Here is a 57671-nt window from a genome sequence, read left to right on the forward strand (position 1 = left end):
AATTACTGTCATTGAAAATAAAGAAAATGTTAGTTTTTCAAAAGGAAATAATGATGCTGCTAAAATAGCTAATGGGGAGTATATTTTACTTTTAAATAATGATATTAATCCAACTTATGGTTGGCTTAATGAGATGGTGGGAACAATTGTTAACAATGAAAATGTAGCTTCAGTAGGTGCTAAATTAGTATTTCCTTTTTATTATGATGTTGGTCGTGATAAATCATTTAAACTTCAACATACTGGAGATATGTTTGCAGAAAGGATGTATCCTTGTTGTTTATATGCAATTAATAAAGCTAATAATCATTTGGATATTTTTGACAGTTCTCTTACAGAAAATAACCAATGTATTGCAGTTACAGGCGCTGTTAATTTAATTAACAAAGAAATCTATGATGAATTAGGGGGGCTTGATGAAAATTATATTTACGGTCTTGAAGATGTTGATTTTTCATTAAAATTACATAAAAAAGGTTATAAAACATTATTGGCTTCAAATGCTTTACTTTTCCATCATGAATCAAGTACAAGGGTTAAAACTAAAAATTATGTAGACAATGATAAACATAATTATAGGATATTTTGGTCCAAATGGGGAAATTATCTTTCTAAAAATTTACTTCTGGATAAATTACATGATAATGGATTTTTCACTCAAAAGAAACTTAAAATTACAATTATTGATGGAAATCATCCACAAAATAGCGAATTCTTATCTGCTATTTCTAAAGAATTCAATAATCTAGGTTTTAGTGTAGAATTGATTTCTGATTTAAAAAATATGTATATTGGTAATTCTTCGGACATTTTACTTTCTTTGTCTGCGGGTTATGATTTAAATAATATGATAGCTAGGAAAGATATTGTTAAAGTCTTTGTTGCAAATAATAATGAACATGATTCTGAAGGTTATGATATTGTAGTATCTAAAAAAGAAGGGGAATATAATTCAAAATATAATTTTGTAATTACTGGTAACTTTGTTGAAGAGTTTTTAAATAAATTAGAGGATATTTTAATTAAAAGTGATGGATTTTTATGAGCTTTAAAAATAAGTTGATGAGTAAAATCCCAACTACATATATTTTACACAAATCATCTAATAAAAAGGAAGCTAAGTTAATTATTAAAGGATATAAGGCTATCCGTAAAAATAATTTATTTGATGATGATTTTTATTTAAATAAATATCCTAAAGTTAAAAATTCTGGAATGGATCCGTTATTACATTATATTTTCTTTGGTTTTGATGAAGGTAAAAAACCGAATAGCTATTTTGATGGTCTTTTTTATAAATATCATTATGATGATGTTAATATTAATCCTCTAGTTCATTATGCATTGTATGGAATTAATGAAAATCGCCAGATTAGAGTAAATAATGATAATCTAACTCACTTTAATAATTCTAATAAGATTAATATTCTTTTTGTTTTACATGAAAAAATAGATACTATTGGTGGAACTGGTTTTACTAATTTAGATATTATAAATAGCTTAAATAATAAATTTCAGGCATTTATTTTAACTAGTGATGGGGAAGATGTTGAGTTGTGGAAGGTTGATTCTACTTTGGAAAAAATAGCTAATTTCAATTATCATCCTGAAAAATATGAATTTTCAAATAGTAAGTTAGCTGATATTTATGAAGAAATCCTATCAAAATTAGATATTAAAATTGTACATATTAATCATTTAATTAATCATACTTTTGATTTAATTGAAATAGCTAATAAAAAAGAAATTCCTTATATTTTATCTATACATGATTTTTATTATATTTGCCCATCAATTCATTTAATCGATGAAAACTTTAATTTTTGTGAATTTAAATGTGAAAATTGTAAATTTGGAAATTCTTTAAAAAATTGGCAGAAACATGGTTTTAAATTACTTAAAAATGCATATCTGAATGTAGTTCCATCTTTGTCAGTTATGGAGACATATACTTCAATTTATCCAGATTTAAATAATTTTAAATTAATTGAACATGGTAGAAATATTAAAAAATCAAATATTGAGCCAAAATTAACTAAAAATCCAATTAAAATAGTGATTCCAGGTCATATTTCACAGCATAAAGGATCTTTATTAATTAAAAAAATAAAAGATTTGGATAAAACTAATTCATTGGAATTGCATTTTATGGGAACATCTATTCCAAATCTAAATAAATATGGAATAAATCATGGAAGATATGAACGAGGAGATTTTAATAATATAATTTCCAAAATAAACCCTTCTTTTGTTGCTATTTTATCAACATGCCCTGAAACATTTTCTCATACTTTAACAGAAAGTTGGATTGCAGGAATTCCAGTAATAGCTACAAATCTTGGTGCACTTAAAGAAAGAATTAATAAAACTGGTGGGGGATGGTTGGTAGATTATAAAAATCCTCAAAAAATATATGATACAATATTAGGCATTGATGATGAAGATTATTTAAAAAAAATAGAAAACATATCTAAAATTAAATTTAGAAGTATTGAAGACATGACTGATGAATATAATAAAATATATGGGGAAATAACTGATGAATTATAAAATATCTGTAATAGTAGCTACATATAATTCTGGAGACTTTTTAAATGAGTTTTTAGATTCTATTAAATCTCAGACTTTAGGTTTTGAGAATATTGAGGTTATTTTTGTTGATGATGCTTCAACTGATAATTATACTTTAGATTTGTTAAATAAGTTCAATGAAAAATATTCAAATGTTTCAGTTGTATTTTTGGAGGATAATTCTGGTTTTCCTGGGACTGGTCGTAATAAAGGTTTGGATTTGGCTGGTGGGGAGTATGTTATTTTTGGAGATCATGATGATTCATATGTGGATAATGCATTTGAAGTCATGTATGATAAAATAAATGGATATGACATGTTAATATCTAACTTTAATCAGGTATTTGATGATAAAGTAGTTAAATTTAAATCATTATATAAAAATGCTTCAGAAATTAGTGTTAAAAGTATTGATGAAGATAGAAATCTTTTAAGGATTCCTGCAGCTATTTGGACAAGATTATTTAGAAAAGAATTTTTAATTGAGAATAATATCAGATTTTTGGAAGGTATGCTTTGTGAAGATGTGTATGTAGCTACTTTAGGCTGTTTAAAAGCAGATGGGATAATTTATCTTAATGATTTTTATAGTTATAATTACAAAATTCGTGATGTTGAGGGAAATAAATCAACAATCCATATTAGGAACAGGAAATACATTGAAGCAATGTTAGATGGTTATTATGAAATAGCAAAAATGCTGGAAATTCAAAATAAAACTAGTTATGGGGAAGAAATATTTAGACAACATTTGACATCATGGTTATATACAATTGTGTTAAGTAAATTAGGTTCTGAAGATAAAAAAGAATTATTCTCCAAATCTTATGATATTTTTAAAATGTATTATACTCCAGACCCATATTTTAAAAAAATATATAATAACCTTGTTAGTTATATTTTAAATAAGAACTTTAATTTGGCAGTTGTTGAAGTTGATAAATTAGAAAAAATTCAAGAAAACATGAATAATAGAAGTTTTCTTTCAAGATTAAAAAACAAATTGAGAAGGTAATATGTATAAAATTTCAGTTGTAGTTCCAACATATAATTCTGGAAACTTTTTAATAACCTTTTTAGATTCTATTAAGGCTCAGACTTTGGGTTTTGAGAATATTGAGGTTATTTTTGTTGATGATGCTTCAACTGATAATTATACTTTAGATTTGTTAAATAATTTTAATGAAGAATATTCGAATGTTTCAGTTGTATTTTTGGAGGATAATTCTGGTTTTCCTGGGACTGGTCGTAATAAAGGTTTGGATTTGGCTAATGGTGAGTATGTTATTTTTGGAGATCATGATGATTCATATGTGGATAATGCATTTGAAGTCATGTATGATAAAATAACTAAGTATAATGCGGATTTTTTAAGTACTAATTATTATAAAATTTATGAAGATAAAGTAATTGTGGAAGATACAGTTTTTGATGGTGAGAACATTGTTATAAATAATTTTAAAGATGATTTAAGATTATTTGATATTGGACCAAGTATCTGGACAAAATTATTTAGAAAAGAATTTTTAATTGAGAATAATATCAGATTTTTGGAAGGTATGCTTGCTGAAGATATGTATGTTTATATTTATTCTCTTTTTAAATCTAAAAAAACAGTTTATCTCGATGATTTTTGTAGTTATAATTACAGTATAAGGGATGTTGAAGGAAATAAATCAACAATTCATATTAGAAATAAAAAATATTTAGCTAGTATGGTTGATGGTTATTGTGAGATAGATAAATTAGTAACTAAATTAAATAAAGAAGATTATTTCTCAAAAATTTTTAAAAAACATTTTGTTTACTGGTTGGCAAGTTTGATAGCTAGTGATATTTCTGATGATGAAAAAAGAGAACTGGTAGTAGCTATTAATCCATTACTTAAAAAACAAGTAGTTATAACTCCTGATTTTGGTGAGAAAATTTATTCACCATTAACTAAACCTATTTTAGATAATGATTATAGCAGAATACTTAAGAATATATCTAGAATTAAAAGATCCAGGGAAAGAAAAGCTAAAATTAAGACATTTATCAATTGGCTGAGATTTAAGTCATGATTTTTTAGTTTGTGAGGTTATGATGTAATTTACACGATTTTTAGTGTTTAAAGTGATACAATATAATTTTTTTTGATAAGCAATCTTTTTATAATTCTTTTATTAAAAATAACAAATAGTTTATAAAAATTTATCTTAGAGAGTTATTGTTCATGTTTGAAAACAATGAGTATGTACAAAATTTTAGTAAGTATACTTTTTTACTTACTGAATTAATTAAAAGAGATATAAGTGGAAAATATAAAGATTCTACTTTAGGTTTATTCTGGAGTTTTTTAAATCCATTATTGTCTATGATTGTTTTAACCATGGTTTTCTCTTTAATATTTGCAAATACTATTGAGAATTTCCCAGTTTATTTGTTAAGTGGTAAATTAGTGTTTGATTTATTTGCTAATGCTACTACTGGTGCTATGGATTCAATTAAATCTAATTCGGAGATTATTAAAAAGATTTATGTTCCAAAATATATGTTTGCTGTGGGAATTGTCTGTTCTGAATTTATTAACTTTTTAATATCTTTAGTAGTGTTGGTTGCTGTAATGATAGTTACTGGAGCTCCTTTCCATTTTGCATTAATTTATTCACCAATTCCATTGTTCTTTTTATTAGTTTTAACAATGGGTGTTGGTTTGATACTTGCAACAGCTACAACATTCTTTACAGATATTAAATATTTGTATGGAGTTCTTGTAATGCTTTTATCATTTATGACTCCATTGTTCTATCCGATTGATATTATTCCTCAACAGTTTTTATTTGCATATAAATTAAACCCGTTATATTCTGCTGTTGAGTGTTTTAGAAATATTATTCTTGGTGGAACTTTCCCAGATGCATGGCCGTTTATGTTTTTAGTTGTAACTTCAATAGTTTCACTTATAATTGGAGTTTATGTATTTTTCAAATATCAAGATAAATTTGTACTAAATATTTAAGGAGGTTTTGATTTGACTAACCAAATAAGATGTCCAAAAAGGATTACTCAAAAAGATGAAAAAAATCATTCTGTTTGGGCTGATTTAGATAATATTATGTCTGATGATTTAGAAAATGTAGCTTCAACTACGATTCAATCAAAATCTGCTCCTCAAATTATTTGTGCAACTGATTTTGATTTTAATATTCCTGAAGATGCCAGAATTATTTCAGTTATTGTAGAACATGATTTCCATAAGGAATCTTCTGAAAACCCAATTAAAATGGATCCACCTATAATTAGGGTTTTAACATCTGATAATGAGTTTGAAAGGTTATCATTTATTCATGCTGATGTTTTTCCAGCTGATCGTTCTGTAACAATTCCTATTGAAGATGTTACTGGAAAAGAATTTAATGAAGATTTTACAGTTGAAATAGAGTTCCCAGAAAATGCTAATGATAATGAAGGTTTACTTTACTTTGATTATATTAGGGTTAGGGTTAATTTTGAAGTTAAAAGGTATTTATTGACTTGTGGTGAGACTAATACATATTATCCTACTAAATCCAATCCTATTAAATTAGCTGTTGGTGAAGAATTTAGATATTCTCTTTATTTTAGAAATGTGAATGGTGTTTCTAATGAAAAACAAAAAATTAAAATTAATCTTCCAGATGGATTTGAAATAGTTAGACACTATTTTAAAGCTAGAAAAATTAATAAATTATCTGAAAAAGATGAAGAAGTAGCTGAAGATGAATTTGATGAAGAAAATTTGATTTGGTATCCTTCAGTACGTGGAAAAGGAAGTGCTGCATTTAGAATGGTTCTTAAATGTAAGGAGGAAGGAATTAAATCAATAAATGCATTTACTGAGAATTTTGGTGTAACTCCTAATTTCTATGTTGATGTTCATCCTGAAGGTTATGACAGTCCGACAAATAAGTTTGATGAAACTACTAATGTTTGGAGTTCTGAACTAAATGATGACGAAGATTATCAAAGATTAAATCAGGATGTAGCTATTGAAGTTAATAATGTTTCAATGGAATTTGAAATGCCTCAAGAAAAAGTGGATAATCTAAAAGAATATTGTATTAAGTGGGTTAAAAGGGAACTTAAACCAAAAACAAATTTTAAAGCACTTGATAATTTATCATTTACTATTAATAAAGGAGAAAGGGTTGGAATCATCGGATTTAATGGTGCTGGTAAGAGTACTCTTTTAAAAGTATTGTCTGGTGTATTTAAACCTACTGTAGGAACTATTCATACAAATGGAAAAATAGCGCCTTTATTAGAGCTTGGTGCAGGGTTTGACCACAATTATAGTGGGAGAGAAAATGTATTTTTAAATGGGGCAATATTAGGTTATTCTAAAGAGTTTTTACTAAGTAAATATGATGAAATAGTTGAATTTTCAGAACTTGGGGACTTTATGGAGATTCCGATTAAAAATTATTCTTCAGGTATGAATGCTAAACTTGGTTTTTCAGTAGCTACTGTTGTTGAACCTGATGTATTGATTTTAGATGAAATTTTGTCTGTTGGAGATGTAAAATTCCAAAAGAAAAGTGGAGATAAGCTTAAATCAATGATGGGTTCAGGAGTAACGGTTCTTTTAGTATCACACTCTACAGCTAAAATAAGGGAATTATGTACTAGAGCTATCTGGTTAGATAAAGGTAAGTTAGTAATGGATGGAGATGTTGATTATGTCTGCGATGCATATATTGAAGCAGCTAAAAAAGCATCTGAAGATGAACTTAAAGATTTAGAGCTTGTATAAGTATGTATCTTAAACATAAAATCTATGGGAAATTCTTTAATGTGTTTACCAAATTTCCAATTAATAATAGACAAATATCTTTTATTATAGATTCTAATAAATCATTTAAAGGAAATTTAGACTATATTAAAAAGGAATTTGAAAAAAGAGGAGATTTCCAATTTAACTTTTTTTACAAAGATAAATTATCTTTTTCTAATTTTAAAAAGTTAGCTACTTCTAAATATGTTTTTTTAAATGACAATTTTTTTCCATTAGCTTTCATGGATTTTAAAAAAGACACTAAAGTGATTCAACTTTGGCATGCTCCAGGGGCTTTTAAAAAGTTTGGTGCATCAGTAGATGGTGAATCTAAAGAAATGATTAAAGAAATTGGTAAAAATATAGATTATTTAATTACTTCTGCAGATAGTATTAAACCATTTTATAGTGAAGCATTTCAAATAGATACTTTTAAAATTAAAGCTCTAGGACTTCCTCGAGCAGATTATTATTTTAAAAATCATGATTTAAATAAATTAAGAGAGAATTTTGATTCTAAATATCATTTAGCTAAAAATAAAAAAATAGTTCTTTATGCACCTACATTTAGGGATAATTCTGAAGATAATAATGTTTTTAATTTTTTAGATTTGGAAAAATTCAACAAAGAATTAGGAGATGACTATGTTTTGGTTTTAAGACTTCATCCTAAAATCAAAAAGTTTTTTAAAAATCAGATTGAAGTTAATCAGGATTATATTGATTGTACTGATTTTGATAATGAACAAGAGCTTTTATTAATTTCTGATGTGCTGATAAGTGATTATTCATCAATAATGATTGAATTTGCCATGTTATTTAAACCAATAATATTTTTTACTTATGATTTTGATAATTATGTGTCTGATGATAGAGGTTTTTATTTTGATTTTAAACAAAATGTTCCAGGACCTATTGTTTACACAACTGATGAGTTAATTTCTGAAATTAAGAATAATAATTTTGATAAAAATAGGATTTCTAAATTTTTAGAAACACAGTTTAATCCAATTGATGGTTGTTCATCTAAAAGAATTGTGGATTTCTTATTAAATGAAGGTGAAGAAAATGGATAATATTAAAGTTAGTGTAATCATTCCAGTTTATAATAATTCAGAATATATATCTACATCATTATCTTCACTAATAAATCAGGATTTTGATGAACTTTATGAAATTATTGTTGTTGATGATGGATCAACAGATAATAGTTTGGATATTGCACAGGAATTACTAAGCAAATCAAATATTCCATACAAATTACTTCATCAAAGGAACTCTGGAGTAAGTACAGCTCGAAATCATGGAATTGAAGTTTCAAGAGGAGAATATTTAGTATTTGTTGATAGTGATGATTATGTTTTAACTAATCATTTATCTGAATTATACAATGGAAAAACAGATTTTACATTAACACAAATGACAAAAAAAGGTGCAGAGTCTTCATTTAACTGTCATGATAATTTAATAACTGCTAAAGATTTAATTAAAATGGAACTGCAAATGTTAATTCCAGAATTCAGTTTTTGTCAGTTAATATACAAATCAGATTTAATTAAAAATAATAACTTAAAATTTGATTCAAAAGCTGTTTATGGTGAAGATACAGAATTTGCCCTAAAAGCTTTAAGTTATGGTGAAAGTGTAGCTATTAGTCAAGAAATAACCTACTTTTATATTCAAAGAGAGGATTCAGCTACAAGTAAAGCAGGTCTTAAAAGATTTAATTTCATTGAAACTTTGGAAAATCTTTCAAAATTTTACAAATCTCAAGGTCATGATGCACTAGCTAATTTAATAATTACAAGTAGAATACCTAAAGCAATATTTGGAAATATGAATTATTTCTTTTATCATAACTATGATTTTAATGAAGTAATTGCAAAAATGAAAGAATTGGATTTGTTTTCAAAATTATCTAAATTTGAAGGAGATTTTAAATTTAAGCTTAAAATAAAGCTATTTTTATTAAATCCAAAATTATATTATAAAATGTGGAAAAAATTTAAAAATACTATTTGATTATTATGAAAGCTTCTGTAATAACACCTAATTATAATGGAAAACAATTTTTAAAAACATACTTTGATTCTTTAAATAATAATAAAGAATCTATTGGAGAAGTTATTTTAATTGATAATGGATCTGATGATGGTAGTGTTGAATTTATAGAAAATTATTCGAAAAATTTGGATTTTCCTGTAATTGTAATTAAAAATAATGAAAATGTAGGATTTGCAAAAGCAGTAAATCAGGGTATTTTAAAATCTAATTATAATTATATATTTTCATTAAATAATGATACTGAAGTTGAAAAAGGAGCTGTTAAATCATTAATATCATTAATTTCATCAAATAGTAATATTTTTTCAGTTGCATCTAAAATGGTTCAGTTTGATAATAAGAATTTAATAGATGATGCTGGTGATGAATATAATATATTGGCATGGACTAAAAAAACTGGAGAAAATCAACCTTTAAAAAATTATAATGAAGTATATGAAATATTTTCTAGTTGTGCTGGTGCAGCTATGTATAATAAAGCTATTTTAGATAAAATAGGTCTTTTTGATGAAAATTTCTTTGCATATATGGAGGATGTAGATTTAAGTTATAGAGCAAAAATTAATGGATATAAAAATCTATTTTGTCCAGATTCAATTGTATATCATATTGGAAGTGCAACAAGTGGAAGCAGATATAATGAGTTTAAAGTTAAATTAGCTGCTAGAAATAATGTGTGGACTGTCTATAAAAATTTCCCGATTCCACAAAAGATTGTAAACTTCATATTTTTATTTTTAGGATTTTTAATTAAATATTTATTTTTTGTTAAAAAAGGATTTGGTAAAACATATCTGGAAGGGATTAAAGAAGGTTTAAAAACAAGAAATAAAATTAATAAAGTTAAATTTGACTCAAAAAACACTATAAACTATTTTAAAATAGAATGGAAATTAATTGTTAATGCTATTAAATTTTTAAAAAAATGAATTTAGTTGAGAATTATGGATCTTTCAGTTATTATTGTAAATTATCAAACTTTTAAGTTAACACGAGATACTATAGAATCTATATTGGAATATGAGTATCCTTTTAGCTATGAAATAATAGTAGTGGATAATGCTTCTAGTGATGATAGTTTAGATAAATTAAAGGATTATTTTAAAGATTCAGTTAAATTTATTTCTTCAAAGGAAAATAATGGATTTGCAGCAGGTAATAATCAGGGTTTAAAAATAGCTAGTGGAAAATATGTTCTTTTATTAAATTCTGACACTGTTGTTTGGGAAGATACTTTGAAGAATATCTATGATTTTATGGAAGATAATCCAGATGTTGGTGCATGTGGTTGTAAAGTTCTTTTAGAAGGTGGAAATTTGGATAAAGCATGTAAAAGGTCTTTTCCAAATATCAAAAATTCATTTTACAGGTTATTTCATATTCCAACAAATAGTAAAGATGATAACTATAACTTAGATAATCTTTCTGATGATGGAATTTATGAAATCGACTGTTTAACTGGTGCATTCATGTTTATTCGTCAAAAATGTTTAAATTCAGTTGGTTTATTGGATGAAACATTTTTTATGTATGGCGAAGACATTGATTTGTGTTATAGGATTAAACATGATAACTGGAAGATAATTTACTTTGGTAAAAATAGTATAACTCATTTTAAAGGAGCTAGTAGTAAAAAGCAAAAGTCTAAATTAATATATGAATTTTATAGGGCAATGTATATTTATTATAAAAAACATCATGCAGATAATACATCAATATTTGTTAATTTAGTTGTTTATTTTGGAATACTTTGTTTATGTATTCTAAAATTGATTTTGAATTTCTTTAAAAAGAAAAATTAAATATTAGGAAATTCAAAAATATACCTAAATCTATTTTTGTGATAAATATGATTAAGCAGAATCAAAGAGCATTAAATATAGTTATGGTTTTAATTGATGTGTTAGTTGTAACTATATCTCTTTTCTGTGCATGGTGGTTACGTTTTAAAACTACCTTATTTGGTCCGATTGGAGGACATTTAAGTTTACAAAGTTATGTTCTTTTTTTAACATTTGCTGTAATACCTACTTATGTGATACTATACTTTTCTTTTGGTCTTTATAAACCATATAGGACTCATAAAACAATATTTTCAGAAGTAACTCAAATTATAAAAGTAAATATTGTTGCATTTTTTGTATTAGTGTCTATTTTATTCATTGTTAATGAACCTGATTTTTCAAGAATAATGTTATTCCTTTTAGCTATTATAGCTACTGTTTTTGGAGTAACTGAAAGGTTTGTTATTAGAAGTTTCTTAAAGGAACTCAGATCAAATAATAAGAATCTAAAACATATTCTTGTTGTTGGTGATAATGATTTAGCTTTTACATTTGCTCGTAGAATTAAGGCAAATCCATATTTAGGTTTTGTCATTGGTGGATTTTTAGGTAAATCTAACCATGTTGGTTTAGAAATGGAAGGTAGTAAAATTATAGGTTCTTTTAAAGATTTGGATGATATTCTTGAGAGAAATAGTTTTGATAGAGTTGTATTAGCTATTCCTTTGAAATATTATTATAAAATCGATGAACTTGTAGAAAGTTGTGAAAAGGTGGGAATTAAAGCAGAAATTATTCCAGATTATATAAGGTATTTCCCAGCACAGCCATCAGTAGACATGATTGAAGATATTCCGATTATAAATATCCGTTATGTTCCATTAGATGATGCATTTAATAGTTTTTTAAAATTATTGTCTGATTACATAATATCTATTATAGCTATTATAATTACATCTCCAATTATGATAATTACTGCAATAGTTATTAAATTAACTTCTAAAGGTCCTATTATATTTAAACAAGAAAGGATAGGATATCATGGAAAACCATTCATGATGTATAAATTTAGAAGTATGAAAGTTCAAAATCCAAATGATGAAAAATCAGAATGGACAACAAAAGATGATCCAAGAAAAACTAAAGTGGGTAATTTTATTAGAAAAACAAGTATTGATGAATTACCTCAATTTTTCAATGTTTTAAAAGGGGATATGAGTGTTGTTGGTCCTAGACCTGAAAGACCATATTTTGTTGATGAATTTAAAGAAAAAATTCCTAAATACATGGTTAAACATCAAGTTAAACCAGGTTTAACAGGTTGGGCCCAAATTCATGGGTGTCGTGGTAATACTTCTATTAAAAAACGTATTGAATTTGACATTGAGTATGTAGAAAATTGGCATATGGGTTTGGACTTAGTTATTATGATTAAAACAGTTGTAAAGAAAAATCCTAATGCATATTAAGAATTTTTCATATTTGCATTTTTGTGTAGTTTATTAAAATTTATATTCTATCTTTTTAATAATTATTTTAAAAAATTACTTTTCAAATGCGCTCTCTAATAGTTTATATACATTTTAATTTAATAATAATAATTAACTTTCTAACGAGGGGTTTGGTATGGACGATGAAGTTTTAGAAATGTATGAAAAAGTCAAAGATAAATTGACTGAAGAAGAATTTGAACAGAAAATAAATGAAATTTCTCAAGGATACGAAGGTATAAGTTTCATGAGTGATTTGGACATTGCTAAACAAATAGTAGATAGTATAAATGGTCCTGATGAAAATGATTCTTTAACTAATAGTGATGATGTTTTGGATATTGGTGATTTAGAAGAAGGATCTCAAGGAGTTATCGCAGGATTGGTTACTAGTATTTCAAATCCAAAATCATTTAAAACACGTAAAGGTAAAGAAGGTAAAGTCTGTAATCTTGAATTAGAAGATAATACTGGTAAAATTAGAGTAGTATTATGGACAGAAAATATCAAACTTCTTAAAAATTTTGAAGAAGGGGATATTGTCAAAATCACTGATGTAGATATAAAAGAAGGTTACATGGGTGGTAATGAAGCTAATTTGAGACCTAGGTCAACTATAACTCATTTTAAAGATGCAGATTTATCAAAATTCCCAGAATATAATCAAAATATAACTGATATTGAAGATCTTGTTCCAGATACAAAAGCAAACATTATTGCTAGAATAATAAGAATTCCAACTCCAAGAACATATGAAAAAAATGGAAAAGAAGGAAAAGTTACTTCTTTGGAGTTAAAAGACGCAACTGGTGAAATATCATATACTTTATGGAATAAAAATGTTGATTTAATTGAAGAATTAGGATTAGATGCTGGAGATTCTGTAAAAATATTGGGTGCTCAAGTGAGAGAAAGAAATGGGGAAAAATCTTTAACTCACTGGGATGGTAGAATAATCAAAGGTGATTTTGATGTTCCGGAATTCAATCAAGAATTTATTAAAATTGGGGATATTACAGAGCAAAATAATGTAGCTATTAAAGGTGTAATTTCTAAGTTACAGGATATTAGAACATTCATGAGAAAATCAGATAATTCAGAGGGTAAATTAAGAAACTTTGAAGTTACTGATGATACAGGTTCTATTAGAACTACTGTATGGGGAAATGACACAGACTTACCAATAAACAAGGGAGACATTGTTAAAATTATTGGTGCTGATGCTCGCTTTGATGATTATACTGAAAGTGGGTATTCACTTAATACAAATTTTAACACTCAAATAACATTAAACCCTGAAAATTTATCTGTTGAAGAAATGGATTTATTTGATGAGTTAAAACAAAAAGTTTCTCAAATTATTAGACTTAGTGAAGTTGAAGAATTTGATGAAGATGGAGCTGAAGTTGATGTTATTGGAAGAATATTTGCTATTGGAGAAATTAATGAATTCCAGAGAGATGATGGTAGTGTAGGATATGCACGTTCAGCTAGTTTTTCTGATGGGGAAGGCCGTGTTCGTTTATCATTCTGGGATGATAAGGCTAAACAAGAATATAAACCAGGGGATGCATATAAACTTGAAAATGCAAGAGTCAGGTTAGGTATGTATGAGGTTGAGTTAAATATTGGGAGTTCTGCTCGTGTAATTAAATTATCTGAAGATGATAATGAAGCAAGATTCCTTCCATCTTTCAAAACTATTGAAACAATGCTTTATAAACATAAATCTATTTCTGATGTTGAAGAAGATGATGAAGGTCTTATTGTTACTGGTAGGGTAATTGAAGCAAATGATGTTCATGAATTTAACAGGGATGATGGAACTAAAGGTTTTGTTAAGTCTTTAGAAATAGCTGATAATTCTGGTTCTATTAATGTTACATTATGGAATGAAAACGCTAAAAAAGAGTGGAATGCTGGAGATGCTATTAAATTCCAAGATCCTCAAATTACATATAGAAATGATAGTTTGGAAATCAATGTATCAAGATCCACTTCAATTCTTGAACCTAATGAAACAGAACTTGAAGAATTACCTACTTATGATGAATTGAAAGAATCAATTTATGTTCCTAAGACTATTGAATCTTTAGAAGATGATGATAGAAATGTTCGTATTACAGGTACTCTTAAAGAAGTATTTGGTAATAAAGTATTAATTACTAAATGTCCTAGTTGTGGAAATACTATTGACCAATCTTCTGAAGAATTTGTCTGTGAGTTTTGTGGAGATACAATAGATGAACCTAGGTATCTTTTAATGATTCCAGCTAGACTTGAAGATGATACTGGTGAAATTTCAATTACTTTCTTTGATAACTTAGCTGAAGAACTTCTTGACATGAAAAAAGAAGAAATAATTTCTATTACTGATAATGGTTCTGATTTAGGAGTCATGGAAGGTAAAATTGATGATTTGAATGGTTTAACTGTTGAAGTTATTACTAATGTTAGTTTTGATGATTATAATGAAGAAATTAGGCTTAATCCTAAAAGAATTTTATCTAAATATTACTGAAATAAAACAAATTAATGAGGCATGATTATTATGGTGGAATTAGAAGATTTACCAAGTGTTGGTGAAAAAACAGCAGAAAAATTAAGAGATGCAGGTTTTGCAGACATGATGAGGTTAGCTACTGCAACTCCTAAAGAATTATCTGTTAAAGCAGAAATTGGTGAAGGTGTAGCTGAAAAAGTTATTGAAGCAGCTCGTAAATCTGAAAAAATAGATTTTGAAACAGCTTTTGATGTTCTTGAAAGAAGAAGAGATGTAGGTCACATTTCTGTTGGAAGTGAAGGTTTCAATGATTTAATTGGTGGTGGAATTGAAACTCAATCAATTACTGAAGTATTTGGCGAGTTTGGATCAGGTAAAAGTCAAATTTCTCATGAATTAGCAGTTACTGTACAATTACCTCCTGAAAAAGGTGGACTTGACGCTGAATGTGTATTTATTGATACTGAAAATACTTTTCGTCCAGAAAGAATTGAACAAATAGCTAATGGATTTGAATTAGATGTGGAAGAAGTTTTACAAAGAATTCATGTAGCTCGTGCATTTAACTCTTCTCACCAAATTTTAATGGCTGAAAAAATCAATGAACTCATTCAACAAGGTAATAATATTAAATTAGTCATTGTAGATTCATTAATGGCTCATTTCAGAGCTGAATATGTTGGAAGGGAATCTTTAGCTGTAAGACAACAAAAATTAAATCAACATTTACATGCACTTCAGCAAATAGCTAACACATATAATGTAGCTGTTTTCATAACAAATCAAGTTCAAGCTAAACCTGATTCTTTCTTTGGAAGTCCTACTAAAGCTATTGGTGGACATGTTTTAGGGCATGCATCTACTTACAGGATCTGGCTTAAAAAAGGTTTAGCAGGTAAAAGAATTGCTCGTTTAGTTGATAGTCCTCATTTACCTGAAGGTGAATGTGTATTTAAAATTAAAACAGAAGGTATTGTTGATTAGTGCCAATTACCTTTTTTAACCCCTCTTTTTTATTATCATTTTATAACAAATGTTTATAAACTTGTTTGTTCAATATTTATACCCGTGGTATTAATATGAATGCAATTGAAATTACAATTATATCTATTGTTTTAATGATTGGTTTAGGTTATGTTCTTAAAAGAATAGATTTTTTAAGTGAAAAAGATATTGATCCTTTAAATAAAATTGTAATGTATATTCTTATGCCTTGTATGATTTTTTCTGCACTTTATTCTGCAGATATGAGTTTATTACCTACTCTGGGGATTTTACCTTTTGTTATTTTAACAGCATCTATTCTTTCAGGAGTTATTTCATATATTGTTCTTAAAAGACTTCATTATGATGATAAAAAAATTTGGAGTGTTTTAGTAACTGTAATGATAGCTAATACAGCATTTATGGGGTATCCTGTTAATTTAGGTGTTTATGGTCATCCCGGATTTTTAAGAGCTATCTTTTGTGATTTAGCTACAACTTGTATGTTTTTATTATTGTCATTTGTTTTAGTTCTTAAATTTGGAGGAACTGTTAAAAAAGCGTTTAAGAAGATTTTGTTGTTTCCTCCTTTGTGGGCTGTTGTTTTAGGTATTTCATTTAATTTATTAAATGTTCCTATTGGTCCTGTTGTGGATAAGACGATTGGTTATTTGGCTGATGGTGCTATTCCTTTGATTATGATTTCACTTGGTTTATCAATAGAACTTGAAGGTCTTGCTAGAAGTAAGGATATGGTTATTTTTACATCTATTGTTAAATTAGGTGTATTTCCATTAATTGCTTTAGTTGTGGTGTCTGCATTAGGACTCACTGGTTTACAACATGATGTTGGGATTATTGAGGCAGCTATGCCTTCAGGTATGCTGTCTTTATTATTGGCTATTACTTATAAATTAGATTATGAACTAACTTCAGATTGTATTTTAATAAATACTGTTATTTCATTAATAACTTTACCAGTCATAATGACATTATTATAAATAATTTGAACAGGTTTCTGTTCTATTTTTATTTTTTTTTACATAGTGGAGGTGATGTATGTGAATGCAATTGAGATTACAATTATATCAATTTTTTTAATGATTGGTGTTGGATATGTTCTTAAAAGAATAGATTTTTTAAGTGAAAAAGATATTGATCCTTTAAATAAAATTGTAATGTATGTTCTTTTACCTTGTATGATTTTTTCTGCACTTTATTCTGCAGACATGAAAATGCTACCTACATTAGGAACATTACCTTTTATTATTCTAGCAGAATCTGCAATTTGTGGAGTTATTGCATATATTATTTTAAAATGTAAACATTATGATGATATAAAAACGTGGAGTGTTTTACTTCCTCTTTTAATATCTAATACTGCATTTGTAGGTTATCCGGTTACATTAGGTGTTTATGGTCATCAAGGTTTTGTAATGGCAGTTTTCTGTGATTTAGCTACTACGGTTATATTCTTAATATTGTCATTTGTTTTAGTTCTTAAATTTGGCGGGACTATTAAAAATGCATTTAAGAAGATTTTGTTGTTTCCTCCTTTGTGGGCTGTTGTTTTAGGTATTTCATTTAATTTGTTAAATGTTCATATTGGTCCTGTTGTGGATAAGACGATTGGTTATTTGGCTGATGGTGCTATTCCTTTGATTATGATTTCACTGGGTCTTGCAATTAAATTTGAAGGGTTTAATAGGAATAAATCATTGGTGTGTATTAATTCATTTATTAAATTGATTTTATGTCCGGTAGTTACTTTAATTATTGTTTCTTATTTGGGTTTTACAGGTTTGCAAAATAATATTGGAATTATTGAGGCAGCTATGCCTTCTGGAACAATGTCATTGGTTTTAGCTATTACTTATAAATTGGATTATGAGTTAACTTCAGATTGTATTTTAGTAAATGCTATAATTTCACTTGTGACTTTACCTGTCTTAATAATGATATTGTAACCATTAAATTTTAAAATTTAACTTAGCCTAAATTTATTAATTTTGTTAAAGAATTATCTTTGTTATTTTTTAGCTTTTAAAAACATGTTTTTAGTTCTTATTTGGCTTTAATAATAATTCTAATTCCTTTAAATTTTTCTGATATATAAATGTTACTCACTAACTTCTATAGAAATCTTTATTAATGTGTCTTTACTACATATTTAATATCTAATTATTTTCTAAAAATTAGAATAATTTTTTTTGCATAAAATTTTTATTAATATAATTAGATTTTTTCACGACTTGTACAAGGTGAATTAAATATGGCAGAAGAAAAAAGAGATAATAATGAAGAATTAAGGATTGGTGTTTACGTCTGTCACTGTGGTGTAAACGTTGGTGGAGTTGTAGATTGTCCAGATGTCGCAGAATACGCAAGTACCTTGCCTGATGTTGTTGTAGCAAAGGATTACAAATACATGTGTTCTGACCCAGGTCAATTAATGATTCAAGAAGATATTAAAGCACACAACCTCAACAGGGTTGTTGTAGCTGCATGTTCTCCTCGTCTTCACGAACCTACTTTCCGTAGATGTGTAGAAGAAGCTGGTTTAAACAAATTTTTATTTGAATTTGCAAACTTAAGGGAACAAGACTCTTGGGTACACATGAACGAACCTGAAGCAGCAACTGAAAAAGCTAAAGATTTAACTCGTATGGCTGTTGCTAAAGCAAGATTACTCGAACCATTAGAAGCTACTAAAGTAGCTGTAGATAACAAAGCATTAGTTATCGGTGGTGGAGTATGTGGTATTCAAACCGCTTTAGATTTAGGTGACATGGGATTCAAAACTTACATGGTTGAAAGACACCCTACTATTGGAGGTAGGATGGGACAATTAGATAAAACTTTCCCAACTCTTGACTGTTCAATGTGTATTTTAGCACCAAAAATGGTAGACGTTTCCAAACATGAAAACATCGAATTAATTACCTACGCAGAAGTTAAACAAGTAGACGGATACATTGGTAACTTCCATGTAACTGTAGGTAAAAAAGCAAGATACGTAATCGAAGAAGATTGTACTGGATGTGGATCTTGTGTAGAAGCTTGTCCAATTGAAATACCTAACTACTACGATGAAGGTGTAGGTATGGTTAAAGCTGCTTACATTCCATTCCCTCAAGCTGTACCATTATGTGCAACTATTGATAAAGATTACTGTATTGGCTGTATGTTATGTGACCAAGCTTGTGAACGTGGTGCAATTGACCACAATCAACAACCATCTGAAATTAAATTAGATGTTGGTACTATTATCGCAGCTACTGGTTACGATCCATTTGACCCATCTGGTATTTACCAATACGGATACGGACGTTTCACTAACGTAATTACTGGTATGGAAATTGAAAGGATGATTAATGCATCTGGTCCTACTGGTGGACATGTTGTAAAACCATCTGATGGTAAAGAACCTGAACGTGTTGCATTCATCCATTGTGTTGGTTCTAGGGATGAACAAATCGGTAAACCATATTGTTCCAGAGTATGTTGTATGTACTCTATGAAAAACGCTCAATTATGTATTGACCACGAACCAGATACTGAAGTAACCTGTTACTACATGGATATTCGTGCATTTGGTAAAGGATACGAAGAGTTCTACAAAACCTCTCAAGAAAAATATGGTATTGAATTTATCAGAGGTAAACCTGCTCAAATCTTCGAAAATGATGATTTAACTTTAACTATCAGAGCAGAAGATACTTTACTCGGTAAAGTAACTGAATACACTTATGACTTAGTTGTATTAAGTGTTGGTCTTGAACACCCTGAAGGTTCAGAAGAACTCAGACAAACTTTAGGTGTTTCCAAATCCTCCGACGGATTCTATATGGAAGCTCACCCTAAACTCAGACCTGTTGACACCTTAACTGATGGTGTTTACATTGCTGGTGTAGCACAAGGTCCTAAAGATATTCCTGACTCCGTAGCACAAGGTTCAGCTGCAGCATCTAGGGCAGCTATCCCAATGGCTAAAGGTCAAGTAGAAATCGAACCTATTATTGCACGTACTGATGATGTAGTCTGTGGTGCTTGTGAAGTTTGTGTTGAATTATGTCCATATGGAGCTATCTCCATTGTTGGTGAAGATGCTGCTGCTCACGCAGAAATCAATGCTGCATTATGTAAAGGATGTGGTACTTGTGTAGGTGCATGTCCATCTGGAGCTATGGATCAACAACACTTCAAAACAGATCAAATCATGGCACAAATCAGTGCAGCTCTTGAAGACGTAGGTAAATAGATGCGGAGATTTTTATCTCCAATTCTTTTTTTTTAAAACTAACTTTTTTTAAATACTCTTATTTTTACTGAATTTGTATGTTATATATCTCAGAAAGGATTGTAACATAAAACATATCTGTGTATTTTTTCTTTTTTTGACAGTACTACAAAAATCTTATATTATAAGATGAATATAAATTACTAGTGTATCGTTAATTTAATACTAATTGGATACTTAGGTGTAGTAAATGACTGATTATCATAATGAAGTTTTAGAATTTGAAAGAATAATGAAAGAACACACTAATTATATGAGAAATAGTATAAATCTCATTGCTAGTGAAAATATTACAAGTTCAGATGTAACTGAAGCTGTAGCTTCTGATTTAGCTCATAGATATGCAGAAGGACAGTCTCACGAAAGATTATACGAAGGATGTCAATATATTGATGAAATTGAAGATCGTGTTATAGATTTATCTAAAAAATTGTTCAATGTAGATTATGCTAATGTACAACCAATTTCTGGTGTAACTTCTAATTTAGCTGCATTTTTCGGATATTCTAATTATGGAGATAAATTAATGGCTTTAGATGTCCCTTATGGTGGACATATTAGTCATGCAAAAGTTAGTGCAGCAGGAATTGCAGGTTTAAAAACTATTAGTCAACCTTTTGACAAAGAAGTTATGAATATTGATATTGATGCAATGAATAAAAAAATCCTTGAAGAAAAACCAAAAATAGTTCTTTTTGGAGGAAGTTTATTTTTATTCCCTCATCCTGTAAAAGAAGCTCGTGAAGCAGCTGATGAAGTAGGAGCAAAAATCATGTATGATGGAGCTCATGTTTTAGGACTTATTGCTGGAGGACAATTCCAACAACCAATAGCTGAAGGAGCAGATTTAATGATGGGAAGTACTCATAAATCTTTCCCAGGTCCACAAGGAGGAATTATCCTTTCACATGCAGAAAATAAAGAAGTTATTGACAATGCAGTATTCCCTGGTGTTGTAAGTAATCATCATCTTCATCATTTAGCAGGTTTAGGTATTGCTTCTGCTGAAATGTTAGCATTTGGACAAGATTATGCAAAACAAATTATTAAAAACTCTAAAGCATTAGCTCAAGCTTTATATGAACGTGGATTTGACGTGTTATGTGAAGAATTAGGTTTCACAGAATCTCATCAATTAGCTGTTAATGTTTCAAACATTAGAAGTGCTAGTGATATTGCTCGTGATTTAGCTAACAATGATGTTATCTTAAACAAAAACCTCCTCCCTGGAGATGATGTAAATGATAGTGATAATCCATCTGGTTTAAGAATTGGAACTCAAGAAATCACTAGAAGAGGTTTAAAAGAAAAAGAAATGGATGAAATAGCTGAATTCATTAAAAGAGTTGCTGTTGATAAAGAAGACATCAAAGATGAAGTACGTGAATTCATGGGCCAATACACTACTGTTCATTATTCATTCTCTCAAAATGAAGGTTATCAATTCCATAAACTTTAGATAATATGAGAATAGGATTTGCATTTACTGGAGCAGGTCATTTACTTAATGAGTCTGTTCAATTAGCTGAAAAACTAGCTAAAAATCATGAATTAACCATATTTTTATCTGGTGCTGCTGAAGATGTTTTAAAAATGTATGGTCTTTATGAGAGAGTAGTTAATTTAACTGGTGGAAAGTATAGAGAATTAGCTACAGATAAAACTCAAAAATTTAGCTACCCAATTACTGGAAGACTTTCTCTAGGTAAGTATGATTTACTAATTGTAACTCCAGCTACTGCTAATACAGTTGCAAAAATTGTTCATGGTATTTCAGATACATTAGTTACAAATGCAGTTGCTCAAGCTGGAAAAGGGGCTGTTAAAACACTTATGGTTCCAGTAGATGTTCATCCAGGTCCTATTGACACAGTTTTACCTTCAAAAATGGAAGTTTCTAAATGTGAAGATTGTAAAGATTGTGTTGCATCATTAGTATGTAATCAAGGTGCAATTATTCCACATAAAGAAATTGATTTATTGAAGTGTATTGGATGTGGACTTTGTAAGAATACATGTCCAAATGATGCAATATCTGAAGGTAAAATAATAACTATGTATATGAGAGATATTGATATTGAAAATACTAAAAAATTATCTGGTATTGAAAATATTAAGATCTTTGAAAGTCCTAATGAAATATTGGACTTTTTAAAAAATTATTAGATGAATTTAATTTCATCTCCTTTTTTTAATTTATTTTTCATTTTGTTTTCTTTAAATTCAATTATATATGCTGATTTTTTTATAGGGGTATATTTGCTCCAGGGTTTTAAGGTTTTAATATCAAAAATTTTTAAATTTTCATCTAAAAAGTACACATCTATGTTAAATTTCATGAAAGATGTATGAATTCCACAACAGAATCTATTTTTTGTATTTGTAATAAAAACTAATCCGTAATCAATATTTTTTTTAAACATTAAACCTTTCAATCGCTTAAAATAGTTATCTGCAAATTTAAGTTTTATAAAAATTGTTTTATGAGTTGTTTTATTATATATTCCTTTTTTCATTAGCTTAAATTTCAGTTTCATTCTTTTTAAGTTTTTAGAATCTCTTTGAAAATTTTTGATTTTAATTTAAGAAATTTAGTTTAAATGATAAAACTTTTTTTTTAAAGCTGTTTTTTTCTATTTTCTTAAAAAATCCCATAACATTTATTTATTAATTAAACTAAAAAAATATAATATAAATAACTGATATGTGTTGATAAAATGAGAAACATAATTGTAAAAGAATTAAATCAAACTTACATTGAAGATATCGATATTGAAATCGTTGAAAGAAAAGGTATAGGTCACCCAGATAGTATTAGTGATGGTATTGGTGAAACTGTAAGTGAAGCTTTATGTAAAATGTATATGGATGAACTTGGTGGAGTTCTTCACCATAACACTGATGAAGTTCAGATTACTGCAGGTGAATCTAATCCGGTATTTGGTGGAGGTAAACTCTTAAAACCTATTGATATCTTATTGACTGGTAGGGGAGTTTCAGAATATGATGGAGTTAAATTCCCTCTTGATAGAGTAGCTATTGAAGCAGCTAAAAACTTCTTAGATGATACTATTATTAATTTAGATGTTGAGTTAGATACTGTTGTTGAATGTAAAATTGGTCATGGTTCTGGAGATTTAGTAGATGTATTTAAAAGAGAAGGTGCACCTTCTTCAAATGATACCTCTTTTGGTGTAGGTTATGCTCCATTTTCTGAAACTGAAACTTTAGTTAAAGCTACTGAAGAATTATTAAATTCTAAAGATTTCAAAGCTAAACATCCTGCTGTTGGTGAAGATATTAAAGTAATGGGATTAAGAGAAGGGGAAAAAATTACTTTAACTATTGGTTGTGCAATGGTTTCAAAATTTGTTGCTGATAGAGATGAATATATTTCTGTTCGTGAAGAATTAAAAGATATTGTAGCAGACCTTGCAACTAAATATACAAATAGGGAAGTTGAAGTATTTGTTAACACTGCAGATAATGATGATGCAACTGATGAATCTGGTTACTATTTAACTGTAACTGGTACTTCTGCTGAAATGGGTGATGATGGTTCTGTAGGTAGAGGAAACAGGGCTAATGGTTTAATTACTCCATGCAGACCTATGTCTATGGAAGCTAGTTCTGGTAAAAACCCAATTAATCACGTAGGTAAAATTTATAATATTTTATCTAATGAAATAGCTAAAGATGTTATTGAAAATGTTGAAGGAATCAAACAAATGAATGTCATGATTTTAAGCCAAATTGGTAAACCTATTGATCAACCAAAAGCAGCTTCTACTCAAGTTATTTTAGATGATGGTGTTAAACTTGAAGATGTTGATAAAAAAGTAGAACAAATTGTTGATAGGTGGCTTGAAGATATATCAATTATTACAGAAAATGTTGTTCAAGGAAAAACAAGAACCTTTTAGATTTTAGGTATAATTTAATCATAGTCTCATGACTATGTATTAAGTTTCCTTTCTCGTTTTTTCAACTAAATTAAATCTCTATTCTTTAGAGATTTTTATTTTTTTTTAAATATAAATTCAACACAATATATCAATTAATTTCTTATTAATATAGGGAGAATTAACATGCCAATAAAAGAGGCAGACAAATCATATGATCATAAAAAAATAGAAAAAAAGATTCAAAACTTCTGGATAGAAGGAGATACTTTTTCTAAAGTAAATAAACTTAGAGCTAATGGTCCTCAGTATTCTTTTTTAGATGGACCTCCATATTGTAGTGGTAAAATACATTTAGGAACTGCTTGGAATAAAGTTATTAAAGATTCTTACTTACGTTATAAAAGTATGAATGGATTTAGCTTAAGGAGACAAGCTGGATGGGATATGCATGGTCTTCCAATTGAACACAAAGTGGAAGAACTAATGGGTATTAAAAGTAAACAAGAAATTGAAGAAAATATTGGAATAGCTAAATTCGTTGATAAATGTAAAGAATTTGCAATAGATAACAAATTAGCTATGGAAAAAGAATTTGATGATTTAGGTGTTTGGATGGATTGGGATGATCCATACATGACTTTAGATCCTAAATACATGGAATCTGCATGGTGGACTTTAAAAAGAGCTAATGAACAAAATTTACTTGTAAATGATAAAAGGGTAATTAGCTGGTGTCCTCATTGTGAAACAGCATTAGCTGCAGCAGAAATTGACTATGAAGAAAAAGTAGATCCATCTATATTTGTTAAATTCCCAGTTAAAACTCCAATATTGGAAGATAATGATTTACCAGAATATTTCTTAGTATGGACAACAACTCCATGGACTCTTCCTGCAAACCTTGCTATCTGTGCAAATCCTGAATTTGATTATGCATTTGTTAAAATTAATGGAGAAATTTTACTTCTTGCTCAAAACTTAGTGGAAACAGTTTTAGGACCTGCTACTATTGTACATAAAACTAAAATCCCTGCTGAAAATGAGGATGAAGAAGATAAAATTATAAAAGAAACTGAAGTTGTTTATGAAATTGTTAAAGTTGTTAAAGGTGAAACTTTACTTCATAAGTCCTACATTTATCCATTAAATGATGAAGTTTCAATTCATAATGAATTTGATAAAAAAGAAAATGTTCATACAATCTTACCTGGAGATCATGTAGAACTTGGTGAAGGTACTGGATTTGTACATACTGCACCAGGTCATGGTCCAGACGATTTTGAAGTAGGTAAAACTTATGATTTACCAATTTTCTGCCCTGTTGATGAAAGTGGTAACTTCACTGATGATGCAGGTAAATATGCAGGTAAGTTCTGTAAATATTTAAATGATGAAATCATAGAAAATCTACAATCTAAAGGTTTAATGTATAGAAATGAAACAATAGAACACAGATATGGTGTATGTTGGAGATGTAAAACACCTATTATATATTTAGCTACTAAACAATGGTTCTTAAAAGTAACTGACATTAAACAAAAAATGCTTGATGAGATTGATAAAGTAGAATGGGTTCCACAATGGGCAGGTCAAGGTAGATTCAGAGATTGGGTAGACAATGCTAAAGATTGGACTATTTCAAGACAAAGATATTGGGGTATTCCAATTCCTATTTGGGAATGTCCTGATTGTGGTGAATTAAAAGTAATAGGTTCTGTAGAGGAATTAAAACAAGAAGCATTAAATGATATTTCTGTTGGGGATGATGAACTTGTTCACAGACCTTATGTTGATGAAATTACTATGGAATGTGATAAATGTGGAGCACAAGTAAAAAGAATTCCAGATGTTTTAGATGTTTGGATTGATTCTGGAGTAGCTGGATGGGCTTCATTATATTATCCTCAAGAACAAAACAAATTCAATCAATGGTTCCCATATGACTTTATTACAGAGGGGCACGATCAAACTAGAGGTTGGTTCTATTCACAATTAGGTACTGGAGTAATTTCTATGGGGCAAGTACCATATAAAAAAGTATTAATGCATGGATTTGTTTTAGATGAACATGGTAAAAAAATGAGTAAATCTTTAGGAAATGTTGTATCTCCTGAAGAAGTTATTGAAAAATATGGTGCGGATGTATTAAGATTCTATTTATTATGGGCAAGTAAACCATGGGATGATTTAAAATTTGTATGGGATGAATTACTCAATGTAAATAAAATGTTTAATATTTTGTGGAATGTATATGTATTCTCAACTACTTACATGTCTTTAGATGAATTTAATCCAACTAACATAACTGAAAATGATATTATTTTAAGAGATGAGGATAATTGGATTATATCTAGAGCTAATACTTTAGTTAAAGAAGTAGGTGAAGATTTAGAAGAATTATCTTTCCATAAAGCTACAAGAAAAATTAATAATTTCATTTTGGAAGATTTAAGTCGTTGGTATGTAAGACTTATTCGTGGAAGAACATGGGTAGAAAGTGATGATCCTGATAAACTTGGAGCTTATTATAGTTTATATACTGCTCTTTATAAATTAATTTCAGTTTTATGTCCAATAGCTCCTCATGTTTGTGAAGAAATCTATGAAAATCTTGTTAAAGGTGTTGATGAAAATGCTCCTGAAAGTATTCACATGCTTGACTGGGGATATGATGAATCTAAAATCAACACAGATTTAGAAAGTAAAATGGATGTTGTAAGGGAAGTAATTGAAGCATCTGCAAGAGCAAGAGATATAGCTAGATACAAACTTAGGTGGCCAGTATCAGATATTACTATTGTATCTCAAGATGAGGATGTTCTTAAAGCTATTGAAGAGTTACAAGATATTATCAAGGATCAGTCAAACACTAAAGAAGTATTAACTGCTGTTGAATTTGAAAACTTGTCATTTAATGCAAAACCTAATCTTAAAACTTTAGGACCTAGACTTAAAGGAGATATGGGTATTGTTAAAAAATATCTTGAAGAAGCAGATGGTAATTTAATCAAAGAAGAATTGGATAATAATGGTAGTTTCACTGTAGAAACTGATGGAAAATCATTTGAATTATCTGATGGAGATATATTGTTTGATACTGAACTTCCTGATGACTTTGTAAGTTCAGAATTTGAATTTGGTAATGTATTTGTAAATACTAATATAACTACAGAAATTAAACAAGAAGCTATGGCTCGTGAACTTATTAGAAGAGTTCAAGACATGAGGAAAGATTTAGATTTGGATGTAGAGGCTAATATTGATGCTGTTGTAAGTACTTCTACTGAATTTAAAGAATTAATAATTCCACAATCTGAATTCATTGTTAATGAGATTAGGGCTCGTAGTTTAGTTACTTCTGACGGAAAAGAATGTTTAGAAAATGATGATAGCTACATTAAAGAATGGGATATTGAAGGCGAAAAAGTCTGTATTTCTATAAAATTGGTACAATAGGTGTTTAAAATGACTTTAACTGATTCTGAAATAGAATATATTGAAGGAATCCTTGGTAGGGAAATGAATGAATTGGAAGAAGGTATGTTGGATGTAATGTTTTCAGAACATTGCTCTTATAAAAGTAGTAGGCCAATTTTAGGTACATTTCCTACTGAAGGAGAAAACATTATATTAGGTCCTGGAGATGATGCAGGTTTAGTTTCAGTAACTGATAAATATGCATTAGCTGTTGGTATGGAAAGTCATAACCATCCTTCAGCTATTGAACCTTATGGAGGAGCAGGTACTGGAATTGGAGGAATTTTAAGGGATATCATATCAATGGGTGCAAGACCAATTGCACTTTTAGATTCCTTACGTTTTGGATCTTTAGATGATGAAAAATCAAAATATTTATTTGAGCATGTTGTTGAGGGAATTTCTGATTATGGTAATAGGGTAGGAGTTCCGACAGTTGCTGGTGAAGTAGAATTTGATGATTCATTTAGAACAAATCCTTTAGTTAATGTAATGTGTGTAGGACTTGTTGAAAAAGATAAAATTGTCCGTGGTAAAGCTCCTTATATTGGGGATGTTTTCTTGTTAATGGGAGGTACCACAGGTCGTGATGGAATTCATGGAGTAACATTTGCATCAGAAGAATTAACTTCTGATAGTGAAACAGAAGACAGGCCTGCAGTACAAGTAGCTGATCCATTTACTAAAAAAAGAGTATTAGAAGCATCACTTGAAATTTTAGATGAAATTAATGTAAGTGGAGTTAAAGATTTAGGTGGTGGAGGATTAACTTGTTGTATTTCAGAACTTGTTGATGAATCTGATAATGGAGCACGTGTTGATTTACGTAATATTCCTTTAAGAGAAACTGGAATGACTCCTTATGAAATCATGCTTTCAGAATCTCAAGAAAGGATGGTTTTTGTAATTAATCCTAAAGATGTTGAAAAAGCACAAGAAATTTGTGATAAGCATGAGATTGTATCAGCAGTTATTGGTGAAGTTATTGAAGGAAATAACATGATAATTGATGATGAAGGTTCTCAAATAGCTAATTTACCAACAATTTTATTAGCTGACCCTCCTTCACTTAATCGTGAGTTAAAAGAAGTAGTTGAAGATACATCAGAAATTAATGTAGAACATCCTCCAATTAAAGATTCTTTACTTAAACTTTTATCTTCACCGAATATTGCTTCTAAACAATGGGTTTATAAACAATATGACCATGAAGTTCAGGTAAGAACTGTTGTAAAACCTGGTGATGATGCAGCTGTTTTAAGAATTGATAATGATACAGCTATTGCACTTACAACTGATGCTAATACTATTCATACTAAATTATCTCCATTTGATGGTGGTGCAGGTTGTGTGGCTGAAGCTATTCGTAATGTAATTTCTATGGGTGCAACTCCTTATGCTGTTGTAGATTGTCTTAATTTTGGAAATCCAGAAACTCCAGAAATATTATGGCAATTTAAAAGAACGATTGAAGGAATGTCTCTTGTAGCTGAAAATTTCAATGCTCCTGTTATTAGTGGTAATGTAAGTTTCTACAATGAAACTGAAGGTATTAAAATCAATCCAACTCCTGCTGTTGGAGTTATTGGTGTTGAAAAAATTGAAAATATCAGAACAATGGACTTTAAAAACACTGGGGATAAAATTCTTTTAATCGGTACAACTTACGATGAAATATGTGGTTCTGAATATCATAGAACTATTCATAATATTGAAAAAGGTAGGGCTCCAAGAATCAGAATTGAAGATGAATTAGCTAATGGTAAAACTATTCTAAAATTACTTGATGAGGATTCATCTAAAGATATAACTGCAGTTCATGATGTATCTAATGGGGGATTAGCTGTTGCACTTTCAGAAATGGTTATGAAAGGTAATATTGGTTGTGAAATAGATTTAGATTCTGTTCCTGTTTCCGGTGATTTGGAAGAATCCAATTTGATTTATAGTGAATCTCATGGTAGGTATATTTTAACAGTTAAAGCTGATGCTGTTGATAGAATATTGGATGAAATAGATGTTCCTGTATCTGTTATAGGTGAGGTTAAAGGAAATTGTTTAATAATTGGAGACAATGAATTTACTATTGATGAATTAAATGATTCTTATCATGGTGTTATTGAAAAATACATGGCTTAAGATGGTGCATGAATGTTTTTATCTAAATTAGATTCTTTAAAAGATGCTATAAAATTAGTGGAGGATAATCAGAAGGTAATGGATTTTGAGGAAATACCTTTAAAAAATGCTCATAAGAGAGTATTGGCTGAAGATATTGTCTCTTTCCATAATTCTCCACCTTTTGATAAATCTGCAATGGATGGGTTTGCTCTTAAAGGTCTAAATACTTTTGGAGCATCACAAAATAATCCAAAACATTTTAAAATTGTCGATTCAATTGGTGCAGGAGATTTTTGTGATAAAACAATAAATGAAAATGAAGCTATTGTAATAGCTACTGGAGCTCCAGTTCCTGAAGGTGCAGATGCAGTTATCATGAAGGAATATACTACAACTGAAGGTGATGAGTTAACTATTTATAGTCAGGTAACTCCTGGTGAAAATGTAAGTCCAAAAGCAGAAGATATTAGTAAAGGTGATGTAGTTTTATCTAAAAATACTTTTATTAGGTATCAGGAAATGGGTTTAATAGCTTCTGCAGGATATAATACAATTAAAGTTTTTAAAAAACCTAAAGTAAAAGTAATTATTACAGGTAATGAACTTGTAGAACCAACTAAAGATGAAATATCTAAAGCTAAAATAATTAATTCTAATCAGTACACAATCGGGTCAATGCTTGAAGATTGTGGTGTTGTTTTTGATGTTGGTAGAGCTAAAGACAGTTTTGATGATGTTAAAAAATCTATTTTAGAGGCATCAAAAGAATATGATGTTATAATGACTACTGGTGGAACCGCTATTAGTAAAGGTGATGTTGTTTTAGATGTTGTTGAGGATATTGGAAAAGTATTATTCCATGGTGTATCAATAAGGCCTGGAAAACCTATTGGTGCAGGTATTGTCAATGATAAAATGGTATTCACATTTTCAGGTCAACCAGTTGCAGCTATGACTCAGTTTGATATTTTTGCAAGAAAATATTTATTTAATATGCAAGGTAGAAATTTTGATTTTCATGTTGTTCAAAGGGAGTCTCTATTAAAAATTCCTTCTCAACTTGGAAGGACAGATTTTATACGTGCATTTTCTGATGATGATTTTGCAAGACATATATTAAATAGAGGTTCTGGTATAATTAGGTCTATGGTGGGGGCAAATAGCTACATCATAATAAATGAAAATGATGAAGGATATCAGAAGGGCGATATAGTTGATGTTGTCTTTTTTGATTCACTAACTTGGTAAGTAAAGAGGTAATTTAATGAATGGGATTTATTATTATTTAATAGCTTTCATTGTTATCTGGATATTGGCATTTGGATTAAAAAATAAATTAACTAATCATGGTTTTGAAATTCAGTTTCCAATTATAATGTGGAGAACTGAAAAGTTTAAAAATTTCATAAACAAATTGGCTAATTTATGTCCTAGATTTTGGAAATGGTTTATGAATATAGGGATTATAATCTCGTATATTGCAATGATATATATTACTTGGACATTAGTTAGTTCATTAAGTTCTATGTTAGAAACACCATCAGTTTCTCTTATTATTCCTGGAGTGGAAATGCCAGGTTCTTCAGTTTATGTTCCATTAGGTTATGGATTAATTGCTTTGGCTACAGTTTTAATTGTTCATGAATTTTCCCATGGAATACTTGCTATTGTTGAGAAAATAAATGTTAAATCTGTAGGTTTAATGTTATTTGCAATTCTTCCAGGAGCATTCATGGAACCTGATGAAGATGAAATGAATAGTGCTAAAAAATCATCTAAATTAAGAATTTATGCTGCAGGATCAATGGCTAATATTACATTGGCAGTAATTGCTCTTTTAATTATTTCAGCTGTGGGGTCTTTTGTTATTCCGTCTACATTTGAAGAACATGGAATTGAAATTGATAGAGTTGTAGGAGATTCTCCAGCAAGTAAAGTTCTTAAAGAAGGAATGGTTATAGAATATATTGATAATCATAAAGTTAATGACTCAAACAGCTATCTTAATGCTATTGATGATTTTAAACCTGGTCAGAACATAACTGTTGGTACGAATCAGGGAGATTATTCTTTGGTTTTAGATAAAAATCCAAATAATGATTCTAAAGGATATATGGGTGTTCAAGCAGCCAAACATTATGAATTAAATGATGATGTAGCAGATGTTTATGGTGATTCATTACCATGGATATGGTTTGCAGTGCTTGAATTGTTTAAATGGATAGCTATGTTAAACTTAGGTATTGGTTTATTTAATTTACTCCCAATAAAACCATTAGATGGTGGGCACATGTTTGAAACATTACTTAGTTATAAAATCTCAGAGTACTTTTATAAACCTATTGTAAATGCATTGTCTCTGGTTTTAGGGATAATTATAGTATTCAGTATAGTTTATGGATTTATATAGAATCCATTATTATTTTTTTTAAAAAAAAGTTTAAGAAAGAATAATTAAATTCTTTCTAAATTTAGAAATATCTTTCTAAGATTCCTTCTAATATTCTGTAATGGCGTCCTTCATCTTTAGAACTTTCTTTGAAGAAATCAGTTGCATCTTCGAGGTTTTCTTCAGCTGCTTTTTCGGAAGCTTCTCTTTTTTCAGCATTAGCCATTTTTTCTCCTTCTAACATCATTTCAATGTTAGCTTTGAGATCATCTTTGATGATTCCGTTCATTTCACAGAATCTTGCTGCATGTTCTGCTTCTTCCCAAGCTAATCTTTTGAATACTTCAGCTAATTCTCCATAACCTGCTCTTGATGCTTGTCTGGACATAGCTAAGTACATACCTACTTCTTGGGTTTCTCCGTTAAAATTGTTTTGTACTTCTTTTTCTACTCCAGTTCCTACTGTACTTCCTATTTTATGTTCGTATTTAACCATATTATTAACCTCCGATTATTGTAGTTAGTATTTTATATTTTATATTTTATAATTCTTTACATGCTTTAGCTAAAGTTTTTCCTAATTCATAGCTATCTGCATCTTCATCTTTTGTTGGGATGTAATAAATTTCTTGAGAGTCTACCACATCAAATCCATAATTGTTGAGTTTTTTGGCAAGTTTTTCAGCACTGCCTCCTTTTCCACCCATTGAACCAAATGTCACAGCTTTTCTGACGATATTGGTTCTATCAAATCTGAGACCTTTTAAATAGTACATGATATCTCCAATACTTGGATATGGTTCATCATTGATGGTTGGGTCTCCGATAGCTATTCCTTTACTTGTTAAAATACTTTTTACTATTTCACTTCTTTCATCTTCGTGTAAATAGAATATTTCAACATCATATCCTTCAGATATTGCACCTTCTGCAATTTCATGAGCCATTTTCTGGGTAGAGTAATGCATGGTATCATATATGATAGTAATTTTATCTTCACAAACTCCTTGTGCCCAGTTGGTATATGCTTCAATGATTTTCATTGGGTCAGTCCAGATTTGACCATGTGATGGTGCAATCATCTTGATTTGTTCAAGTAATCCTAATTCTACAACTTCATTTAATTTTTTAAGAACAAGTTTTGAGAGTGGTGTGATTAAATTTGCATAAAATTTTTGTGCAGCATCCATTAACACATGTTCTGGAATTTCATGGTCATATCTTTTAGTATAACATAAATGTTGACCAAATGCATCATTAGGGAATAAAATACCGTCTTCTACAAGTAATGTAAACATACTGTCTGGCCAATGTAATAAAAATGCATCTAAGAATGCAAAAGTTCTACCATCCATTTCTAAAGTGTCACCAGTTCCAACAGTAATAAACTCAGCACCTTCTAAAGAAGGGTAATGTTTTAAAAGACCTTTTACAGCAATCTCTGAACAATAGATTGGTGCTTCTGGGAATCTTTTATGTAAATCTACAAGAACTCCTGAATGATCTTTTTCAACATGGTTTTGGATAATGTAATCTACAACTACTTCATCTCTGCCCTCTTGTGCGAAAGCATCTTCAATACGTGCCATTAATTCTTCAGTTTTGCCAGGATAAGCATTATCAATAACAGCTACATGGTCTTCACCAAATACAATATATGCATTATAGGTTGTTCCGTCTAAAGTGTATCCATGGTAACTTCTTAGGTCCCAATCAAGTACACCAATCCAATATACTCCATCACCGATTTTTTGAGCATTTGCTTTCATTTGAATCGCCTTATATGTCTTTTTAAATTTTTTTGTTTTAATTCATACGAATAATTCGCATGATTGAAATTATCTTATGTATATTCTAATATATAAAATTATTGGTCTGTTAAGAAGATGCATGTTATTATATAAAAAGAGTTAATTTTATTAAATACGAATATTATATAGTAGTTTATAAATTTAGTTTGTTGGTATATTTACAAACGGAGATATTTTTAATGATTAAACAAAAACCACTTCAAATTTTTTCTAAAGATGCAGATATGGGGATTGATGTTGTTAAAAGTCCAGTCAAACTTACAATTTTAGAGATGCTCCGTAGTAATGACATGGAATTTGATGAAATTGTTAAAAACACTGGAAAATCAAAATCAACAATATCAGTTCACTTGAAAAGCTTAAGGGAAGATGGAATAATCTCATATCGTTTAGGTGAATCAGACAGTAGGAGAAAAATATTTTATTTAAATTCTAAATATCTTGGTTCTGTTGATGTTTCAAAGAAAAATGAAATTGAAGAAGCAAGAGCAGAATATCTAATTAAGAACATTGTTGAAAATGATTGTGATTTTACGGTATTGTTATTCCATACATTAAGATCAATGCTTATACAGGAAGGAATAAATATTGATCCGGTTTTACATTCTACAGGTATACGTATGGGTCAATCTTTATATGATAAGTTATATGATGATGATTTGGAAGTATTTTTAGCTAATATTGCTGAATTTTGGGAAACAAAAGGTTTAGGTAGATTATCTTTTAAATTAGGTCAAATCATCAAAATCACAGCTTCCGATTGTTTCGAATGTGAATTACTTCCAAAAACAGGTAAACCTGCATGTTATTTAGATACAGGGATATTTCAGGCACTGTTCAGTGAATTTTTTGGATTCCCAGTTAGGGTAATTGAAATTCAATGTTGCACAATGGGGGATGAAAACTGTGTTTTTGAAGTTGAACCTGTTAAACCTAAACATATTATTTAATCTGAGAATTTAATAATTGTTGTTGTAAGATATGGTTTTTCAGTTGAAAAACCTTCCACTATCTTTTCATTTTCTCTAGTACAATTTTGAACGGAAAATACTTCTTTAGGTCTATCTTTTTTATCAATAGCATATTCTAATTCTTTAGTATTTCTAGAAGCTTTCATTAAAACAATTGAATCGCTGTGTTCTAAAAAATTTTCTAATCTGCTGTCTATTTTTGGAACGATAGTTAGTATATCATTTTTTTCAACTAATGGTTCATTTTTAGCAGCCGCACAAGCTGTAAATGATGTGATTCCAGGAATTGTTTCTATTTCATATTTGTCAGCTAATTTTTTCTGAGTATATGAGTAAGTACTAAATATTGACGGGTCTCCAAGAGTTATAAATGCTACGTCTCTTCCACTTTCTAAATAATTAGCTATTAATTCTGCAGCACTGTTCCAATATTTTTCAAGTTCTTTTTCATCTTCAATCATTGGAAATAAAGGTTCTACAATCATTAATCTTTTGTAATCGGGTCTTTTTTCTAAAATAGGTGTTACAATTGATAATGCTATACTTTTCTTTTCTTTAGCTGATTTTGGTGAAAATATTACTGGTACACTTTCTAAAACTTTAGCTGCTTTTAAAGTGAGTAATTCTGTATCTCCAGGTCCAACGCCAATTCCTATTAATTTTCCTTTTTTGGTCATGTTATCATCTTACTGATTTAATTTTTGTGAATATTAGTTTGCATATGCACTTCTATAATTTATTTATAGTATTGTAACTAATATATTGTTTGATGTCTAATTCTATTTTTTGTCCAAACTGTGGTATGTTAAAAAGTAATTGTACTTGTGGTCATTCAAATGATGATTCTTCATTGAAAGGAGGTTCTGTTGATTTATTTAGTTTTCAAAAGCCAAGAACTTCTTCTATTTTGGATGATGAAATCCCTGAAGTTTATTCAATTGAAGATCATAGGTTAGATGAAGATGTTGTTTCTTATCTTCAAGGAAAATATCCTCATATAGAATCAGATATAATTGAAAATTTTCCTTTTGAAACTCCACGTGCAGGACAACTTGATATTATACAGGATATTAATAATGCAATTCGTCAGGGATTTAAATATATTATCTTGGAAGCAGGAACTGGAACGGGTAAATCTGCAATAGCTACAACATTAGCTAAAATGTATGGTTCTGCGTATATATTAACAATGACAAAGCAATTACAATCACAATATTCTGATGAGTTTGATTTTCCATTAGTTAAAGGTAGGAGAAATTTTGCTTGTTTAAATGATGATTTAGACTCAACTTGTGATATAGGTACTTGTAAAACAACTCCTACTTCAAGTAACTTTTTTTGTCCTTATGGTGTAGCTAAAAATCCTACTTTAGATGCAGAATTGGCTTTTGAAGATTCACATGGTGGAACAGTATTTTATCAATCTAATCAGCATTGTCATTATTGGAATCAAAAAGCCAATGCAGTTAATTCTCCAATTACTTTAATGAATTATGATTATGGAATTTTAGAGTTGAATTATGTAAAGCATTTTGGTACAAGATCTTTATTAATTTTAGATGAAGCTCATAATATTGAAAATAAATTAATGAATACAATGGAAGTTAATTTATTTAATTATCGTCTAGAAAAGGATATTAGTAAAATAATATCTAAAGAAACATTGGAAGATGGAGAACTTAAAGATTGGATAATGGAAATTGAAGCAATTACCGAAAGTTATGAAGATATTGATGTTAAAGATCTTTCTAAAAATAAAGCTGAAAGAATAAGATCTACTATTGGAAGACTTAAATCACTTAAAAATAACTTAGAAAAGGAACCTAAAAATTGGGTTATTGATACAGATGAGAATAGTGTTTCATTTAAGCCATTAAGAGTTCATCATTATGCTAATGATTATTTATTGAAATATGGAGATGTTGTTATTTTTATGAGTGCAACAATTCTTTCTCATAAAATGTTTTCTAAATGGTTAGGTTTAAATCCAAATGAAGTATATCATATTAAAGTAGATAGTCCATTTTCAAAAGAAAAAAGACCAATTATACTAGATTTGGCAGGAAAAATGTCTGCAAATAGAATTAAAAATACTGCACCTAAAACTATTCCTATTTTGCAGAAAATCTTAGAAAAACATAAAGATGACAAAGGTTTAATTCATACAAATAGTTATAAATGTCAAAGGTATATTAATCAGAATTTACCTAATTCTAGATTAATTTCACATACTTCTCAAAATAGGGAAGAAGTATTGGATTATTTTGAAAAAGATGAAAATCCTTTAGTTTTGGTGTCTCCATCAATGAGTGAAGGTGTGGATTTACCTTATGATAAATGTAGGTTCCAGATTATTTATAAAATTCCTTTTCCTTATCTTGGAGATAAACAAGTTAATATGAGGCGAAAACGAGATCAAAAATGGTATGCCTATAAAACAGTAATGACTCTTATGCAGGCGTACGGTCGTGGAATGCGTGCAGAAGATGATTCATGTTATACTTATGTTTTAGACAGTGATATTAACATGATTCTTAAAAGTCCGATGTATAGATCTTTAATACCAGATTTCTTTAAAGAAGCTATTGTTCGTCTTAAAGATTAAACACGGACCTGGAGGGATTTGAACCCTCGACCTCAGGATCCGAAGTCCTGCGTCATTCCTGACTAGACTACAGGCCCAAAAAAATTATAAAAAGTAGATTATTTTTTATTTTTCTTTGAATCAACTAGTGGAATATCATCTATTTCTTCAACAGTTGAGAAAATTTCATCGATAGATTCATTATCTAAACTAGCTTTTTCGTATTCTATTTCCTCAATTTCTTCTATACTAAGACCTTTTTCATCATCAGGTCTTTCTTTAGCTGGTGGAACTTCTTCTATTGTTGGTTCTGAGGAGGATTTCTCTGTTTTAGAAACAGGTTTTTTAAGATTTTCCTTAAATTCACCCATATCAAATTCTCCAATTTTGTAAGATTCTTTATCTAATGGAATATTACTTTTTGGAATGACCTTTTCTTCTATGGTTGTTTCTTTTTCTTCATCTTCTGATTCAATATTCATTTTTTTAATGGAATTAGTTAATTTATTTGCATGTTCGAAACCAAATATTTTGTATATTCCAAAAACTGTTAGGAGTATTCCTAGTATTATTAAAACTACAACAACACTATTATGTTCTCCAGAACTTACATTATCAATAACTCTATCACTTGCTGTGGTGGACATGATAATTGAACCAATAATCAATAAAATTCCTATAGCTAAACTAACAATTCCAATTATTGGTGTTCCACCTATTTTTGCATTTACTAGGTTGTCGAAACTTTCAGATAATTCTCCTTCAGTTGAATCAGTAGGTTCTTCAAAATAATCTTTATTATCTTCAGAAAATTCATCATAATCTAATTTAGTTTTTATAATGAAATCTTTATTTATCTCTTGTTTTTCTAAATTTTCAGCAGGTGTTGAATCACTATCTGGGCGATAAATAAATTCATCATTAATTTCGTATTCTTCAGTATCATTATCATGAAGATATGCAAGTAATTCTTCATCTTCTTCATATTCTTTATTATCACTTACATTGAATACATCATCTGCGTCGTCAATAGATTCATCATCTTTGACATTATTTAGCATATCCTTTAAATTAGAAATTCTATGCTCATTTTCTTTAGATTTCTTCATAGATTACCCTCTCTAATCGTATTCTCTCCATGTGTGTCCACAGTCAAGACACTTGAAAAAACGTGTTTCAGCTTCATCTGCACTACGTGTTTGTTGCAACCACCAGGAAGCTTCAGTATGACCACATTCTGGACAAACAGCTTTTGTAGTTGGAAGTGTATTTACATCTTCTCCTTTTTCAATAACATTATCATTTTCTTTAATTTTTTCTTTAATGTCATAACCTTCTTTGGATAATTCTTTAGTATATCCGCAACTACATTTTAATTCATTATCTCCTGTTGGAAGTAACATTGATCCGCATTCTGGACAAAATTCCATATTTTTAACCCCTTATATATTTTTCTTATTAAAACTTTTATAACACTTTAAATATATATTCTTAAGTTATTTATATTTTTACTATTTTTTAACATTAAAATTTACTTGAAACTGCATTTAAACAGTCATTTATGATTTTTGAATGGTCAAAAGCAAGTTCAATATTTTTTAAATCCTTCTTTGAAAAAACACCAATTTCACAAGCATCACTATCAGCTTTTCTATCGTCCATATTACCTTTAGCTATATAAGCTACTGTTACTGTGTGTCCACGAGGATCTCTATCTGGTTTTGAGTAAACATTAACTAAATCAATTAATTCAACATCAATGCTGGTTTCTTCTTTAGCTTCACGAACTGCAGCTGTTTCTACAGTTTCACCATATTCTACAAATCCTCCAGGAAGCGCCCAGCAATTTTTATAAGGATCATTTTTTCTTTTAATAAGGATAAAGTTGGTGTTTTCATCAAAAATAAAAATATCTGTGGTTAATGAAGGAATTTTATAATTTCCCATCATATCACTCAGAATAAAAATAAGTTTTTATTGAAGTTATAATGTTTCTTCAATAAGTTTTTTAAAGTCTGCTGCATCATCTTTAAGTTGTGCAGCTGCTTTTTTCAATACTTTTCTAGGTCTTTTTCCCCTTTTAGTTTTGATAGTCATATTAGGTTCACCAGTAAGGGGGTGATCAATATTGTAAACAGCATATTCAACATCACTATCTTGCATTAAGATATGTCTGAGAGCATTACATACTCCGTGGCTTTCACCATGTACAATAAATTCAAGTTCTAATGTTTTGTCTTCAATAATTTCAATATTGGTTTCATTATCCATCTTATCAACCTTAATTAGCTATTAACATAATTTATAGAAATTTCACGTTTCTCTTTTTTGTTACATGTTCTACATTGGACTTCATTTTCTTTTTGTGTTGTATTCATATAGTCTCTGCAACGAGTACACATTGCTTTTAAAACACCACAATCTTCATCCACGGTAGTTAAATCAACATTATCTCCAGTAATTTTTACTACTTTGGCTTTTATAATATCTCCTATTCTAAAAGCATCTGTTAATTTGTCTAAATATCCTGATTTTGCTTGGGATATGTGAATTGCACCCATGTATGGAAGTGCTAATGGTCTACTACTATCTGTTAAGCAGTCAATATTCACATTAGCTCTTTGACTTTTTATATCGGTGATTTGTCCATAAACTGTATCACCTACTTTTAAAAGAGCTGGTTGGTTAGATTTAGCTTTAACACTAATAGTTTTCATTTTTGAATTAATTTGAACATTTCCTAATATTGATGATTTAATCTCGCCATTATCTTCATAAGTACCTTTTCCAACTAAATATTGTTCGATTATTCCTATTTTATCTCCAGGTATTACAAATGTTCCGTTTTTTATACTCATAATCAAATCACCAAAATAAGGAATTATAAAAATTTTAATATTAATATAATAATTTTATTTTTATTAATATTTAAAACTATTTGTATCTTTCATGAAATAAAATTTCATCTAGCTGGTAGTTTTCCCATTTTCTTTTATTTAGAACTATTTCAAGTTCTTGTGGTGTTAATAATGGTTTTTTGTACATTTGAGAATCATCAATAGCTATTCTGGGGCATGCTGAAACTACAAAAGCATCTAATTCCATGTAGGGTAATAATATTTCTGGATTGATATTATCTGCCATTATAATATATGCTTCCATTTGATTATTTTCTAATGATTTTTTAATCTCTTTAGCTAATTTCATTCTGTATTGTCCTTCTTTGGAAGATACTATGATTCCCCATTTTTTTGCATCTCTTGCTTTAGTAATTCTTGCAAATCTAATTCTTAGAATTCTATCTGCAAAAGCACTTATATCTCTTATCTCACTGTTATATGGATCTAAAGCCAACACTGGAGATTTGGTAAATAAATAAATTCCTAATGGGTGGAAATTACCACTACCTATAAATAGATAAATTTCAGCATCTAAATTTTTTATTGATGAAAAATTACACCCTAAAACCTGACCTTTTTTAGTATTTTTAGAAGATCCAAGTACTACTTCTTTCCCATGGTCTTCTAAATAGTCTTTGATTTCATTTAATAAATGTAAATGTTGTGTTGTAGTTACAAGAGCTATTTTTGAATAATCTTCTAACTTTTCAAGGCATTTTTCAAGGTCTTTTTTAACATCAATATTAGAAAAAGCTTCTATAAATAAAGTAGGTACTTCATATTTTAATGGAAGTGGAGTATGAGCATAATGGACTATTAAGTCAACAGAATCTTTCATTTTATAGTCGCTTACATCACAAGCTCCAAAACAAGGGTCTCCAGAAATTATCACCGTAGCTTCAGTTTCTGATTCAATAGCTCTTGCTATTTTAACAGCTTGCATTTTAAGGCCTTCTGGAAATTGAAGACCAACAGTTCTAGCTCCTTTTTTATTAATTTTTCTTATGACTTTATCTAAGTCCATATTGTACATTGACATTTTAATCTGCAATGGTTTTTTCAATAACTACTTTTCCATCAACTACATCTAATTTCACGACGGAAAATATAGGGATTCCAGTTTCTTCTTCAACTAATTTTTTACCTTCGCCTTTTTCAATTACTGCAACTGCAGATTTTATATCAATATCTAACTCTTTTAAGGCATCTAAGGTTGAAATTAATGTTCCGCCAGTGCTTACAACATCATCTATTAGAAGAATTCTTTCTCCTGCTTTTAAATCATTTATATATAATTTAGAAGATCCATATCCTGTTTTTTGTTTTATTTCTTTTTCTCCTTCAAGTCCATATTGTCTTTTACGGATAATTACAAAGGGGATATTTGTAGCTAATGATAATGCAGTAGCTAAATGTATTCCCATAGCTTCAATAGCTACTATTTTATCAATATTCATATCAACATGTTCTTTAACTACTTCTGCTAATTCACGAAGCATTTCAGGTTTCATAGTTGGAACGCCATCACTTATTGGGTTAACAAAATAGTTATAATCTCCTTTTTTAACAACAGGAGAGGATTCTAATGATTTTTTCACTTCTTCTAACATTTATCTCACACAAAAATTTAAAAATTAAATAAATATAATATATATTTAATATAGAATTTAATATAAATTTTTCTTTAAAAAATAGATTTTAATCGTGTGATATTATGGCGATGCTTGGAAATTTAGGTGAGAATCTTACTAATACTATGAAAAAATTAGTGGGAATGTCAGTCATTGATAAAAAAACAATAAAAGAAGTTGTAAAAGAAATACAACGTGCTTTAATTCAATCTGATGTTAATATCGCTTTAGTTTTAGATTTATCCAAAAAAATTGAAAAAAGGGCTCTTGAAGAGGAACCTCCAAAAGGTATTACTCCAAGAGAATATGTTATAACAATTATTTATGAAGAGATGGTGAATCTATTAGGTGGTGAGGCAGCAGGTTTGGATATTAATGAAAAACCTTATAAAATATTATTCTTAGGTTTACAAGGTAGTGGTAAGACAACTACTATTGGTAAATTATGTAGATATTTACAAAAAAAAGGTTTCAATCCTGCTGTTGTATGTACTGATACATGGAGACCTGCAGCTTATGAACAATTAAGACAACTAACTGAAGAAATGCAGGTTCCACTTTATGGGGATCCAGATAATAAAGATGCGCTTGATTTAGCTCAAAAAGGTTTGAAAGAGTTTAAAAATAGGAAAGTTATAATTTTTGATACTGCTGGAAGACATAAGCAGGAAAAAGATTTAATTGCTGAAATGGATGAATTAGATGATATTGTTCAACCAACTGAATCTATTCTTGTAATTGATGGAACTATTGGTCAACAAGCAGGTGAACAAGCTAAAGCATTCTCACAGGCAACTGATGTAGGTTCAATAATTATTACTAAATTAGATGGTTCTGCTAAAGGTGGAGGTGCAATGTCTGCAGTAGCTGAAACTGGAGCACCTATTAAGTTTGTTGGTACTGGTGAACGTATAGATGATTTTGAATTATTTGATCCAGAAAGATTTATTTCAAGATTACTTGGTATGGGAGATATTCAAAGCCTCATAGAAAAAGCTGAAGATAATATTGATGAAGACATGGCTGAAAAAACTATGAAAAATATGATGTCTGGAAAATTCACTTTGGTAGATATGAAAAACCAATTTGAAATGATGAATAGTATGGGGCCAATGCAACAGGTATTAAGTATGATTCCAGGTCTTGGAAATAAAGTATCTAAAGAAGCATCTAAAATGACTGAAGATAAAATTGATAAATATAAAATTATCATGTCTTCAATGACTAAAAAAGAAATGGAAGATCCTAAATTAATTAAACAATCTCGTATTAAAAGGATAGCTATGGGTGCGGGTGTTGAAGAATCTGAAGTAAGAGATTTATTAAAATATTATAACAATACTAAAAAGACTATGAAAGGTATTGGAAAACGTGGCCGTTTTGGTAATGGTTCAATGAACCGTATGATGGGTCACTTCATGAAATGATTAACATGTATGATTTAGCTAAAAAAATATTAGATGAAACTAATGGTCAAATTTGTAAACACTGTTTAGGCCGTAAACTTTCTCATATTGTAGAAGGTAATGATAATTTAAATCGTGGAGAAAAGATATTTCAGGATTTAGAAATTGAAGAACCAGAAAATTGTGTCATCTGTGGAAATATTTTTGATAAAATAGATGATGAACTATTTAAAAAGGTTTATGATAAAATTGACTTTCTAAACATTGAATTTGATACTTTTCTTGTTGGATCTAGAATTAATAAAGAAATTCAAACTCATGATGATGAGCTAAGTGATAAATTTGATTTAGATGTTGAACCAATTAAAAAAGAATTAAATAGGATAATTGGTCGTGAAATTGAAAATACTTTAGATAAAGAAGTTGAATTTGAAAAACAGGACATTGTTATTAATGTGGATTTGAGAAATGTTCCAAAAGTCAGAATTCAAATTAATCCTCTGTTTATTGAGGGAAAATATAATAAATTAATTCGTGGAATCCCTCAAACAAAATGGCCATGTGGTAAATGTAAAGGAAAAGGATGTGAAGAGTGTAATTTCACAGGTAAACAATATCCTGAATCTGTGGAAGAATTACTGTCTGAACATATCCTAAAAGCTACTAATGGTTGGCAGGCTAAATTTCATGGAGCTGGTCGTGAGGATATTGATGTTTTAATGTTAGGTTCTGGAAGACCATTTGTTTTAGAAATTAAAGAACCTAAAATTAGAAAAATTGATTTGAATAGTTTAGAAAAAGAAATAAATAAAATAAATGATGGAAAAACTTATTATCATAATTTAAAATTTGTTGAAAGAAATAGGAAGGCAGAAATTAAAGTATCTTCAAGTGATGCGTATAAAATTTATAAAGCTTTGGTAAAATGTGATAAACCTTATGATAAATATAAATTAGCTAATTTAAAGGATTTAAATGAAATTCATCAACAGACTCCTTTAAGAGTAGTTCATAGAAGAGCAGATAAAGTAAGAATTAAACATGTTCATGAAGTTTCTTGTGAAATAATTGATGATACTACATTTGAAATGACTGTTAAAACAGAAGGTGGTTTATACATCAAAGAATTAATTTCTGGTGATGAGAATAGAACTAAACCTAATGTTGGTGAAATTTTAGGGGTTAAATCAGTTTGTGAACAATTAGATGTTGTAGAAGTAAGTGAAAAATAGGTGATTTGTATGACAAATGAATTTACACATTTAACAGATACTGGAGTTCATATGGTTGAAGTTGGCCATAAAAGTAATCAAAAAAGATTAGCTATAGCTAGTGGAAAAATATATTTGGATAAGAATACTATTGAAATGATTCAAAATGAAGAAATTAAGAAAGGTAATGTATTAACTACTGCTCAAATAGCAGGGATTCAGGCTGTTAAAAATACTTCTTCAATTATTCCTCTTTGCCATCCTTTGAGTTTAACAGGTATTGAAATAGATTTTGAAGTTAAATTAACTGAGATAATTGCAACTTGTAGTGTTAGAACATTAGGTAAAACAGGAGTTGAAATGGAAGCTTTGACTGGTGTAAGTGTTAGTTTACTTACAATATGGGATATGGTTAAAGCTGTTGAGAAAGATAAGGATGGTCAGTATCCAGATACTAGAATAACTGATATTAAGGTAATTAAAAAAGAAAAAATCTAAAGTTTATATACTATGAAAATTATAAATATAGTCAATTATTTTTATGAATTAATTTAAAGGGAGTTTATTATGTCAAAAAAGAATGATAAAGTTAGCATGCCTCAAACTGGTGCTGGTTTAGTAAGATATTTTGATGAAGAAAGTGTAGGTCCAAAACTTTCTCCTGAACACGTTATAGTTATTACTGTTATTTTAGCTATATTCTGTTTTGTTTTAAGATTCTCCGGATAATTTCGGGATTTTTTTTCCTTGTTTTTTGAAAAAACAAGCTATTTTTTATATTTAGGTAATTTACATGTTAACTAAAAGAATTATTCCTTGTTTAGATTGTGATTTGCAAGTTCCTGAAGGGAGAGTTGTTAAAGGTGTGGAATTTAAGGAAATTAAATATGCTGGAAATCCTGTGGAATTAGCTACTCGTTATTATGAAGAAGGTGCTGATGAAATAGTTATTTTAGACATTACTGCATCTTATGAAAGAAGAGCAACTATGGCTGATGTAATTAATCAACTAACTGAAAATGTTTTTATACCTATTTGTGTAGGTGGGGGAATCAGAAAAGTTGATGATTATACAAAAATGTTAAAAGCAGGAGCAGATAAATGTTCTACAAATACTGCAGCTATTAAAAATCCTAATTTACTTACTGAAGCTTCTAAAGTTGTTGGTTCTCAAGCTGTTGTTGTAGGGATTGATGCAAAAAGAAGGTATGTGGATAATCCATCAGATGCTCCAGATAAAAATGTGGTGGAAACTGATAAAGGTTATTGTTGGTTTGATTGTAGTATTTATGGTGGAAGAGAATTCACTGGAATAGATGCTGTAGATTGGGCTTGTAAATGTCAGGAATTAGGTGCTGGAGAAATTCTTTTAACTAGTATGGATGGAGATGGAACTAAAGAAGGTTATGATATTGCTTTAAATAAAGCTATTAATGATGCAATTGATATTCCAGTAATAGCTAGTGGTGGAGGGGGAAATCCTGCACATATTTTAAATGTATTTCAAAAAACTGATGTTAGTGCAGCTCTCGCAGCTAGTATTTTTCACTTTAATCAGCATTCTATTGGTGAAGTTAAACACTATTTAAAAGAAAATAATATTTCTGTTAGATTATGATAATTAAGGCTCCAATTAACCTAGAATTAACTCAAAGTTCTGGTCAAACATCACAACCTCCTTGGAAATTTGAAAATGATAGTTATTCTGAGGTAGTTGTAATTGATAATAAACCTATTTTATTTCAATTAAAACAGAATGATAATAATCTAAATTTTGATTTTATAGGGAATATATCTAATAAAGTAGCTAAAGATAAAATAAAAACTATTTTTGATTTAGATTTTAATTTAAATAAATTTTACAAGTATTTAAATAATCAATCTGAATTAGAAGATTTGACTAATTTTTGTAAGGATTTACGTTTATTTTTAGCTAAAGATAAATTTGAATGTTTATTATCTTCAATATGTTCTGCAAATAATTCTATAGCTAGATGGACAAAATCTATTGAAGATATTAAAAGATTGTGGGGAAATAAATATAATTATTTTAAAAAGGATTATTTTACATTTCCTGATGTTTCTGTAATTAAAAATGTTTATTGTGATGATATAGAAGAATTTGATGATTGTAATAATTTAAATAATCATGAAATCTGTGTTAACAACTTAAAAGCTTGTGGTGTTGGATATAGGGCGCCTTACATGAAGAAAGCCAGTGAAATTTTTACACTTGAAATGGACTTAGATGATATTTCAAAAATGTCTTATGATGAAGCTTTTGATGTGATGTTGGAGATTCCAGGTGTGGGTCCTAAAGTAGCTGATTGTATTTTATTATATGGATTTGATTTTAAACAAGCTTTTCCAACTGATGTTTGGATTAAACGTATTGTTTCTTATCTTTATTTTGATGGTAAGGATATTAATGTTTCTAAAATAAGAGAATTTGGAATGGAAGAATTTGGAGATTATGCAGGTTATGTTCAATTATATTTATTCCATTATGCTAGAATGTCTGGATTAATGAAAAAACTTAAAGGAAAGTAATATTATGAAATAAAGTATGTTACAATTATTGTGGATGATATGGATAAATCTGTAGATTTTTACACTAAATTTTAGGTTTTAAAGTTGATGAGGTATTTAATTTGCCTAATGGAAAAATTACTCTTCTTAGTAATGGAAATGAAACAGGATTTGAATTAATTGAGAATAATATGTTTGAAACAGTTTCTATTCAGTAGGATTGGATGTCGATGACATTGATAAACAAATGCAGAAATTTAGAAAAAATAATGTTAAAATAGCTATGGAACCAACTAAAATATCTGTAGGAATCATGGCGAGAATTATTGATTTGGATGGTGTTAATATAGTTTTAATTCAACATGAAAAATAGTGAAAGGATAGTTAAAATATTAACTATCTTTCTTCAACATGTAAATGGAGCATTTTGTCTCCTTGTTGAATTTTATTTACAACATCCATACCGTTACCAATAACTTTACCAAATACGGTGTGTACTCCGTCTAAGTGTGGTTGTGGGGAATGTGTAATGAAGAATTGGCTTCCTCCAGTATCTTTACCTGCATGAGCCATTGAAAGTGCACCAGTTCCATGTTTATTTGGATTTCCTTCAGTTTCACATTTAATGGTGTAACCAGGTCCTCCAGTTCCATTTCCGTTAGGACATCCTCCTTGAATAACAAAGTCAGGGATAACTCTGTGGAATGTTAATCCATCATAAAATCCTTTTTTTATAAGTTTTTCAAAGTTTGCTACAGTATTTGGAGCATCTTTTTCGAATAATTCTAATTCAATTGTTCCTTTTTCAGTTTCAATTATTGCAACTTTCATTTTATCACTTTTAAATTTTAAATATTATTAATAATATAAATATAGTTAATATAAGTATTTTATGGAAGTATTTTATGAACACAAATGAACTTATTGAAGCTGAAGATAAATATTTTATTAACACTTTTACAAGACAACCAATTGTTTTAGATCATGGTAAAGGTGTAAAAGTATGGGATAAAGATGGAAATGAATATATTGACATGTTTGCAGGAATTGCTGTAAATGCTTTAGGACATGCACATCCTAAATTAGTTAATGCACTTCAAGGTCAAGTAGAAAAGCTTATTCATATTTCAAACATTTACTATAATGAACCAGCTATTGAATATGCTAAAAAATTACTTCCTTTAACAGAATTTGATAGAATGTTCTATGCAAATAGTGGTGCAGAAGCTAATGAAGGAGCTATTAAGTTAGCTTTAAAATACACAGGTAAAAGTGAAATTATCACTGCTAAAGATTCTTTTCATGGAAGAACTTTATTAACATTAGCTGCTACAGGTCATGATGAATATAAGGAACCTTATTTAAAAAATCTTCCTCAAGGTTTTATTGAAGTTCCATATAATGATATTGAAGCTATTAAAGAAGCTATAAGTGATGAAACTGCAGCTATCATGCTTGAACCAATTCAAGGTGAAGGTGGAGTAAATGTTCCATCTCAGGAGTATTTTGATGAAATAGCTAAAATTTGTGAAGAAAATAATATTCTTTTAATTTTAGATGAGGTTCAAACAGGTTTTGGAAGATGTGGAACTTTATTTGCTCATGAACTTTTTGATATAAAAGCAGATATTATGAGTATAGCTAAAGGTGTTGGAGGAGGAGTGCCTATGGGAGCATTTCTAACAACTGAAAAAGTAGCTAGTGGTTTTGTACCTGGAGATCATGGAACTACTTTTGGAGGAGGTCCTTTAGTTTGTGCTGCAGCTAACGCTGTTTTAGACACAATTTTAGATGAAAATTTATTAGAAAATAGTAAGAAAGTTGGATCTTACTTTAAAGATAAATTAAATGAGTTAAAAGAAAAACATGATGTTATTGCTGATGTTAGAGGTCATGGTTTAATGATTGGTGTTGAATTAACTCAAAACGGTGCAGAATATGTTGATAAATTAAGAGAAATGGGATTCTTAATTAACTGTACTGCAGGTAATGTTTTAAGATTTGTTCCACCTCTCATAATTAATACTGAAGAAATTGATGAATTTGTTGAAGCTTTAGATAAAGCTCTTTAAATTTCCCAATTTTTCTTTTTTAATACTTTTTCAAAAGCTGTTGATAAGCTTAATGTTTTTATTTTTTCTAAATCTGCCCACATCCAGTCATCATGTTCATCACTGATTGCTACATCTCCAGTAATATTTTTTAAATACATGATAACCTGTACAGTTCTTTTGTGGATATAATCATCTTGTATTGCTTCATAAAAGTCTCCAACTGATCCATCTAGATTTGTTTCTTCTTTTATTTCTCTAATTAATGCTTCATCAAAGAATTCTCCAGGATCTACTTTTCCTCCAGGTAATTCCCATTTATGAGGGTTTGTTCTAGATTTTGGATGTCTTCTAACTAGTAATATTTCATTATTTTTATTTTTAACGATTCCTCTCATTGTAAGACCATATGGTTTGTCCATTTTTATTCACCTGTTTATTAGTTTATCTTATGTTTGAATTGTATTTTATGGTATGATAATTTTAACTTTTTCCTATTTGTTCATATTTAGGTAGATTTCAAGAGTAATATTTATAATATATTAAATTTTAAATCTATTTATCAATTAATAGTTCAAGTTTAAAGAAGGTAAAGTTCAATGGAAATAAATGGAAGAATAAGATATGTTGACCAATTAAGAGCAGTTAGTATACTGTTTTTAATTGCAATAAACATAGCAATGGTTTTTAAGTATAAAAGTGTAGGAAATTTACAAGAATATGTTATCTTCACAACTTTTGGGTTTGGTGTACCAATATTTCTCATGCTTTTAGGTTTATTAATGATTGATAGAGATTACTCAGATATTGGAAAATTTATTAAAACAGATTTTATAAGGATTTTTATTCCTTTTTTAATTTGGAATGCATTATTAGCTTTGCTTATGACTGCTTCTGCAGGTAAACTTGGTTTTAATGTTAGTTGTGTAAATTATTTTATTTCTAAATTCATGACTCAACATTGGTATGCATGGATGTTGCTTGGTCTTTACTTATCTTTACCTATATTTGCTCCTTATGTTAGGGCAACAAAATTAAAAGGTGCAAAATATTTCCTTATTCTTGCAATATCTGCATCACTTATCTATCAATTAATAGCATATATAGGGTCTCCAACCTATTTTAATTTAACTTTCTTTATAGGTCCAGTTCTCTACATGTTCTTAGGATATTATTTAGAAAATCATAAATTTAATATAAAATCTAAATGGTTAATATTGATTGGATTTATTATATTTTTAATAACAACAATTTACATGATAAATTTTGATATATTTGTTAATGGAATTCAAAAAACAATATTTTTACATCATTACAACTTTCTCACGGAAAATTATGTAGATGTAAGTGTAGTAGCTATCTTACAGGCTACAGGAGTATTTTTAATGATAAAATATTTGAATGATCCTAAACTTCAAGATAATGTAATTCTAAAAAGAATACACAATAGTAAAAAATTTAATTTTTCAATAATAACAATTAGTAGATCATGTTATGGAGTTTATTTACTTAACCAATCATTATTGCTTATATTAACTACTTTTGTAGATATTTCATTTTTGGATAATATTGTTGGGATTGTTTTATTAACATTTATCTTAGCATTTTTATGTTGTGCTATTATTTTAGGTTTAATAGAACTTGGAGTTCCTTCTAAATATATTGGTTATGATTAAATTCATAACTTTTCTTTTTTTAAGTTATCAAGTAAACTATAATTTAATATTATATGTTAAAACTGCTTTTTAGTTTTTAAAGTATGTATCGGCAAAGTTTTTTCCTTCCTTAATTTTAAATACAATATATAATAAAAATTAATATTAGTAATTTAATTTACAGGAGTTTTAAAAAATGGATTTAAATATTAAAATTAATGATAAAAACCACTTAGATATTGGTGGTGCTGATGCATGTGATATTGCAGAAGAATTTGGAAGTCCTACTTATGTTATTGATGAAAATAGGATAAGAGATAATTATAATAGGTTCTATAATGCATTTTCTAAATATTATTCTGATTTCAAAGTGTATTATGCTTGTAAAGCTAATACAAATTTAGCTGTAATGAAAATTCTTGAAAGTGAAGGATGTTGTATTGATGCAGTTTCTCCTGGCGAAGTCTATACTGCTAAAAAATTAGGATTTTCAGGAAATAGGATTTTATTCACTGGTAATAATGTAACTACTGAAGAGTTAAAATTTGTAGCTGATCAAGATGCAGTAATTAATTTAGATTCAGTTTCTGCTTTAAAAAGATTGGCTGAAGTAGTTGATCCTGAAGGATTTAAAGTATCATTTAGAGTAAATCCAATGGTTGGTGCAGGTCACCATGATCATTGTATTACTGGTGGGGTAATGAGTAAATTTGGTATTATGGATAATGAAGCTGTGGAAGTTTATCAGCTTGCTGAAGATTTAGGTTTTACTCCAATTGGTATGCATTCTCATATTGGTTCAGGAATTTTAGACCCAGAACCATTTAAATTAGCTATTGAATCAACAATAGATATTGCAGGAAAAGTACATAATGAAGCTGGTGTTGACTTTGAATTTGTTGATTTTGGTGGGGGTGTGGGAATTCCATACACTCCAGAAGAAAACATTGTAGATATTGATACTTTTGCAAAAGAAAATATTGCATTATTTAAATCTAAATTAGAAGAACATGATTTAGGAAATCCAACAATGTATCTTGAACCTGGAAGATATTTAGTAGGAGATGCAAGTGTACTTTTAACTCGTGTAAATAGTGTAAAACAAAGTTATAGAAAATTTTTAGGTGTGGATTCTGGATTCCATACTTTACTTAGGCCAGCAATGTATGATTCTTATCATCATATTGTTGTAGCTAATAAAATGGATGCACCAAACACTCAAGAAGTAGATATTGCGGGAAATGTTTGTGAATCTGGAGATTTATTTGCAAGAGATAGACCAATGCCTGATGTTGAGGAAGGAGATTTATTAGCTATTCTTAATGCAGGAGCATATGGATTTACCATGTCTTCAAATTACAATTCCAGACCAAAAGCATCAGAAGTCCTTGTTAAATATGGGGAATGCTTCTTAACCCGTGAAAGAGAAACATTTGAAGATTTATTCAATAAACAAACAATTCCTGATTACTTGCAATAGGTGCCAAACATGGATTTAAAAGGATTGAAATTTTCTAAAATGCATGGGATTGGTAATGATTTCCCAATAATTGATGAAAGTAAAGGTGAAGTCATACCTGAAGAAGAAAAATGTGAAGCATGTAGATTTTTATGTCATAGGCATTTTGGTGTTGGTGGAGATGGAGTATTATTTGTAACTCCTTCTAATGTAGCAGATATTGGATATAGGATGTTTAATCCTGATGGAAGCGAAGCTGAAATGTGTGGAAATGGTATTAGATGTTTTGCAGACTTTGTATATAGAAAAGGTATTTTAAAACAGGAAAAAATGACCGTTGAAACAAAATCTGGAATTAAAACTATAGAAATTACATTAAAAAATGATGAACCAGTATTATTTAAAGTAGATATGGGAACATCTACATTTAAGACTCCTGAAATTCCTATGACTTCTGATAAAGATGAATTCTTAGATTCTCCATTAGAAGTATTAGATGAAACATTTAATGTAACTGCTATTAGTGTTGGAAACCCTCATGCAATCATATTTGTAAATAATGTTGATGAAATTGACATAAATAAATATGGTCCAGCTATTGAGACTCATGAAGTTTTCCCTGAAAAAATTAATGTCCATTTTGTTGAAGTAATTTCTAAAAATGAAGGAAAAATGATTACTTGGGAACGTGGTGCTGGAGTTACATTAGCTTGTGGTACTGGAGCTACTTCAACAGCTATTTCTGGATTTAAGTTAGGCCTGTTTGATAAGGAAGTATTATTACATCTTCCTGGAGGAGACTTAAAATTTAATGTATATGAAAAAGATGATGAGTTAGGAGCTTTAATGGAAGGTCCTGCTAAATTAGTCTTTGATGGAGAAATTCAATAATTTCTCTTTTATTTTTTTTATAAATAACCATTAATTAATACAATATCTTCAAAAAAGAAATGTTCACTAACGGCTATTTCACTAACAAAACCTTGATTGTCAAGAATATCTAAAGTTTTATCATTGTCTGAAAGTGAAGATTGAATCAGTTGGACGATTCCACCATCATTTAAGTGATTTTTCACTTCATCTAAAAAAAGATCAATTACTTTTCTACCATCTAATCCACCATCAAATGCATAATTTAAGTTGTCATCAAGAACTTCATCATTTTCAGTAGGTAGATATGGAGTATTAAATAAAATTACATCAAACTTTCTATTTTTTACAGGTTCAAATAGATTACCAAACAATAATTCAATATTTTCAATATTATTAGCTTTAAAATTTTTACTAGCTAATTCAATTGCATCATAGTTAATATCTGTAGCTGTAACTTTATTAGTTAATTTTGAAGCATACATTGCCACTATTCCAGATCCAGTTCCAATTTCAAGAACACTTTGACCATTTTTTATTAAAAGATTTTCAGCTAGCATATAACTGTCTTCAGCTGGGGTATAAACAGTTTCTGCAGTATCTATTATAAAATTATCCATCAAATATTACTCCTGTAAAATAGAATTTAATTTTAATGAAAGATAAAGTATTTCTTCAGGGGTTATGGTTGTTATTCGTTTAGATAAATATTCTTCAATTTTCTTTTGATTAATTGAATTTAATTTATTTTTTATTTCTTTTTTATCTAAATCTGTAATAATATGCCTAGAATCAATTAAAGCATTTTTAACTTTTTTATTTCTGTGTTGGAACAATGCTTGAACGTATTTTGAATAAATTTTAAAATCATCTTCATTTATTTGGGTTAACTCAGAAATTTTTGGAGTTAATTTGACAACACTTGAATCAACTTTTGGTTTTGGAATAAAACTTTCAGCACTTACATTAGTTAATGTTTCAACATCACATTTAAAATATAACATGGCAGAAAGCCTAGAGTAATCTTTAGTTCCTACTTTACCATTCATTCTTGATGCAAACTCTTTTTGATACATTAAAATGGCTAATTGGAAATCATAATTTAAAAATTTAAATGTAATTGGTGATGAAATTTGATAAGGTAGATTTGCAATGATTTTATTAAATTTAGGGAATTCTACATTTAATGCATCATCGTTAATTAATTCTACGTTATCTATATTTTCATTTTTTAACCGTTCTTCTAATATTTGGCAAATATTAGAGTCTTGTTCAATAGCTATTACTTTTTTAGCTCTTTTAGCAAGTTCAATTGTTAATGTTCCAATTCCAGGACCTATTTCTAATACAATGTCCTTTTTTGTAAGGTTACCAAAACTGATAATTTGATCTCGTTTATTTCTATCTATTAAATAGTTTTGTCCAAGATTTTTGTTTAAAGTTATTCCATGTTCTTTAAGAATAGCTTTTGTTGTTTTTGATAATGAAGAGGAATTGTCACTATTCAATATTATCACTTACTTTCTTTGATTTCTATTACTTCTATGATTCCTTCTGTGTTTTTTTGGAGCTTTTGGAATTGGTGTAAATAAATAATATTTTTTCTTACCTTTTTTTGCTGTTGTTGTATCAAGTTCCTGTATTACTCTATTTACAATCATTTCAGCAGGATCATTTAATGAAGGAACTCTGTTTGTTATGTCTTCAAAGCTTTCAAATGGTTTTTCTTTTCTAGCTTCAACGATTTCCCACATGTATTTTTTACCAATACCTGGAATCAATTCTAATTTGTGAAGTCTGGTACTAATTGCACCAGCAGTGTTGAAGAATTCTACATATTTTTCTTCGTTTGATTTGACTATTTCACGTATAGCATATTCTAACTCAATTCTACTAGTTGCAGTTAAGTTTTCATAGTTTAATTTTCCAAGAATTTTGTATATTTTATCTCTTTTTCCTTTTCCAATATATACAGTATCTTGAATTTCTAAATCAACTCCTTTTTTAGGAACTAATTCTAGTAAAGTGAAATACTCAGTACCAATAGCTTGAGCAATAGCTTTTCCCTTAAATTTAGACATATCTGAGTTTACATAACCTAAACTAAGATAATCTAATATAACAGCATTGTCTTCAGTTGCTGAAGGTATTTTATTTTTTTTATTTTTTGTTTCCATCTTATCACTTCACTTTTGAGCTGTTCCATCATTTATTGATGGAATTTATTTAATTAACTCATTTAAGAATATTGTTTAATAGTTTACAATTCATTCTAATTTTTTCATGTTTCAAGTTTTGATTGCCAATTTGATAAACTATAATTATATGTTTAATTTTTAACTTAAATAAACATATCTAAAAAGTAGTAATGTGAGTATTAATTATATAAAAAGTAAAAAAAGAAGAATAGTTTTAAAACTATTCAATGATGTCATATTGATTTAATATTTCAAGAATATCTTCCATTTGCTCTTTTTCAATATGTGCAGCTTCTTTAGCAAATATTAATCTTAAATCAGATAAATCTTGTGGAATTAAATCAACAATACGAACTGCAACTTTATGTCTTAAACCAACTTTATCTTCAAGTTCTGATATTATTTTGTCACTGTCTTCAATAGAATATCTTTTAAATCTTGAAAGGTGATTTAAAGTAATATTTTGTTCGTAGTTTAATTCATTTTCTTGTGAAAATTTTTCGAGAGCTTCTTTAACTTTTACACTTTGAATTGGTTCGCTCTCAATTATTTTTTTCCCAATCATAGTTATCATTTATTCATTTTTTTGTAATTTTAAGTGATCAGGTCTGATAATTAATTCTTTTGCTTTGTTTCCATCATTTAATGAAACAATGTATGCTTTTCCTTTTTTATCAGTGATTTTACCAGTTTTTCCATGGAACCTTGGGTGTGGTTGACCTTTTTGGATACTTGGGTTAATAGTAATGTGAACTAAGTCTCCTTCGTTGAATTTTTGGAGTCTGTTAGTGATTGGGTTAGACCTACCTTCTCTTACTACTTTTGTCATTTTTCTTCTTGATTTACTTCTAAATCCTCTAGATCTTTGCATTTAAATAACCTCTTTTATAAATTAATGCACTGGGTAATGAATCTATGTTATCAGCTACCTAGTATAAATTGCCCATAATACTAGTAACATAGAATATAAAAATTATAAATTATTATCACATACTTGATAATATTAAATTATTTCTATAAAGCTATTAATATACTTTTAGTTTTTCAGATTTTTTTTAAAAAATAAAGAAAGAATAAAAAAGAATTATTCTAATTTTTTTAGTTAGGCAGTTATTGGTGCATCTTGTTTAGCCCATTTAGTAACTTTAACTGTAATTGGTTGAGCTATGAATGTCCAAATAAACATTATTGTGAAATGAACAAGAATCATTATTGCTATATTTGTCCAACTTACTGTAAATGCAAATGCTAATGATATGAATATTGTGTTATCTATTATTTCACCAATTGCAATAGCTCCAATAGATTTATATCCTACATTTCCGTCTTCTGATTTTTCTTTAAGTATACTAGTTAATTTAGCATTTACAAAGTTACCAATAATATATGAGATAAATGATGAAATTAACATTCTTGGAGTTTGTGAGAATATATATGCAAAACTATCTTGCCCTTCCCAGAAAGTGGCTGCAGGTAACATTAATGCGATTGTTGAAACAACAACAAAAAGTAAGTTACAGACTACACCAAAAAGAATAGTTTTTTGAGCAGTTGATTCTCCATATGTATCAGCTATTACTGATGTGAGAATAAAGACTACTGGATAGATTATTACTCCACAAGGAACTGTAAGTCCCCAGAAACCTAAATCTAATATTTTTATAGTAACAATATTTGTTGTAATGAAAGCTACACAAAATATTGTAATTAACATTATTTTCTTTTCTAAATAGTTTAAATTTAAATTTATAGAAATTCCCCCTAAGTTATATTTTTACTTTTGAGGGAGTTTCTATAATAAATTTATGATAAAAAATGGAATGGTGAATGGTTTTAATAAGTTTTATTCATCTTCAAATCTTCTTCTATCAATTAATTCTTGACGTTTTCCAGGATTCCATCCACCAGATGATGATTTTGCACGTCCTACTTGTTGAACATATCCTGTGATTCTATCATACCATTCAACATCTTCAGTTTCTCCGCATGTTGGGCATTTATTGTTTAATCCT

The 57671-nt window shown here is 28.8% G+C and carries 55 protein-coding genes, 1 tRNA gene and 1 pseudogene (2 of these 57 cut by a window edge); 36 read left to right on the forward strand and 21 right to left on the reverse strand.

Annotated elements, in window-relative coordinates; translation table 11 throughout:
- The 18 genes from Q0984_RS05100 to Q0984_RS05185 form a co-directional block, all read left to right on the forward strand.
- Nucleotides 1-1045: the 3' portion of a glycosyltransferase family 2 protein gene (locus Q0984_RS05100; RefSeq protein WP_299524553.1), read on the forward strand. Its footprint begins 560 nt before the window's first position; only the last 1045 of its 1605 coding nucleotides appear in the window; its start codon lies off the left edge, out of view; the stop codon is at nt 1043-1045.
- Nucleotides 1042-2550, forward strand: coding sequence for a glycosyltransferase (locus Q0984_RS05105; protein ID WP_299524556.1), 1509 nt, complete (start codon nt 1042-1044; stop codon nt 2548-2550). Before Q0984_RS05100 ends, Q0984_RS05105 begins: the two co-directional genes overlap by 4 nt.
- Nucleotides 2540-3586 carry a glycosyltransferase family 2 protein gene (locus Q0984_RS05110; RefSeq protein ID WP_299524559.1) on the forward strand — a complete coding sequence of 349 codons (1047 nt, stop codon included), beginning with the start codon at nt 2540-2542 and terminating at the stop codon, nt 3584-3586. The genes Q0984_RS05105 and Q0984_RS05110 overlap by 11 nt, the downstream gene beginning before the upstream one ends.
- A gap of 1 nt (nt 3587) precedes the next feature.
- A complete protein-coding gene (locus Q0984_RS05115; RefSeq protein ID WP_299524562.1) occupies nt 3588-4634 on the forward strand; it encodes a glycosyltransferase family 2 protein in 1047 nt (348 codons plus the stop codon).
- A gap of 152 nt (nt 4635-4786) precedes the next feature.
- Nucleotides 4787-5572, forward strand: a complete 786-nt coding sequence (locus Q0984_RS05120) for an ABC transporter permease (RefSeq protein WP_299524565.1) — start codon at nt 4787-4789, stop codon at nt 5570-5572.
- A gap of 12 nt (nt 5573-5584) precedes the next feature.
- On the forward strand, nt 5585-7345 hold the full coding sequence (locus tag Q0984_RS05125; protein ID WP_299524568.1) for an ABC transporter ATP-binding protein: 1761 nt from the start codon (nt 5585-5587) through the stop codon (nt 7343-7345).
- 2 nt (nt 7346-7347) lie between these two features.
- Nucleotides 7348-8442 carry a CDP-glycerol glycerophosphotransferase family protein gene (locus Q0984_RS05130; RefSeq protein ID WP_299524571.1) on the forward strand — a complete coding sequence of 365 codons (1095 nt, stop codon included), beginning with the start codon at nt 7348-7350 and terminating at the stop codon, nt 8440-8442.
- Complete coding sequence (locus tag Q0984_RS05135) at nt 8435-9388, forward strand: glycosyltransferase family 2 protein (RefSeq protein WP_299524574.1); 954 nt, start codon at nt 8435-8437, stop codon at nt 9386-9388. Before Q0984_RS05130 ends, Q0984_RS05135 begins: the two co-directional genes overlap by 8 nt.
- A gap of 5 nt (nt 9389-9393) precedes the next feature.
- Complete coding sequence (locus Q0984_RS05140) at nt 9394-10359, forward strand: glycosyltransferase family 2 protein (RefSeq protein ID WP_299524577.1); 966 nt, start codon at nt 9394-9396, stop codon at nt 10357-10359.
- A 15-nt stretch (nt 10360-10374) separates the two neighbouring features.
- Nucleotides 10375-11232: a glycosyltransferase family 2 protein gene (locus Q0984_RS05145; RefSeq protein ID WP_299524580.1), complete on the forward strand. Its 858-nt coding sequence runs from the start codon at nt 10375-10377 to the stop codon at nt 11230-11232.
- 47 nt (nt 11233-11279) lie between these two features.
- Nucleotides 11280-12683, forward strand: a complete 1404-nt coding sequence (locus Q0984_RS05150) for an undecaprenyl-phosphate glucose phosphotransferase (RefSeq protein WP_299524583.1) — start codon at nt 11280-11282, stop codon at nt 12681-12683.
- A gap of 157 nt (nt 12684-12840) precedes the next feature.
- Nucleotides 12841-15225 (forward strand): replication factor A, encoded by a 2385-nt coding sequence (locus tag Q0984_RS05155; protein ID WP_299524585.1) that lies wholly within the window; start codon nt 12841-12843, stop codon nt 15223-15225.
- Nucleotides 15226-15255: 30 nt separating this feature from the next.
- Nucleotides 15256-16191, forward strand: a complete 936-nt coding sequence (radA, locus tag Q0984_RS05160; protein WP_299524587.1) for a DNA repair and recombination protein RadA — start codon at nt 15256-15258, stop codon at nt 16189-16191.
- 95 nt (nt 16192-16286) lie between these two features.
- Nucleotides 16287-17192 (forward strand): AEC family transporter, encoded by a 906-nt coding sequence (locus tag Q0984_RS05165; protein ID WP_299524589.1) that lies wholly within the window; start codon nt 16287-16289, stop codon nt 17190-17192.
- Nucleotides 17193-17246: 54 nt separating this feature from the next.
- Nucleotides 17247-18158, forward strand: a complete 912-nt coding sequence (locus Q0984_RS05170; protein WP_299524590.1) for an AEC family transporter — start codon at nt 17247-17249, stop codon at nt 18156-18158.
- Between the two features lie 305 nt (nt 18159-18463).
- Nucleotides 18464-20452 (forward strand): CoB--CoM heterodisulfide reductase iron-sulfur subunit A family protein, encoded by a 1989-nt coding sequence (locus Q0984_RS05175; protein WP_299524593.1) that lies wholly within the window; start codon nt 18464-18466, stop codon nt 20450-20452.
- 229 nt (nt 20453-20681) lie between these two features.
- On the forward strand, nt 20682-21950 hold the full coding sequence (gene glyA, locus Q0984_RS05180; RefSeq protein ID WP_299524596.1) for a serine hydroxymethyltransferase: 1269 nt from the start codon (nt 20682-20684) through the stop codon (nt 21948-21950).
- A gap of 5 nt (nt 21951-21955) precedes the next feature.
- Entirely contained in the window at nt 21956-22657 is a 702-nt protein-coding gene (locus Q0984_RS05185; RefSeq protein ID WP_299524599.1) for a dihydromethanopterin reductase (acceptor), read from the forward strand.
- Here Q0984_RS05185 and Q0984_RS05190 read toward each other — a convergent pair.
- Nucleotides 22654-23007, reverse strand: coding sequence for a DUF192 domain-containing protein (locus Q0984_RS05190; protein WP_299524602.1), 354 nt, complete (start codon nt 23005-23007; stop codon nt 22654-22656). The two genes, Q0984_RS05185 and Q0984_RS05190, sit on opposite strands and share 4 nt — an antisense overlap.
- A gap of 201 nt (nt 23008-23208) precedes the next feature.
- Here Q0984_RS05190 and Q0984_RS05195 point away from each other — a divergent pair, with 201 nt between their 5' ends.
- The 5 genes from Q0984_RS05195 (at nt 23209) to Q0984_RS05215 (ending at nt 32404) form a co-directional block, all read left to right on the forward strand.
- Nucleotides 23209-24414: a methionine adenosyltransferase gene (locus tag Q0984_RS05195; protein ID WP_299524605.1), complete on the forward strand. Its 1206-nt coding sequence runs from the start codon at nt 23209-23211 to the stop codon at nt 24412-24414.
- 165 nt (nt 24415-24579) lie between these two features.
- Nucleotides 24580-27852: an isoleucine--tRNA ligase gene (gene ileS / locus Q0984_RS05200; protein WP_299524607.1), complete on the forward strand. Its 3273-nt coding sequence runs from the start codon at nt 24580-24582 to the stop codon at nt 27850-27852.
- A 9-nt stretch (nt 27853-27861) separates the two neighbouring features.
- Nucleotides 27862-30012 (forward strand): phosphoribosylformylglycinamidine synthase subunit PurL, encoded by a 2151-nt coding sequence (gene purL, locus Q0984_RS05205; protein WP_299524610.1) that lies wholly within the window; start codon nt 27862-27864, stop codon nt 30010-30012.
- Between the two features lie 12 nt (nt 30013-30024).
- Nucleotides 30025-31242 carry a molybdopterin molybdotransferase MoeA gene (locus Q0984_RS05210; protein ID WP_299524613.1) on the forward strand — a complete coding sequence of 406 codons (1218 nt, stop codon included), beginning with the start codon at nt 30025-30027 and terminating at the stop codon, nt 31240-31242.
- Nucleotides 31243-31258: 16 nt separating this feature from the next.
- Nucleotides 31259-32404: a site-2 protease family protein gene (locus Q0984_RS05215; protein WP_299524616.1), complete on the forward strand. Its 1146-nt coding sequence runs from the start codon at nt 31259-31261 to the stop codon at nt 32402-32404.
- A 61-nt stretch (nt 32405-32465) separates the two neighbouring features.
- Here Q0984_RS05215 and Q0984_RS05220 read toward each other — a convergent pair whose 3' ends face one another.
- Nucleotides 32466-32879 carry a ferritin family protein gene (locus Q0984_RS05220; RefSeq protein WP_299524619.1) on the reverse strand — a complete coding sequence of 138 codons (414 nt, stop codon included), beginning with the start codon at nt 32877-32879 and terminating at the stop codon, nt 32466-32468.
- A 46-nt stretch (nt 32880-32925) separates the two neighbouring features.
- On the reverse strand, nt 32926-34152 hold the full coding sequence (locus Q0984_RS05225; RefSeq protein WP_299524622.1) for an FprA family A-type flavoprotein: 1227 nt from the start codon (nt 34150-34152) through the stop codon (nt 32926-32928).
- Between the two features lie 221 nt (nt 34153-34373).
- Between Q0984_RS05225 and Q0984_RS05230 the strand changes: the two genes are divergently transcribed.
- Nucleotides 34374-35144, forward strand: a complete 771-nt coding sequence (locus Q0984_RS05230; protein WP_299524626.1) for a V4R domain-containing protein — start codon at nt 34374-34376, stop codon at nt 35142-35144.
- On the opposite strand, the gene cobI is transcribed toward Q0984_RS05230, so the two are convergent.
- Complete coding sequence (gene cobI, locus Q0984_RS05235) at nt 35141-35842, reverse strand: precorrin-2 C(20)-methyltransferase (protein ID WP_299524630.1); 702 nt, start codon at nt 35840-35842, stop codon at nt 35141-35143. The genes Q0984_RS05230 and cobI overlap by 4 nt on opposite strands.
- Nucleotides 35843-35934: 92 nt before the next feature.
- Here cobI and Q0984_RS05240 point away from each other — a divergent pair, with 92 nt between their 5' ends.
- Nucleotides 35935-37770: a helicase C-terminal domain-containing protein gene (locus Q0984_RS05240; protein ID WP_299524632.1), complete on the forward strand. Its 1836-nt coding sequence runs from the start codon at nt 35935-35937 to the stop codon at nt 37768-37770.
- Between the two features lie 3 nt (nt 37771-37773).
- Here the strand turns inward: Q0984_RS05240 and Q0984_RS05245 are convergent.
- The 8 genes from Q0984_RS05245 to hpt form a co-directional block, all read right to left on the reverse strand.
- Nucleotides 37774-37847, reverse strand: a tRNA-Arg gene (locus Q0984_RS05245).
- Nucleotides 37848-37868: 21 nt separating this feature from the next.
- Nucleotides 37869-38858 carry a topoisomerase IV gene (locus Q0984_RS05250; protein WP_299524635.1) on the reverse strand — a complete coding sequence of 330 codons (990 nt, stop codon included), beginning with the start codon at nt 38856-38858 and terminating at the stop codon, nt 37869-37871.
- A 12-nt stretch (nt 38859-38870) separates the two neighbouring features.
- Nucleotides 38871-39179: a transcription factor S gene (locus Q0984_RS05255; protein ID WP_299524639.1), complete on the reverse strand. Its 309-nt coding sequence runs from the start codon at nt 39177-39179 to the stop codon at nt 38871-38873.
- A 94-nt stretch (nt 39180-39273) separates the two neighbouring features.
- Nucleotides 39274-39696, reverse strand: a complete 423-nt coding sequence (locus tag Q0984_RS05260; RefSeq protein WP_299524642.1) for an NUDIX hydrolase — start codon at nt 39694-39696, stop codon at nt 39274-39276.
- A 36-nt stretch (nt 39697-39732) separates the two neighbouring features.
- Nucleotides 39733-40020: a DNA-directed RNA polymerase subunit L gene (locus tag Q0984_RS05265; protein ID WP_299524645.1), complete on the reverse strand. Its 288-nt coding sequence runs from the start codon at nt 40018-40020 to the stop codon at nt 39733-39735.
- Between the two features lie 14 nt (nt 40021-40034).
- On the reverse strand, nt 40035-40607 hold the full coding sequence (locus Q0984_RS05270) for an exosome complex RNA-binding protein Csl4 (RefSeq protein ID WP_299524647.1): 573 nt from the start codon (nt 40605-40607) through the stop codon (nt 40035-40037).
- 76 nt (nt 40608-40683) lie between these two features.
- The gene (gene dph2 / locus Q0984_RS05275; protein WP_299524650.1) at nt 40684-41688 is read right to left on the reverse strand and encodes a diphthamide biosynthesis enzyme Dph2; all 1005 of its coding nucleotides are present in this window, start codon (nt 41686-41688) and stop codon (nt 40684-40686) included.
- A 1-nt stretch (nt 41689) separates the two neighbouring features.
- Nucleotides 41690-42259 carry a hypoxanthine/guanine phosphoribosyltransferase gene (gene hpt / locus Q0984_RS05280; protein WP_299524653.1) on the reverse strand — a complete coding sequence of 190 codons (570 nt, stop codon included), beginning with the start codon at nt 42257-42259 and terminating at the stop codon, nt 41690-41692.
- A 104-nt stretch (nt 42260-42363) separates the two neighbouring features.
- Here hpt and Q0984_RS05285 point away from each other — a divergent pair, with 104 nt between their 5' ends.
- From Q0984_RS05285 to Q0984_RS08880, 7 genes and pseudogenes are all read left to right on the forward strand, one after another.
- Nucleotides 42364-43707, forward strand: a complete 1344-nt coding sequence (locus Q0984_RS05285; protein ID WP_299524656.1) for a signal recognition particle protein Srp54 — start codon at nt 42364-42366, stop codon at nt 43705-43707.
- A complete protein-coding gene (locus Q0984_RS05290) occupies nt 43704-44918 on the forward strand; it encodes a tRNA pseudouridine(54/55) synthase Pus10 (RefSeq protein WP_299524659.1) in 1215 nt (404 codons plus the stop codon). Before Q0984_RS05285 ends, Q0984_RS05290 begins: the two co-directional genes overlap by 4 nt.
- Nucleotides 44919-44927: 9 nt before the next feature.
- On the forward strand, nt 44928-45395 hold the full coding sequence (moaC, locus tag Q0984_RS05295; protein WP_299524662.1) for a cyclic pyranopterin monophosphate synthase MoaC: 468 nt from the start codon (nt 44928-44930) through the stop codon (nt 45393-45395).
- 69 nt (nt 45396-45464) lie between these two features.
- The gene (locus Q0984_RS05300) at nt 45465-45626 is read left to right on the forward strand and encodes a preprotein translocase subunit Sec61beta (RefSeq protein WP_299524665.1); all 162 of its coding nucleotides are present in this window, start codon (nt 45465-45467) and stop codon (nt 45624-45626) included.
- A 64-nt stretch (nt 45627-45690) separates the two neighbouring features.
- The gene (hisF, locus tag Q0984_RS05305; protein WP_299524668.1) at nt 45691-46515 is read left to right on the forward strand and encodes an imidazole glycerol phosphate synthase subunit HisF; all 825 of its coding nucleotides are present in this window, start codon (nt 45691-45693) and stop codon (nt 46513-46515) included.
- Nucleotides 46512-47447: a DNA glycosylase gene (locus Q0984_RS05310; protein ID WP_299524671.1), complete on the forward strand. Its 936-nt coding sequence runs from the start codon at nt 46512-46514 to the stop codon at nt 47445-47447. The genes hisF and Q0984_RS05310 overlap by 4 nt, the downstream gene beginning before the upstream one ends.
- A gap of 9 nt (nt 47448-47456) precedes the next feature.
- Nucleotides 47457-47799, forward strand: a pseudogene (locus Q0984_RS08880) (VOC family protein).
- A gap of 23 nt (nt 47800-47822) precedes the next feature.
- On the opposite strand, the gene Q0984_RS05325 reads toward Q0984_RS08880, so the two are convergent.
- On the reverse strand, nt 47823-48257 hold the full coding sequence (locus tag Q0984_RS05325; RefSeq protein WP_299524677.1) for a peptidylprolyl isomerase: 435 nt from the start codon (nt 48255-48257) through the stop codon (nt 47823-47825).
- A gap of 74 nt (nt 48258-48331) precedes the next feature.
- On the opposite strand from Q0984_RS05325, the gene Q0984_RS05330 reads away from it, so the two are divergent.
- Entirely contained in the window at nt 48332-49498 is a 1167-nt protein-coding gene (locus tag Q0984_RS05330; RefSeq protein WP_299524680.1) for an aspartate aminotransferase family protein, read from the forward strand.
- On the opposite strand, the gene Q0984_RS05335 is transcribed toward Q0984_RS05330, so the two are convergent.
- Nucleotides 49495-49899 (reverse strand): NUDIX domain-containing protein, encoded by a 405-nt coding sequence (locus Q0984_RS05335; protein ID WP_299524683.1) that lies wholly within the window; start codon nt 49897-49899, stop codon nt 49495-49497. The genes Q0984_RS05330 and Q0984_RS05335 overlap by 4 nt on opposite strands.
- A 177-nt stretch (nt 49900-50076) precedes the next feature.
- On the opposite strand from Q0984_RS05335, the gene Q0984_RS05340 reads away from it, so the two are divergent.
- The 3 genes from Q0984_RS05340 (at nt 50077) to dapF (ending at nt 53482) form a co-directional block, all read left to right on the forward strand.
- Nucleotides 50077-51153, forward strand: a complete 1077-nt coding sequence (locus Q0984_RS05340) for an acyltransferase (protein WP_299524686.1) — start codon at nt 50077-50079, stop codon at nt 51151-51153.
- Between the two features lie 175 nt (nt 51154-51328).
- On the forward strand, nt 51329-52612 hold the full coding sequence (gene lysA / locus Q0984_RS05345) for a diaminopimelate decarboxylase (protein ID WP_299524689.1): 1284 nt from the start codon (nt 51329-51331) through the stop codon (nt 52610-52612).
- A gap of 9 nt (nt 52613-52621) precedes the next feature.
- Nucleotides 52622-53482 (forward strand): diaminopimelate epimerase, encoded by an 861-nt coding sequence (gene dapF, locus Q0984_RS05350; RefSeq protein WP_299524692.1) that lies wholly within the window; start codon nt 52622-52624, stop codon nt 53480-53482.
- 17 nt (nt 53483-53499) lie between these two features.
- On the opposite strand, the gene Q0984_RS05355 is transcribed toward dapF, so the two are convergent.
- The 7 genes from Q0984_RS05355 to nrdD all read right to left on the reverse strand — a co-directional run.
- Nucleotides 53500-54081: a HemK2/MTQ2 family protein methyltransferase gene (locus tag Q0984_RS05355; RefSeq protein WP_299524695.1), complete on the reverse strand. Its 582-nt coding sequence runs from the start codon at nt 54079-54081 to the stop codon at nt 53500-53502.
- Nucleotides 54082-54087: 6 nt separating this feature from the next.
- Nucleotides 54088-54969, reverse strand: coding sequence for a 16S rRNA (adenine(1518)-N(6)/adenine(1519)-N(6))-dimethyltransferase RsmA (rsmA, locus tag Q0984_RS05360; RefSeq protein WP_299524698.1), 882 nt, complete (start codon nt 54967-54969; stop codon nt 54088-54090).
- 9 nt (nt 54970-54978) lie between these two features.
- Nucleotides 54979-55638 carry a DUF655 domain-containing protein gene (locus Q0984_RS05365; protein ID WP_299524701.1) on the reverse strand — a complete coding sequence of 220 codons (660 nt, stop codon included), beginning with the start codon at nt 55636-55638 and terminating at the stop codon, nt 54979-54981.
- A 241-nt stretch (nt 55639-55879) separates the two neighbouring features.
- A complete protein-coding gene (locus Q0984_RS05370; protein WP_299524704.1) occupies nt 55880-56224 on the reverse strand; it encodes an RNA polymerase Rpb4 family protein in 345 nt (114 codons plus the stop codon).
- A 9-nt stretch (nt 56225-56233) separates the two neighbouring features.
- Nucleotides 56234-56530 (reverse strand): 50S ribosomal protein L21e, encoded by a 297-nt coding sequence (locus Q0984_RS05375; RefSeq protein WP_299524707.1) that lies wholly within the window; start codon nt 56528-56530, stop codon nt 56234-56236.
- 231 nt (nt 56531-56761) lie between these two features.
- Entirely contained in the window at nt 56762-57373 is a 612-nt protein-coding gene (locus Q0984_RS05380; protein WP_299524710.1) for a queuosine precursor transporter, read from the reverse strand.
- A gap of 129 nt (nt 57374-57502) precedes the next feature.
- A protein-coding gene (gene nrdD, locus Q0984_RS05385) for an anaerobic ribonucleoside-triphosphate reductase (RefSeq protein ID WP_299524713.1) crosses the window boundary here: on the reverse strand, nt 57503-57671 show its final stretch. It continues 2150 nt past the right edge of the window; only the last 169 of its 2319 coding nucleotides appear in the window; its start codon lies beyond the right edge, outside the window; its stop codon occupies nt 57503-57505.

This window comes from uncultured Methanobrevibacter sp. (assembly GCF_934746965.1).
In the GTDB taxonomy this organism is placed as follows: Archaea; Methanobacteriota; Methanobacteria; order Methanobacteriales; family Methanobacteriaceae; genus Methanocatella.

Coding starts and splice junctions, on each gene's coding strand:
- lysA (WP_299524689.1), top strand. CDS start 51,329: ATGGATTTAAATATTAAAATTAATGATAAAAACCACTTAGATATTGGT.
- hisF (WP_299524668.1), top strand. CDS start 45,691: ATGTTAACTAAAAGAATTATTCCTTGTTTAGATTGTGATTTGCAAGTT.
- Q0984_RS05330 (WP_299524680.1), top strand. CDS start 48,332: ATGAACACAAATGAACTTATTGAAGCTGAAGATAAATATTTTATTAAC.
- Q0984_RS05185 (WP_299524599.1), top strand. CDS start 21,956: ATGAGAATAGGATTTGCATTTACTGGAGCAGGTCATTTACTTAATGAG.
- purL (WP_299524610.1), top strand. CDS start 27,862: ATGACTTTAACTGATTCTGAAATAGAATATATTGAAGGAATCCTTGGT.
- Q0984_RS05110 (WP_299524559.1), top strand. CDS start 2,540: ATGAATTATAAAATATCTGTAATAGTAGCTACATATAATTCTGGAGAC.
- Q0984_RS05310 (WP_299524671.1), top strand. CDS start 46,512: ATGATAATTAAGGCTCCAATTAACCTAGAATTAACTCAAAGTTCTGGT.
- Q0984_RS05170 (WP_299524590.1), top strand. CDS start 17,247: ATGTATGTGAATGCAATTGAGATTACAATTATATCAATTTTTTTAATG.
- Q0984_RS05155 (WP_299524585.1), top strand. CDS start 12,841: ATGGACGATGAAGTTTTAGAAATGTATGAAAAAGTCAAAGATAAATTG.
- Q0984_RS05380 (WP_299524710.1), bottom strand. CDS start 57,373: ATGTTAATTACAATATTTTGTGTAGCTTTCATTACAACAAATATTGTT.
- Q0984_RS05135 (WP_299524574.1), top strand. CDS start 8,435: ATGGATAATATTAAAGTTAGTGTAATCATTCCAGTTTATAATAATTCA.
- Q0984_RS05340 (WP_299524686.1), top strand. CDS start 50,077: ATGGAAATAAATGGAAGAATAAGATATGTTGACCAATTAAGAGCAGTT.
- Q0984_RS05370 (WP_299524704.1), bottom strand. CDS start 56,224: ATGATTGGGAAAAAAATAATTGAGAGCGAACCAATTCAAAGTGTAAAA.
- Q0984_RS05325 (WP_299524677.1), bottom strand. CDS start 48,257: ATGAAAGTTGCAATAATTGAAACTGAAAAAGGAACAATTGAATTAGAA.
- Q0984_RS05115 (WP_299524562.1), top strand. CDS start 3,588: ATGTATAAAATTTCAGTTGTAGTTCCAACATATAATTCTGGAAACTTT.
- Q0984_RS05250 (WP_299524635.1), bottom strand. CDS start 38,858: ATGAAGAAATCTAAAGAAAATGAGCATAGAATTTCTAATTTAAAGGAT.
- cobI (WP_299524630.1), bottom strand. CDS start 35,842: ATGACCAAAAAAGGAAAATTAATAGGAATTGGCGTTGGACCTGGAGAT.
- Q0984_RS05210 (WP_299524613.1), top strand. CDS start 30,025: ATGTTTTTATCTAAATTAGATTCTTTAAAAGATGCTATAAAATTAGTG.
- Q0984_RS05165 (WP_299524589.1), top strand. CDS start 16,287: ATGAATGCAATTGAAATTACAATTATATCTATTGTTTTAATGATTGGT.
- Q0984_RS05190 (WP_299524602.1), bottom strand. CDS start 23,007: ATGAAAAAAGGAATATATAATAAAACAACTCATAAAACAATTTTTATA.
- glyA (WP_299524596.1), top strand. CDS start 20,682: ATGACTGATTATCATAATGAAGTTTTAGAATTTGAAAGAATAATGAAA.
- Q0984_RS05300 (WP_299524665.1), top strand. CDS start 45,465: ATGTCAAAAAAGAATGATAAAGTTAGCATGCCTCAAACTGGTGCTGGT.
- Q0984_RS05175 (WP_299524593.1), top strand. CDS start 18,464: ATGGCAGAAGAAAAAAGAGATAATAATGAAGAATTAAGGATTGGTGTT.
- Q0984_RS05255 (WP_299524639.1), bottom strand. CDS start 39,179: ATGGAATTTTGTCCAGAATGCGGATCAATGTTACTTCCAACAGGAGAT.
- Q0984_RS05105 (WP_299524556.1), top strand. CDS start 1,042: ATGAGCTTTAAAAATAAGTTGATGAGTAAAATCCCAACTACATATATT.
- dph2 (WP_299524650.1), bottom strand. CDS start 41,688: ATGTCAATGTACAATATGGACTTAGATAAAGTCATAAGAAAAATTAAT.
- Q0984_RS05215 (WP_299524616.1), top strand. CDS start 31,259: ATGAATGGGATTTATTATTATTTAATAGCTTTCATTGTTATCTGGATA.
- Q0984_RS05365 (WP_299524701.1), bottom strand. CDS start 55,638: ATGGAAACAAAAAATAAAAAAAATAAAATACCTTCAGCAACTGAAGAC.
- ileS (WP_299524607.1), top strand. CDS start 24,580: ATGCCAATAAAAGAGGCAGACAAATCATATGATCATAAAAAAATAGAA.
- Q0984_RS05355 (WP_299524695.1), bottom strand. CDS start 54,081: ATGGATAATTTTATAATAGATACTGCAGAAACTGTTTATACCCCAGCT.
- dapF (WP_299524692.1), top strand. CDS start 52,622: ATGGATTTAAAAGGATTGAAATTTTCTAAAATGCATGGGATTGGTAAT.
- Q0984_RS05140 (WP_299524577.1), top strand. CDS start 9,394: ATGAAAGCTTCTGTAATAACACCTAATTATAATGGAAAACAATTTTTA.
- Q0984_RS05270 (WP_299524647.1), bottom strand. CDS start 40,607: ATGAGTATAAAAAACGGAACATTTGTAATACCTGGAGATAAAATAGGA.
- moaC (WP_299524662.1), top strand. CDS start 44,928: ATGACAAATGAATTTACACATTTAACAGATACTGGAGTTCATATGGTT.
- Q0984_RS05150 (WP_299524583.1), top strand. CDS start 11,280: ATGATTAAGCAGAATCAAAGAGCATTAAATATAGTTATGGTTTTAATT.
- Q0984_RS05195 (WP_299524605.1), top strand. CDS start 23,209: ATGAGAAACATAATTGTAAAAGAATTAAATCAAACTTACATTGAAGAT.
- Q0984_RS05260 (WP_299524642.1), bottom strand. CDS start 39,696: ATGGGAAATTATAAAATTCCTTCATTAACCACAGATATTTTTATTTTT.
- Q0984_RS05265 (WP_299524645.1), bottom strand. CDS start 40,020: ATGGATAATGAAACCAATATTGAAATTATTGAAGACAAAACATTAGAA.
- Q0984_RS05145 (WP_299524580.1), top strand. CDS start 10,375: ATGGATCTTTCAGTTATTATTGTAAATTATCAAACTTTTAAGTTAACA.
- Q0984_RS05290 (WP_299524659.1), top strand. CDS start 43,704: ATGATTAACATGTATGATTTAGCTAAAAAAATATTAGATGAAACTAAT.
- Q0984_RS05285 (WP_299524656.1), top strand. CDS start 42,364: ATGGCGATGCTTGGAAATTTAGGTGAGAATCTTACTAATACTATGAAA.
- Q0984_RS05225 (WP_299524622.1), bottom strand. CDS start 34,152: ATGAAAGCAAATGCTCAAAAAATCGGTGATGGAGTATATTGGATTGGT.
- Q0984_RS05130 (WP_299524571.1), top strand. CDS start 7,348: ATGTATCTTAAACATAAAATCTATGGGAAATTCTTTAATGTGTTTACC.
- Q0984_RS05220 (WP_299524619.1), bottom strand. CDS start 32,879: ATGGTTAAATACGAACATAAAATAGGAAGTACAGTAGGAACTGGAGTA.
- Q0984_RS05240 (WP_299524632.1), top strand. CDS start 35,935: ATGTCTAATTCTATTTTTTGTCCAAACTGTGGTATGTTAAAAAGTAAT.
- hpt (WP_299524653.1), bottom strand. CDS start 42,259: ATGTTAGAAGAAGTGAAAAAATCATTAGAATCCTCTCCTGTTGTTAAA.
- radA (WP_299524587.1), top strand. CDS start 15,256: ATGGTGGAATTAGAAGATTTACCAAGTGTTGGTGAAAAAACAGCAGAA.
- Q0984_RS05120 (WP_299524565.1), top strand. CDS start 4,787: ATGTTTGAAAACAATGAGTATGTACAAAATTTTAGTAAGTATACTTTT.
- Q0984_RS05335 (WP_299524683.1), bottom strand. CDS start 49,899: ATGGACAAACCATATGGTCTTACAATGAGAGGAATCGTTAAAAATAAA.
- Q0984_RS05375 (WP_299524707.1), bottom strand. CDS start 56,530: ATGCAAAGATCTAGAGGATTTAGAAGTAAATCAAGAAGAAAAATGACA.
- Q0984_RS05230 (WP_299524626.1), top strand. CDS start 34,374: ATGATTAAACAAAAACCACTTCAAATTTTTTCTAAAGATGCAGATATG.